The following is a 57,671-nucleotide window of genomic DNA, read 5'->3' on the forward strand; positions in this document are numbered from 1 at the left end:
GCTTTTTAGCGAAAAACATCTCGCGAAAGCTTGACCGTGAACAGAGTATCTACAGCGGTGGTGCATCGAGTCGACTTACCTGCGGCATTCCACCAACGACTTCACCTGTCCCGCCCCTTTCTGGTTTTCATCACTCAACCACCGCTCGAACCCTGCGCCGATTGCCGGCCATTCCGAGTCCAGGATCGAATACCACGCCGTATCCCGATTCTGCCCCTTGACCACCATGTGCTGGCGGAACACGCCTTCAAAGCTGAAACCCAGCCGCTCGGCTGCGTACTTGGAGCGGGCATTGGCGTTGTTGCACTTCCATTCCAGGCGGCGGTAACCCAGGGCAAAGGATTCCCGGGCGAGCAAATAAACGGCCTCGGTGCTTTTCGGCGAGCGCTGCATCGGCGCACCGAACGTCACGTGACCGATCTCGATCCGGCCTTGTGAAGGCACAATCGACATCAAACTGAGGATGCCTTGCACTTCACCGCTGGCACGGTCGATCACACTGAAGAAGTAGGGGTCGCTATTGGCTGCATGGTTGTTCAGCCAATCGTTGAAAGCACTGCGCTCGGGGAAGGGGCCGTAAGGCAGATAATCCCAGAGTTTCGGATCGGCGCCGGGGCCTTGCAGGGCGTTGAACAAGTCATCGCCGTGGCGTTCCGGGTCGAGTTTTTCCAGGCGGATGAAACGCCCTTCGATGGTTTGAACCGACGGTGCCGGGACACCTTTCCAATCCGCGAGTGAAGTCGACATGTTGTTCTCCTTGAACCTTAAATGGCTTTGCGAAACTGGATGAAACCGGGGCGCTCGGCGATGCGCTCATAAAGCTGGATCGCGGTGGCGTTGGTTTCGTGAGTGAGCCAGTGGACCTTGCAGCAACCGTCCTGTTTGGCTGTTGCGTAAACGAATTCGATCAATTGTCGGCCGACGCCGGTACCACGGGTTTCGGGCGCTACCAGCAGGTCTTGCAGGTAGCAGGAGTTTTCGATGCTCCAGTTCGAACGATGGTAGATGAAATGCACCATGCCCACCGCTTTGCCGTCGGCCCAGGCCAGCGCGGCGTGGGTGGGTTCGTTTGGATCGAGCATGCGTTGCCAGGTGCTTTGGCTGACGGCGTCCGGCAGTTCGGTGTTGTAGAAGCGCAGGTAGGTTTGCCACAGCGGTAGCCAAGCTGCGTGATCGCCGGCGGTGACTGGGCGAATGTCGATCTGACTCATGGTAATTTCCTTAGCGCATCAATTGAGCGAGGGTCTGGTCATTGACGTCGGAGCTGGCAGCCAGGCCTTCGCGTACGCCCGCGATGTCGGCGGGGGCGCGGTTCTGGCTGAGTTTGCGTTTACCCTCGAGACGGTCGATGGGAATGGCGAAACCGACGATGGCCTTGAGCATGCCGTCGATGTAATCGGCGGGGGCATCGGCCACTGACCATGGCTGGGCGCGGCCAGCTTCATGACGGTCGGTGAGGGTGCTGACAATGTCGAGCAGCCGCCCGCCATCGCTGAAGGTTTCGGCACGGCCATAGGCATGTACCGCGACGTAGTTCCAGGTGGGCACGACTTTGCCGTGTTCGGCCTTGCTCGGATAGAAGCCAGGGCTGACGTAGGCATCGGGGCCGGCAAAAATCAGCAGGGCTTCAGCGCCGTCGCGCAGGTCTTTCCACTGTGGATTGGCTTTGGCCAAGTGTCCGTACAGCGTGCCGTTCGAGCCCTGTTCGCAGTGCAGCAGAACCGGTACATGACTGGCTTGCAGGCCACTTTCACCGTGGGTCACCAAAATGGCGAGCCGGCTGGCGAGCATCAGTTCATGCAGTTGGGACAACTCGTCGATGGCAAAGGCACGTGGCGTGTACATGAAGATATTTTCCTTGGCGAATGCCTGCATCCTAGGCAGGCTATTGGTCTGTTGTAAGAGCCATTAATGACCAATTTCATAGGTCCATTGTCATGACTACCGAACCACTGTCCCTTTCGTTCAACCCGGCGGGCATCGAACTTGACCGCCGCCAGGGGCTGAGTCGGCAGCTGTATCAGGCATTGCGCCTGCGGGTGCTGGATGGGCGACTGGCCAGTGGCACCCGTCTTCCCGCCAGCCGCGATCTGGCGGCGGCTCTGGCGATTTCCCGCAACAGTGTGGTACGCGCCTACGACCAACTGTATGCCGAAGGCTTCATCGAGGGACGAGTCGGCGATGGGACCTATGTCGCGCAATTACCTCAGAATGCGTTGCCGGCAAAAAAATTATCCACAAAAGTATCCACAGGGTTGTCAACAGGCTTACCCACAACCTTATCCACAAATTGGCTGGATTTACCTGTTGATTCATCCAGCAAAGTTATCCACAGCGGTGCGTTGGGTCGCGTAGAAAAGAACCATTTACCGAGTCCACCAAGCGGGCCTCCGCGGGCATTCAGGGTTGGCGTTCCGGCCTTTGACCTTTTTCCTTTCGAGGTGTGGGCCAAGCTGAATGCGGCTTTCTGGCGAAAACCGGATTTGCAGCAGCTGTGTTACGGCGACCCCGCAGGTGATGCGCGTCTGCGTGGGATGATTGCCGCGTACTTGCGCAGTTCCCGGGGCATGCAGTGCACGGCTGAACAAATTGTGATCACCAGTGGTGCGCAGCAGGGGATCAGCCTTTGTGCACAGTTGCTGGTCGAACCTGGCGATGGTGTGGCGATTGAGAATCCCGGTTATCGCGCGGCGGGTCATGCGTTCGCCGTGGCCGGTGCCCGATTGCACGGGGTGGCGGTGGACAGTGACGGTATCGATTGCAACGAATTGAACGGCATCGTGGATTGTCGTTTGGCCTATGTCACACCTTCGCATCAATACCCGACGGGGGTGGTGATGAGTCTGGCGCGGCGGCTCGAGTTATTGGCCTGGGCCGAGAAAACCCAAGGCTGGATTGTCGAGGACGATTACGATGGCGAGTACCGTTACAGCGGCGCGCCACTGGCACCGCTGGCCGCGCTGGATCGTCACGGGCGCGTGCTCTACGTTGGCACGTTCGGCAAAGTGGCTTTCCCGGCATTGCGCCTGGGTTATCTGGTGTTGCCAACGGCACTGGTGGACGCTTTCAGCCAGCGTCGCGCGGTCGATGTCCGGCACTCCGAGGTCAGCACCCAGGCCGTCATGGCCGAATTCATGGCGGCCGGGCATTTCCAGCGGCACATCCGCCGTATGCGCCGCGCCGCGTTGAGTCGTCGCAATACGCTGCTGGCCAACTGGCCCTCGGACATTCCCGGGGTGGGCAGCCTGCCGAGTGTCGCGGCAGGGTTGCACGTGACGGTGGCAGTCGATACTCAGGCCCGTGAACGTGAACTGATTGAGGCTGCCGCCGGCGTCGATGTCGAGATCAACGGCCTGAGCAGTTACTGGCTAGCGGATTCGAGCACTTCGGTGGATCAGCGGGCAGGGCTGGTGCTGGGATTTGCGGCGGTGCCGGAAGCGGCTATCGCGTCAGCGCTTGTGCGTTTGCGCAGTGCCTGGTGCCGGTAAAGGGCGGGTCCGCGGACCCGCCCCTCTATGAGTCACTGGGGCTCGAGTTGCAGGAACAATGATTGGGTGGAAGCACTGGTGATTCGACGCAGTACGTAGTCGATGGGCTGCAGCGTTGCCAATTGTTCTCGAAGCTCGGTATCCAGCGTCGCCAGGTATTTTTCCGATACTTTCAGATGCGCTGCTGTGGGTTGGGCGGCATCGCTCTCAAGTGTTTCGTAGTGGAAGTGCGCAACCCACAGTTCCTGGTCATTGTCGGTAGCGTCGAGAATCCGGTACTCCTGAAAGTAGTCCTTGCGCCCCGTGGTTCTGATCCGGCCTTGCTCGTTGCGCAGGATTTTGACCTGTCGGTTTTCGTGCAACCATTGGAAGTACTCCTGCCTTGGCTTGCGCTTCTTGAGCATTTTTGTGCGTGTCTTGATGCCCTCTTTGCGGAGTCTGTCAGCCCTGCCGCGCAATTCCAGGCTCAGGCCGGCTACGGGAGGAGGTTGTTTGCCGGCACTTCTGATGTTGCTCATGGCCTGTTCGACGCTTGTGGCGGACTCTTCCAGTTTGCGCGCCTGTTGATCGAACAGGTCCTGTACATCGGCAGGGATTCGATTTGCACGTTCGGCGTCCCGATTGATGCGCTTGGTGAATTCGTTTGCGTCCACGTTGAGGTTCAGGCCGGCAGCGATGGTGGCGAGATCATCCAGCGCGGGTTTGGCGGGCTTGGCGCTTTTGGGAACGAGCTTCTGGAACAACTCCTCTTTTTTCTCCTGCCCGGATGTTTGCGGGGCTTCGCTTTCGACGACGCGTGGGCGGGTCTTGGTGACTTTGACCTTGGGCCGCGACGGGCCTGCAACAGCAGGTCGGGAAGGTTGATGGATGAAAGCTTCTTCGGCTTCAGGAAGCAGTTGGTTGAGCTGGTTCAGCGTCAGTGTTTGAAATTCCGAGATCAGCACTTGAAGGTGGTCGAGCGCCGATTGGTGAACCATCCCGGGGTATCGGGCTGGCAGATCCTTAATACACTGAAGTGCATCGGCATAGATGTCGGCCAGCCTGGACAGCTTTTGGATGCGCGCCTCGGGCGGCTCGGTATTGCTCGGCTGTTTCATCATTTCAGCAACTTCATGGCTGGCGTCGGCGGCGTCCTCCACCATGCTGACGATCGCCGTTCGAGCTTCGGACATGGTTTCGCCAGATGCCTCTTGGATGCACTGTTCGTAGGCCATGCCCACTTCATTGGCTTTGAAGTCCAGGCGAGTGAATTTCGGCAAGAGTTTTGTCAGATCGGCGATTCTGGTAAGCCCGACATGGCCCAGTACCTGGAGACCTGTCAGGGTGGTTTGTGACTGTTCCAAGCGTTCGACGATGGCGTCTCCCAATGCGATTGCCTCTCGGATGTCGGTCAGATCCGCTCGTACCGGCTCACCCGTGTTCAAAGGCGCTTGCGCCAGCAGTTTCTGCATGATCCGGGCGTACTGGTTTTTCTTTACCGTAAACCAGAGTGAAAGGAACTTTTGCTGCACGGTGGTCAGGCGCAACAACTCGTAGGTGTACCCGGTTTCCCCACCCAGCGAACGCCATTCGCTCAACTGTTCGAGGGCTTTTCCATAACTTGTTTTCAGCTCGTCGAGTTTGTCGGTGTAGAGCCTGGTCGCTGCTTCGAGATTCTCGGTGGAAGCCTGAGTCATGCTCGTCTGAAGGAGATTGAGTGCTTGCTGTTGGGTTTCTTCCTGGCTTCTGAACGCCTCCAATTGAGTATCAAGTTCCGCTTTGCGTTTTTCCTTGGCTAGCTTCAGGGCTTTCAAACGGCTTTTCGGGCCACCGCCGCGCAGGCGCAGCCGCGTATCGACAAACCATTTGCCATGGGGGCCACGAGCCAACAACGGCCCGGTACGTTTGGCGTCATCGGGACTGACAATCTGCACGTCTTCGTCGTCATTGACGGTGACCTGAAACCAGCGTTCACCTACCTGGGCGTAGTGTGTTTCGTTAAGTTCATACAGATGGGGCGGCTTGTTGTTCAGCGTCTTCATCTCGATATTGTTCAGGTCCGGCGCAGAGACGCTGAGCTTGTCCAGATAGGTGCCCAATGACGGGGTCGAGCGACGAGGCACCGATACACCGGTCTCCAGAGAGGAGGTATGGCTGTCGGGCAATTGATCAAAAGATACTGAAGGGGCCATGGAAATTTTCGCAGGTACAGGCTTGGGCGATTGCGGTGTTACTGGAGCTGACGGCAGGTCCCACGCCGGTTTTTTGCGTACACGCCTGGTCCATTCACTGTGACGCTGCTGGTAAGCGCGGTGAGTCAGCACAATGGCCAGCGTCACCAGCACATCACCCAATGAGCTCCATTCGATCAGCGTGTCGCCTTGTTCATGGGCGTCGAGTGCTTGCTGGATCTCGCTGATGCTTTGCCACACCCAGACGGCGGTCCCCACAGGCCCGCTCAAGAACGTCGAGGCAACGTTGAAAATCGCCCAGGCGCTGTCCTTCAAAAGTGTCCAGCGTCTTTCCTCATTGGACACTGATGACCGATCCGCCTGCTCTGCCATGGCATTGGCGTTGCTGGTGAACAATGCGGACAGCAAGTCGCCAGTGATCTCCTCGGTGTCCAGATCGATAGGTCCCGCCAGGTCCAGGCTGAATAACTTCGAGATACCGGACTGAGTCGCCAGCCAAGGTGAAGGCAACCCTACGGGAAAAACGTATTGCGCATATTCGAAGCTCAGCGCCGGTGTCGGCAGCCAGGCCAGTACGCAATCGCGCAGCTCGCCCGGTTGGTGCAGGGCGTAAACCAGGTTTGCCTGCGAGACAAATTGTATTAACGGTTGCTCGAACAGTGGCCGGTAAAGCAGGCAGGGAGCGTCTGTTTTTTGCCGCGGGCCGATGATGAACATGTTGCTGACGGTGTCACCGCCGGACAGCAGGCGATGCCGAGGCTTGAACGTGAGAGGGCGAATGACGATATCGGAATGAGGTTGTCGAGGTTTTCCCTGTGCGACGTCCATCAACTCGCTAATGTAGCGATAGCCAGTCTCGTCAACACCACCCAATTGTTGAAGCATGCATTCCAGTGCATTGAGCCGCAGCAAGTCGGGTAGCTGATCCATATAGTGCTTTTTCTGTAGCGCGGCTTGCACCGGATCATCGATCAGTTTGTTCCTCAGCAACTTCGGGTAGATCTCGCCGATATTGACCTTGGCGGCGATGCCGACCAGATAATCGACAGTCAGCCAATCGGGCACCAGCGTGTTGTTTTTGAAACTCAACCCGGCCCGGTAGGGCGCGGTATTTTGCAGGGCGAAATCACCCAGGTTTTCGGTATACCGGTCTTGCGGATTGGGCAAGGTGAGCCCGCCGACGGTGAAGCTGTTGGTGACAGTGATTTGCAGATCATCAAGCGGCAGTCGTGAGGCCCCGTCACTGGTTTTGTCCTTGACGATGGCTTCGCGCATGGCGGTCTGCGCATACGCACTGATCAGAGGAATGTCGATTGCGCTTGAGCTGTTGCGCAGTTTTCCAAGGCGGGCAAGGCAGTGGCTGTAGTCTTGCAAATGACTGGGCGAGGCATTGGATAACCAATCGGGAATGGCCGCCTCAAGCTGCTCGATACGGTTTTTGTCGCTAGTGCTGAAATGCTCAGCCGGGGTGGCTGCCGTACGCAAGCCCGGGGGTGTTGCGGTCCTGGCGGTCGAGACCGGAGGGACGAGTGCATTAATGGCGTCCATTTGAGAGGCTATCAGCGCCCAGGCCATATGATCGAAAACGTTGCCGTCGGGCTCGACCAGTCGCCACTTCAGCGTGCGCCCTGCCAGGTCGATGTCGATCCGGCCAGGCAGCGTCGCGCCCAGTTGCTCCAGAGAATCGAAGGCTTCGTAACCGCTTTCCACTGTGTACAGCATGATCTGTTCACGCTGTTTGTAAGTGGCCTGCAGTGCAATCGCACCGCCGAGCATTAGATGAACGCCTTCGTTGTTGTCCACGTCGATCAGGCAGGCTTTGATACCGGGAATTTCAGTATTTTTCCGGGCTCGTTCGGTTTTGTCCGGATAGTTGTACACCGCACGGGCCACCGTACATTGATCGACATTCCAGCCCTTTACCTGTTGGACATCAAATGCGTCTTTCAGCGTCTCGCAGAGTCCATGCCATCGCGGTTGGTCGCTGACTGTTTCATTCCAGAACGCCAGTGCGCGCTGTTGAAACTCGACCATCAACAGGGCGGCGTGGTCGTTGAGCAGTTGGGCAATGTCTTCGACACTGACAGCAAGATGAACGGGGTCGCTGGTCAGTGGGCTGTGCGTCAGGAAATGCTCACCCTCGATGAAATTGGCGACACCTGCGCTCCAGCTCAAACGCACCAGCGCATGGGTCAATGTTTCCACGGAGGGAGAGGCGGCACTCAGCGTTCCATTGGTCATGCGCCATTGCGGCGTCACAATCAGTGTCTGGTCCGGGTCAATGTCGAGCAGTGGATAAAGTTTTTTCAGTGCTTCGCTCAGCACCTGCGAGCTGGCATCGTCGAGGGAGGGCCCCTGATTGGTCAGGCTGACCAGCTTGCTTCTGTCCAGCAACAGTGTTGCGTTGTTTGCGGAGGTGCTTGTGGATTCTCGGGTCATGGTCATTTTCCTTTTTGACCGGCATGGGGGCGGCCGCCAGCCTGCGATACGGGCATCACAGCCCGATGAGATGGAGGCAGGCAGGCGACAGCGTTTGAAAGGACCCACCGACAGGTGAGTCTGCAGCAGCGATCAGGTGGAGGTGGATGTCTTGGCGAAGAACAGCGATCGGGCCAACTGAGGGCTGATCCTGCTGCGATAGATTTCGATTGCGTCCTGGTTGCTGGTGCTGGCCCCGATATCGACACGACCCAGCAGCCGTTGCTCGCGGGTTTTCAGATGCGCTGCGGTGTAGGACTGGACGTCGTCCTTGAGCTGGGCGTAGTGAAAGTGGGCATACCAAAGCGCATTTGCGGAGGTGGCGTCACGCACTTCGTATTCCTGCAGATAGTCCCGGCGCTGCCCTTTGAGTCGACGTCGGTCTCCCACCGGCACGATATCGACTTCGCCTTTGCTGTGTAGCCATTCGACGCGTGCAGCGGTGGGCGGTTGCCGTTTGGTCATTTCAAGCCGCAACCGATGGCCTTCGGCATACAGTAGCGCGGTTTGCGTGGCCAGTTGCGTCAGTACCGATTGCGCCTCGTTTGTATGATCTTGCGTGGTATTGCTTTGCATGAGCGCTGCGTTGATCGCCTTGGTGGCTTCTTCAAGGCGAGAAGCTTGTTGGTGGAATGCTTCCTCTATTTCCACCGGGAGCTGCCAGGATTGTTTTGAGTCTGCTTCGGTACGTTGAATAAAGGCGGGTAGCGCATCCAGCAATGCTTTACCCGCCTTTATGCGTGCCCCGGGATCAGGCAGGCGCGTTTTCGGCGCCTGCGGTTTCATCGTCAAACGTTCGACCCAGACCCCGGGGGTCTTTTCATGGAAGGTGGCGATCACTTTGCCGGTCACCGGCGCGGTGACATCCACAAGGACCATGTGACCGGGCGCGGTTTTGCGGGTCTGGCCGATCACCGTACCTTTGAAGCGCGTTGTGATGACCCTTTTGTTTGACGTCGATGTGGTGCGTGACGGGCCGGGTACAGGCTCCAGGAGTTGCTGTTCGCGCAGCAGGTCCGCCAGATGCCCGACGGTCTGCTGATTGAACTCGTCGATACGACCCTGCAATCGCGTAAATTGCGTTTGCACGATCTGCTCCTGGTTGGCTGTAGAGAAGCTCTTGAGGCGTTGTTCGATAGCGGCGAACTGGTCGATCAGGTTGTTCAAGGCCTCAATCCGTTCATCCGTGCGCAACAGCTGCGCATCACCCATCAACTCCATTGCACTGTTCACCGTCAGGTCGGCGTCTTCGACAATCTGCTCGAGTGATGCTTTGGCACTGGACAGTTCGGCCGTTTCGCCAGATTTGACGCACACCTCGCGAGCCAGCGTGACTTGAAGGGACTTGAGGTCCGGAAGGTCGAATTTTGGCAGTTTCTTTTGATACTCAAGGGACAGCTGCTCGGCTTTCTTGCCCAGGCGCGTCAATTCCTTGAAGCGCAACTGAGCGAACTCGACCTTCTCGATAACGCCTTGGGTCAGGTCCGACATGTTTTCAAACGTCCCGGCGGGAGGCGATTGGGCACTGTCTTCTTTGGCATCGAGATGTTCCAGGGTCAACTTCAGGGCATCGACGAACGCCGGGTATTTCTCGTCGATCCAGGTCTGGTTGAAAAACAGTTGAGTTCCCAGCATCTCGATCATCGCGTCACGATAGTTACGCACATCCTCGACCAGGTTGAGTGATTTGAGTTTCTCGATGGTGATTTCATATTCACCGATGCGCTCCTCGAGTTTGTCGAGAAATGTTTGTTTAGCTGCATCCCTTGCATCTGCGGAAGCCTTTTTCATGGTGTTGTAGGCATCGGTAATACTTTGGCGTTTGGACGCCATCTGCGCATCGAAAACCGCCAGGTGAGCCTTGATCTCGGTGATTTTGGTGGCGTTGGCTTTTTGCAATGCCTTGAGCCTGCTTTTCTTGCCACCGCCACGCAGTCGCAGCCTGATATCGATGACCCAATCGCCTCTGGAATTGTTGATCAACAAGGGGCCGGTGATGGAAGGTTGTTTGCGGGTATCAACGATTTGCACGATTTCATCGTCGTTCAGGAAGACTTCGAACCATCGTTCGCCTACCGGGGCATAGTATTTGGACTGATGTTCATAAAGGTGTTTGTGCCAGCCTTCGGTGCTGGCCGCTCCCAGCCCCGGCGGTTTGGGGATTTTGTACCGGTCCAGGGTTGGCCCCAGCCCTGCGCTGTTGCTATTGAGTACGGTCGCGGGGTGGAGTGAGGTCTGGTGTTCGGCCGGCAGATAATCATCCTCAATATCAGGTAACTGGATGCTGGCCGGGGTCTGCGGCGGAGGGTTTTTCTGCGCGCCGCCAATAACGGCTGTTTCGGTCTTCGCAGGGCGCGCGCGCGCCGGTTGGCGTCGGGCGGTCGCCTGATGAGCCAGCACCATGCCCAGGGTCAGGAACAAGTCGGTCAGGGCAGACCATTGTGCTGGCGTATCCTGGTTTTCCCGGGCATCAATGCCTTCTTGCAGATCGTCCAGAATCTGCCAGATCCACGCAGCCGTTCCGGCGGTTCGACCGAGAAAAGGCAACACGGCGCTGAAGATCATCCAGGCGCGTTGTTTGAAGCTGGCCCAGCGGCTTTCGGCGTTGGATACCGAATCCCGCTCGCTCTTCATGATCAGCGCATTGGCGTTGGCCTTGAACAGTTTCATCAGGCGGTCGTGCTCGATCACCTTTTGCCCGAGCGACACCGGTCCGCTCATCCGCAGGGAAATGGTCGGGTCGGCCAACAGTTGTGACACCGTCCAGACCGAAGGCAATTCACCCGGAAAGACATACTGCGAATAATTGAACCGAACATCGTCCGCCAACCATGCCAGGGTAGATTCGCGAAGCTCCTTGTCGTGTTTGATCGCATACAGCAGGTTGGCGGCCGAGGGGTACTGAGTCAACGCTTGTGCAAGCAGTGGGCGATAGAGAATGCAAGGCCCATTGGCCATGTCCCGCGGCCCGATCACAAACATGTTGGTGACTTCATCAGGGGTTTTGTTTTTATCCTGGCCGGTGATGAACGCCAGCGGACGGATGACGATCTCATGCCCGTCGACCCAGCGGTCGGCCTTCAGCACATTCATTGCCGCCACGATGTAGCGATAGCCCTTTTCGTCAATGCCATGTTCGCCAAGAATTTTGCTTTGCAATGCTTGTAGCGCCAGCTGAATACGCAGGTTACTGGCGTAGAGGCGTTGACGGCGCAGCGATTCAAGCGGGTCATCCAACAGCTTGCTCTTGACCTGTGCGGGGTAGGTCGCACCGATATCGACGGCGCTGATGGCCGTCTTGACATAGTCGGGCGTCATCCAGGTCGGCACTGCTGTGCCGTCCTTGTATCGCACCGACTGGTTGCCCAGCGGAAGGGCGATGAGGTTTTCGAGTGCCAGCTCGGCAAGGTCCAGGCGATTGGTCTGGTTCATGCCAGGGGCCGTGAATGCCCCCCAGACGACTTGACTCTCGATAACGATCTCAATGTTCTCAAGCTTCATGCCGGCAACGTCACTGTGGCTTTTGAGCATGTGGGCTCGAAGGGCATCCAGTGCGAATGTCTTGATCGGAGCAATATCGTCGTCGAAGGATTTTCCGCTGTTGCGCAGTTGCAGCAATGCCAGATCGAACAGGTGTCGACTGTAGCAACCCAGATCGAATGGCGAAGCGTTGTTCAGCCATTCGGGGATCAGACGCTGCACCTTTACGAAGTGCGAAACCTGTTCGGTCTGAGTTGTACCGCTCACCTGCGCTGCGGCACGGGCAGGCGTCGTGAACACCGGTTTGCTGTCCCGTTGTCCAAACTCCAGGCCGGCAATCGCATCAGTTTGCAGGGCAATCAGCGCGACGGCCTGATGATCAAAAAAATTCCCGGAGGGTTCGAACAGGCGCCATTGAAGCTTGGCTTCGGGTGGCATTTTTTCAACATACTTCGGCAAATCCTCGCCGAGTTTTTCCAGCGACTCATAGGTCCCGAACCCCGAAGCGATGGAGTGGGTCAGGATGATTGTGCGTGTCTCGACGGTGCCGATCACGACGGTCAGATCCGTACGATTGAGGTGGCTGGAAACGGTGCCATCGAGCCGGTCGAGGTCGATCAGGCAGACCCGAATCTTGTAGGTGTCGTGGTCAGTGCGTGTTTTCGCATCGGGATAGTCGAAAACATTGCGCGCGATCGCCAGCTGATGCGCATCCCAGCCTTCCACCTTTTGTACATTCCAGACCTGCCGCAGTGACTGCGACAACGCTTGCCAACGCAAAGTGGAACCTTGGGTGGTCTGGTCCCAGTATTCGAGTTGTTGTTCCTGATAGGCCACCAACAGGACGGGCGACAGTTTATTGATCAGACGCCCTATGGCATCGATCCTGACCGGTAGGTGGATGGGCGTTTTCGTTCTGGGATTCAGGCTCAGGTAATGCTCGCCGTCGAGGTAGGTCACAGACTCGCCTGAACCGGCGTGCCGCAACAGCGCATCCGTCAGTGACTCGAATCGCAGGGTTCCGGGCCGGACGGCCCCGGCGACGATTTTCCAGCTCGGTGTAACGACCATCGCCATTGCGGGGTCGATGTTCAACTGTGGATACAGCTTTTTCAGATCGTCTCGAAGAATACGGGTGGCGACCTCCCTGATAGAGGGGCCGGTGACCAGTTGGGTGAGCAGATCACTTGGGTCGCTGGAGGCCTGATCAGGCTCGACAGCATTCGTTTCGGTAGAGGCCATGTGCGTTCCTTGCTGAGGGACTGGGACGTGCGCGTCAACGCGCCGCTCAGGTTCGGAAGGTAACGTGGGGCGGGATGGGGCGTGCGGTACTTAAATATCGTCCGGAAAAAAAGACCCGCCATAAGCGTAATGCTGTTCACTTAAGGACGAACACCCGTGGCGAGGGAGCTTGCTCTCGATGCGCAGCAGTCCCTTTCAGGACCGCTCCGCGCTCCAGCGGGAGCAAGCTCCCTCGCCACAGGATGCCAGCGTTCTCTTAAGTGAACAGCATTACGCCATAAGCGGGTCTTCACTGGCGCGCAAACACTGGCTCGTTCAGGTTCCGGATTTGATCTTGGTCCACGCCCGGGTGCGCGCGCGTTCGGCATCGCGCGGCAGCGGCTGCAGGGTGTAGAGCGTGCTCATCGCCGTGTCGGTCGGATACAGATTCGGGTTGTTGCGGATGGCCGGGTCGACCATTTCCGTGGCGTCCTTGTTCGGGTTCGGGTAACCGACGAAATCGCTCACCGGCGCGATCACCTGAGGTTGCAGCAAGTAGTTGATGAAGGTGTAGGCGTCTTCCGGGTTCTTCGCGCCCTTGGGAATGGCAAGCATGTCGAACCAGATCGGCGCGCCTTCCTTCGGCAGGCGCATGTCGACGGTCACACCGTTTTTGGCTTCCTTGGCGCGGTTGGCCGCCTGGGAGAAGCTGCCGGAGTAACCGACCGCGACGCAGATGTCGCCGTTGGCGATGTCGGCCATGTACTTGGAAGAGTGGAAGTAAGTGACGTACGGACGGATTTTCATCAGCAGTGATTCAGCCTTGGCGTAGTCCGCAGGCTTTTTGCTGTTGGGATCGAGGCCGAGGTGTTGCAGGGCCAGAGGCAGGATCTCCGAGGGCGAGTCGAGCAGGGCGACGCCGCACTGCTTGAGCTTGCTGATGTTTTCTTCCTTGAAGATCAGGTCCCAGCTGTCCACGGGAGCGTTGTCACCCAGCACGGCCTTGACCTTGTCCGGGTTGAAGCCGATCAGGATCGTGCCGTACATGTAGGGCACGGCAAATTTGTTGCCCGGGTCATTGGCTTCGATCAGCTTCATCAGCTTGGGATCGAGGTGGTTCCAGTTCGGCAATTTGCTGCGGTCCAGAGGCTGGAATACGCCCGCTTCAATTTGCTTGGCGAGGAACACATTGGACGGCACCACCACGTCGTAGCCGGAGTTGCCGGTCAGCAGTTTGGCTTCCAGCGCTTCGTTGGTATCGAAGATGTCGTAGACCAGTTTGGTCTGCGCGTTCTGTGCCTTGAAGTCTTCCAGGGCTTTGGGCGTGATGTAGTCGAACCAGTTGTAGACACGCAACGTTCGTTCTTCGGCCTGTGCGGCACCGCTCAGTACCGTGGCGCAAAGCGCAGGGACGATAAAACGCTTGAGATTCTTCATGCTTGTATTTCCTCAGCAAGCGCTTTCAAAACCTTCGAGAACGTTCACGGCGTTGATACCGATTTCTTCGACTGCGTACCCGCCTTCCATCACGAACAGCGTCGGTACGCCTAGCTTTGCGATGCGCTTGCCCATGGCCAGGTAATCCGGACTGTCGAGCTTGAACTGCGAGATCGGGTCGTCCTTGAACGTGTCGACGCCCAGGGACACGACAACGATGTCGGCGCCATAGCTTTGGATCTCTTTGCAAGCGTGTTCCAACGCTGCACTCCAGGTGTCCCAGCCGCTGCCGGCAGGCAACGGATAGTTGAAGTTGAAACCTTCACCGGCGCCTTCACCCAATTCGTCTTCATAGCCGAGGAAGAATGGAAACTCGGCTTCCGGGTGACCATGGATCGAAGTGAACAGCACATCGCTGCGCTCGTAGAAAATCGATTGAGTGCCATTGCCGTGGTGGTAGTCGACGTCGAGAATCGCGACCTTTTTGTGGCCCTGATCGAGGAATGCCTGGGCAGCGATGGCCGCGTTGTTGAGGTAGCAATAACCTCCCATCAAGTCGCCGGCAGCGTGGTGTCCTGGTGGGCGGCAGAGGGCGAAGGCACTGCGGGCGCCGCGCTGGATTTCGGCTTGGGCCGTGAGCGCAACTTGCGCTGCGCTGTACGCTGCCTGCCAGGTGCCGGCGGTGATCGGGGCGCCGCCATCGAAACTGTAGTAACCCAGTTCGCCATGCAGGCTCGTGGGTTTGACACGACGCAGCGTGCGCGCCGGCCAGGTGTAGGGCAGCAAGTCACCGTCGGTGTTGAACTCGGTCCAGCGTGCCCAGGCGCCTTTGAAAAAGTCGAGATAATCGCGGCTGTGGATACGCGCGATCGGTTCGAGGCCGAAATCCTTCGGCGCCTCCACTGGGCCGAGATTCTGCTTTTGCACTCTGGAAAGCACGTGGTCGGCCCGCGATGGCATTTCGAAGCAGGGCTTGAGTTGCCCGTCTATCAATTCGCAGCGGCCATGGTGCAGGTGGTGATCGTCTGAGTAGATCGTCAGCATTTGTTGTTCTCCGCAGGGCTGGTTCGGTTGAGCACAGTCTTGCGGCGCAGACGATTCAGGAGAACGGCAGGAAAGGCCAAAAGGGGATCGATGTGGCCAAAACATTTGACCGAAATTCGCCTCTCGAATAACGCCTCAAAACCCGTAGGAGCGAGGCTTGCCCGCGAAGCTTTTGACGCACGTGAGAACCCCTCGCGGGCAAACCTCGCTCCTGCGTCAGTGGGCGGTATCAGGGCCGGAACTGGCTCGGCGCCACACCGCTCCAGCGCACAAACGCATGACGAAAACTGGCGGTCTCGCTGAACCCCAGGGCCTCGGCGATTTGATAGATCGGCAGTTGATCCTCGCACAGCATTTGTTTGGCCTGCTCGAAGCGCAGTTCGTCGAGCAGTTCCTGATAACTGCATCCCAGATCTTTCAGATGCCGACGCAAGGTGCGCGCCGAACAATTCATCTGCTCGGCCAGCCCTTCAAGCCCTGGCGCGGCGTTCAATTGCGCTCGGAGCAACTGCCGAATCCGCCCTAACCAGGCCTGGCGCCCCGTGAATTCGAGGTTCTGCTTGCGGCAACGTTCGGCCATGGCCTGGTGGGTGATGACATCGGCCAGCGGCAATGGCTGGTCGAGCCAGCGCTTGTCGAAGGCAAAGGCGTTGTCCCGCGCCCCAAAGAGCAGCGGGCAATTGAAATGTTCGGCGTAGGTCGATTCATAGTCGGGCGCGGCATGTTCGAAGCGTGCAGCCAGCAGTGGCAGTGAATGCCCGAGCAGATCGTCGCAGGTGACTTTCAACGACACCAGGCAAAACTCCGCGTTGAACACGGCCATCGCCGGGCTCTCACGATAGTCGGCCGCGACGAACCAGATACGCTCGCCATCGTCTTCCAGGCTCAATTCGAAAAGTGTTCCCAGCAACGCCGGATACCGCATCGCCAAACGTAAAGCGTCACCGAAGGTGGCACTGGTGAGCAGGGCGTAACCGAGCATGCCGTAGCAGGAAACGTGCATTCGCCGCCCCAGTTCCAGGCCGATGTCACGCTTGAGCGCAACGGCGTTGGCGCAGACCTGCATTTCCTGATTGGTGGTGATGCGCGTGTCGGCCCGGTGCAGGTCCGCCGCACTGATGCCGCTGCCGGCCAGCAGCGCCTCGCTGGACAAACCTTCGGCCTTGAAGACGTTGAGGATCAGCGAGACGGCATTGAGGGTGGTGAGGTGGGAGTGGAGCATGGGAGGTTCCAGCCTTGGGATGGCTGGAACGCAGCAATTTGCATGCCTGCTTCAACGTGTTGCGTGTCGCAAATAACCAACCCGAAGGAGCGAGGCTTGCCCGCGAAGCTTTTGGCGTACTTGAGGCCGCGTTCGCGGGCAAGCTTCGCTCCTACAGATTCTTGTGGAGCGGGTCAGATCAACTCGCCGCAGAGGTCCTGTTCTACCAGGCGGCGCACCTCGGCGGTATCGAGCCCGGCGCTCAACAGCCCATGCAACTTGCCGAACGCCGCCTCACGGGTCATGCCGCCACCCGACAGCACGCCCACACCGCGCAAGCGACTGCCAGCCTCATACACATCCAGCTCCACGCCACCTTCATGGCACTGAGTCACGGCGACAACGACAACGCCTTTATCCCGCGCCCGCTCCAGGCTGGCGAGGAACGCCGGGTTGTCGCTCGGCCCCGTGCCGCTGCCGTAGCACTCCAGCACCAGGCCTTGAATGCCGCTGTCGAGCAGGCCGTCGAGAATCCCGGCGCTGATGCCGGGAAACAATGGCAGCACCGCGACATTCGCCAATTGTCGGGGCTGGTTGTAGTTCAACGACGCCGGGATCGAAACCGCTTTCACGCCGCCACCCTGGCGCTCCAGGCGCTTGAATGGATGCCGGCCGAAACTGCGCACCTTGGCGCAACGGGTCGGGGCCAGCAGTTCGCCGTGGAAGTACAGTTGCACGCCCGGCGCCAGGCCTTGGCCCAAGGCAACCAGCGCACCGCTGAGGTTTTCCCAGGCATCGCTGTCCGTTACGCCGGCCGGCAACATGGAACCGGTGAAGACCACGCGAGCCTTCAGGCCGAGCAACTGAAAGCTCATGGCAGCGGCGCTGTAGGCCAGGGTATCGGTGCCATGCAGGATCAGCACGCTGTCGCAGCCCTGGACATCCACCGCATCGACCACCGCTTCACGCAGTTGCTGCCAATACGCGGGGGTCATGTTGGCACTGTCGATCAGCGGCGACATCTCGCGAAAGCGCCATTGCGGTACGACGAGATCAGGCTGGCTGTGCAGGTATTCGCGCATCCGCGCTTCGAAACCGGACGCCGGGGCCAGGCCGTTGGCGCTCGCCTGCATGCCGATGGTGCCGCCGGTATAGAGCACCATGACGTGCTGGGCGGCAGGATAGGTCGACGAATTCATGGAGCTGCTCCGAGAACGATGATGTCCTGTGGGAGCCAGCAAGCCGGCTCCTACAGGGGATTTCGCACTTTAACCGATCAGCGTTGCGCTGCGGTCACACCTTGCGGCTCAGCCTGGTTCTGAACGGCGGCCGGTGGATTCGCCGGCCAGGCCTGACGATCCAGATCCAGATCCGGGAACTTGCTCGAATCGAACACCGGCGTCTTGATCCCGGCGGCGCGCTGGTCATCGTAGTCACGCAGGATGCGCATGCCGACCTTGAACAACAGGGCCAGCGCGATCAGGTTGACGAAAGCGAGCAGGGTCATGGTGATGTCGGCGAAGGCGAACACGGTGCCGAGGTTTTCGATGGCGCCCCAGAAAATCAGCACCAGTACCAGCGCTCGATAACCCATCAACGCCTTGCGGTTTTCACCGATCAAAAAGCGCAGGTTGTTTTCGCCCAGGTAGTAGTTGTAGAGGATCGAGGTGAACACGAACAACGCCAGCGCCACGGAAATGAACATCCGGCCCCAGTCACCGACCACTGCTGCCAGGGAGTTCTGGGTCAGGGCAATGCCGTCGCCTTCGAAGCCCGGGGTGTAGAAGCCCGAGAGCAGGATCAGCAACGCCGTACAGGTGCAGATCACGAAGGTATCGAGGAACACACTGAACGCTTGAACCACGCCTTGCGCCACCGGGTGCTCGACCGCTGCCACCGCTGCCACGTTAGGCGCACTGCCCAGGCCCGCTTCGTTGGCGAACACGCCGCGTTTGACGCCCATGATAATGGCGCTGCCCACCAGTCCACCAAAGGCCTGGTCCAGACCGAAGGCGCTCTTGACGATGGTCATCAGCATGCCCGGCACCTGGTCGAATTGCAGCACGATCACGTAAATGGTCACGCCGATGTAGACCAGGGTTTTCACCGGCACCAGCAGGTCGGCGACCTTGGCGATGCGCTTGATCCCGCCGATGAACACCAGGCCCAGCAGCACGGCCAGACCGAGGCCGGTGTAAGTCGTGTCGAGGCCGAATGCGTTGTTCAGCGAGTGAGTCACGGCGTGGGCTTGCAAGCCGTTGAAGGCGAACCCGAAGGTCACCAGCAACAGAAAAGCCATCAACATGCCGAGCCAGCGTTTTTGCAGACCGTGCTGGATGTAATAGGACGGGCCGCCACGGAACTGACCTTCCGAGTCGCAGCGCTTGTAGAGCTGGCCCAGGGAGCATTCGAAGAAGCTGCTGGACATGCCGACCAGTGCGGTCACCCACATCCAGAACACCGCGCCTGGGCCACCGAGTGTCACGGCGATACCGACACCGGCAATGTTGCCCGCACCGACGCGGCCGGCGAGGCTGAGCATCAGGGCCTGGAACGAACTGAGTTGCCCGGCGCTGCTTTTGAGGCTGTCGCGGAACACCGCGAACATGTGGAAGAAATGACGCAATTGAACGAAACGCGAGCGGATCGTGAAGTAGCTACCGAGCCCGACAATGAGCACGATCAGTACTTTCCCTGAGAGGAAGTCGTTGATGACTTCGAGCATGGATTATTCCTCGCTGTTTTTTGTGTAGGCAACAATGCTGGCCGGACAGACACATCGAGTTACATCAGTTGGCGCTCGGCACAACAGACGGGTCGATGTTCGTCCCGGTTTCATATCGCGGGTTTGTTATTAGTTCGGGTTTCGCATGGGTTGTGGTCTCGCTACCGACGACCGCTCACGCGAAGAGGGGCGGCACTATACCGATGACAGTGCCGTCCGTCTGCACGGTTGTGGTGCAAGCACGCAATTGCAGGCGCAAGGCTTGCCCGCGATGGCGATTGTGAGAACGCCATCGCGGGCAAGCCTTGCTCCTACAGCTGTAAAAAAATCAAAAAAAAGGGCCGGGAGAGTGATCTCCAAGCCCTCAAAAGGTGAGAGGTGTCTAGTCCCTCGACCTGGTGAGCGGTGCTACAGGTAACGCGTCGGTTCAGGCTTTAAGCGGAACCAGGCGCGGAGCAATCATGTTTTCCGGGCGCAGGATGTCGGCGAGCATGGCTTCGTCGAGCAGACCTTCTTCGCGCACCAGTTCCAGCACGCCACGGCCGCTTTCGAGGGCGATACGGGCGATGCGGGTGGCGTTTTTGTAGCCGATGTACGGGTTCAGTGCGGTGACCAGGCCGATCGAGTGTTCGACCAGTTCACGGCAGCGTGCTTCGTTGGCGGTGATGCCGACGATGCAGTGCTCGCGCAGCATGTCCATGGCGCGTTGCAGCAGGCGGATCGAATCGAGGATCTTGAAAGCGATCAGCGGCTCCATCACGTTCAGTTGCAGCTGGCCGCCTTCGGCTGCCATGGTCAGCGCCAAGTCGTTACCGATGACCTGGAACGCGACCTGGTTCACGGCTTCCGGGATCACCGGGTTGACCTTGCCGGGCATGATCGAGCTGCCTGGCTGACGCGCCGGCAGGTTGATTTCATTGATGCCGGTGCGTGGGCCGCTGGACAGCAGGCGCAAGTCGTTGCAGATCTTCGACAGCTTGACCGCGGTGCGCTTGAGCATGCCGGAGAACAGTACGAAGGCACCCATGTCGGAGGTGGCTTCGATCAGGTCGGCGGCGGGTACCAGTGGCTGACCGCTGATCAGGGCCAGGCGCTGCACAGCCAGGGCCTGATAGCGTGGGTCGGCGTTGATGCCGGTACCGATCGCGGTGCCGCCCAGGTTCACTTCAGTCAGCAGTTCCGGGGCCAGCGTCTTGAGACGGGCCAGGTCTTCGCCCATGGTGGTGGCGAAAGCACGGAACTCTTGACCCAGGGTCATCGGCACAGCGTCTTGCAGCTGGGTACGACCCATCTTCAGTACGTGGTTGAATTCTTCACCTTTGGCCGCGAATGCCTGAATCAGGCTGTCGAGGCTGGCCAGCAGCGCATCGTGACCCAACAGCAGACCCAGGCGGATCGCGGTCGGGTAAGCGTCGTTGGTCGACTGCGCCATGTTGACGTCGTCGTTCGGGTGCAGGTATTGGTATTCGCCTTTCTCGTGACCCATCGCTTCCAGAGCAATGTTGGCGATCACTTCGTTGGCGTTCATGTTGGTGGAAGTACCGGCGCCACCTTGAATCATGTCGACCACGAATTCTTCGTGGAAATCACCGCGGATCAGTCGAGCACAGGCTTCGCTGATGGCCGCGTGCTTGGCTTCGCTCAAGTGGCCCAGCTCACGGTTGGCGTCTGCAGCGGCCTGTTTGACCATTGCCAGACCCACAACCAGTTTCGGGTAATGCGAAATCGGCACACCGGAGAGACGGAAGTTGTTCACCGCCCGCAGTGTCTGGATGCCGTAATACGCATGAGCCGGTACTTCGAGGGCGCCAAGCAGGTCGTTTTCTGTGCGGAATGATGCAGCGGAAGACATGATAGAAATCATCTCGATATTAACCCGGTCTGTGCCGGAACACTGCAAATGCTAGGCTTGTGGAGCATTTTGGGCCAATGCTGTTAAACACTGCCCTATGCATATTCGGCATAATGCCGATGTGACGTCGCGTTCGCGGCGAGCGTGTGACCTAAATTGGTGCGTGTCCGGGAGGACGTGATGAATCTGGAAAGTAAATGGCTGGAGGACTTCAGTGCTCTGGCGGCCACCCGCAGCTTTTCCCAGGCCGCGGAACGGCGCTTCGTGACCCAGCCTGCCTTCAGCCGGCGCATCCGCAGCCTCGAAGCGGCATTGGGGCTGACCCTGGTCAATCGCTCGCGCACACCCGTGGAGCTGACGGCGGCGGGGCAACTGTTTCTGGTCACCGCGCGCACCGTGGTCGAACAGCTCGGCGAAGTGCTGCGCCACCTGCACCATCTGGAAGGCGGGCAGGGGGAAGTGATGCAGGTCGCGGCTGCCCACTCATTAGCGCTGGGTTTTTTCCCGCGCTGGATCGCGCAGTTGCGCAACGAAGGTTTGAATATTGCCACGCGACTGGTCGCAACCAACGTCGGCGATGCGGTGCATGCCTTGCGTGAAGGCGGCTGCGACTTGATGCTGGCGTTCTACGACCCGGACGCGGCGATGCAGATGGATCCGGAAATCTTCCCCTCGCTGCACCTTGGCCAGACCGAAATGCTTCCGGTGTGCGCCGCAGATGCCGATGGCAAGCCGTTGTTCGATCTGGAAGGCGAGGCCAGCGTGCCGCTGCTGGCCTACAGTGCCGGTGCGTTCCTCGGGCGTTCAGTCAACGGTCTGTTGCGCCAGCGCCAGCTGCGATTCACCACGATCTACGAAACCGCCATGGCCGACAGCCTCAAGAGCATGGCGCTGGAAGGGCTGGGCATTGCCTGGGTGCCGCAGCTCAGTGTGCGCGCCGAATTGGCGCGCGGTGAACTGGTGGTCTGCGGGGGGGCGCAGTGGCACGTACCTCTGGAGATTCGCTTGTATCGTTGTGCTTTGGTACGCAAGGCCAACGTGCGGTTGTTGTGGCGCAAACTGGAAGGCGGCGTCGCTGCCAATACTTGAAATGGCGAGACGCTCATGGAGCATCACGCAGATAACTTCTGATGCGCTCACGATTTGGATCAGTGTATACATAGCAGTTGGAGAGTAGCGTATTGACTTTGGCTGCCATGAAAGTCTCGCACCACCATCCGTTATATCTGACTTCGGCGAGCTCATGTTGTGCATCGAGCATATGACCAAGTTCATGTCCAACAATTTGTTTGTGGTTTAATGCCGCGAGTGCAAATTGTTGTCCCACCCCTGCAAGGCCAAATACGTTGTTGGTCATTCCATCATTGGTAAGCAACATAAATTTTGTGGTTCTGCCTGTAGGGAGATTTTTTGCATCACGGTAGGCTGTACCCAGATCTCTCCATCCATCATAGGAGGCCTGAGTTTCGCCCTTGTAGGAGTAGTTCGTGTAAGGCGGGGTGTTGCGTACAAATATGACCGAAACATCACGTCCCGTTGTAGTTCTCAGTTCTCTGATGACCGGCGCGAAGTGATCGGGATAGAGGGAAGGGATCTTATCTTCCGGTACATCATCGTGGACAAAAGCAAATACGAATATTGGTCTTTTTTCCACGGGTATACTGCTGCGCATACTTGGAGTTTCAGGTTGTGCAATCGGCCAGGGCGTTTCGTCTTTTACGACGGTGGCCGAAGCGGTTTGATTGATAATTGAAGTAAAAAGCAAAGTGGTGAAAAGTGTGTAGAGTATTTGCATATTTATACGCTCGGGATAATTGGATATTTATTTGGAAGATTTAATGTCATCCGCGAACATTAATATGACTTTTAAGTTAGCTTGTATCGCATAGTTATGTTTCGAACAGTGTGGAAGTCCAGTTCTAAGAAAAATGATCGAGGGGCTATTCGCTCTGACTTTCAAGTCAATAAAATCGGTTGTTGCGAGCAAAACCACTCCAGCGACACTTGGTCGTATCGGGGGCTGTTTATCTGCCGTATTGCGGTATACTGCGCGGCCTTCGGCCGGTTACGACCGGCCATAATTCGTACAATCAAGCCACGCATTCTGCGTGGCTTGTTGTTTTTTGATGCGCCTGCGGGCGCCCAGAGAGAAGAGGCACGACGATGAGTGCATTGGTTGGCGTGATCATGGGCTCCAAGTCCGATTGGTCCACCCTTAGCCACACCGCCGATATGCTGGAAAAGCTCGGCATTCCTTATGAGGTGAAGGTGGTTTCTGCCCACCGCACCCCGGATCTGCTGTTCCAGTACGCTGAAGAAGCCGAGGCGCGTGGCATCGAGGTGATCATCGCCGGTGCCGGTGGCGCGGCCCACTTGCCTGGCATGTGTGCAGCCAAGACCCACCTGCCGGTGCTGGGCGTGCCGGTGCAGTCGGCGATGCTCTCGGGCGTCGATTCGCTGCTCTCCATCGTGCAGATGCCTGCCGGTATTCCGGTTGCCACCCTGGCCATCGGCAAGGCTGGCGCGATCAACGCTGCGCTGTTGTCGGCAAGTATCCTGGGCGCCAAGCACCCGCAGTTCCATGAAGTGCTGAAAACCTTCCGTGCTGAGCAGACAGACAGCGTCCTGGAAAATCCAGACCCACGCATCGCCTGAGGTTGTTGACGATGAAGATCGGTGTAATCGGTGGCGGCCAGTTGGGTCGCATGTTGGCGCTGGCGGGCACTCCGCTGGGAATGAACTTCGCTTTCCTCGACCCGGCGCCGGACGCTTGCGCGGCAGCATTGGGCGAACACCTGCGGGCCGATTACGGCGATCAGGATCACCTGCGCCAGTTGGCCGATGAAGTCGATCTGGTGACCTTCGAATTCGAAAGCGTACCGGCGGAAACCGTCGCGTTCCTGTCGCAATTCGTTCCGGTCTATCCGAGTGCCGAAGCCCTGCGCATTGCTCGCGATCGCTGGTTCGAAAAGAGCATGTTCAAGGACCTGGGCATTCCAACCCCGGCATTCGCCGACATTCAGTCCCAGGCTGACCTGGACGCCGCCGTGGCTTCCATCGGTCTGCCGGCGGTACTGAAAACCCGCACCCTGGGCTACGACGGCAAGGGCCAGAAAGTCCTGCGCACCCCTGAAGACGTGGTGGGCACGTTCGCCGAGCTGGGCAGCGTGGCTTGCCTGCTGGAAGGTTTCGTGCCGTTCACTGGTGAGGTCTCACTGATCGCCGTACGTGCCCGCGATGGTGAAACCCGTTTTTATCCGCTGGTGCACAACACCCACGACAGCGGCATCCTCAAGCTGTCCGTGGCCAGCACCGATCACCCGTTGCAAGCCTTGGCCGAAGACTACTCCAGTCGCGTACTCAAGCAGCTGAATTATGTCGGCGTGATGGCATTCGAATTCTTTGAGGTCGACGGTGGCCTCAAGGCCAACGAAATCGCCCCGCGGGTGCACAACTCCGGGCACTGGACCACCGAAGGCGCCGAATGCAGTCAGTTCGAAAACCACTTGCGGGCCGTTGCCGGTCTGCCGCTGGGTTCGACGGCCAAGGTCGGCGAGAGCGCCATGCTCAACTTCATTGGCCAAGTGCCTGAGACCGAGAAAGTCCTGGCCATCGCCGATTGCCATCTGCATCACTACGGCAAGGCATTCAAGGTCGGCCGCAAGGTTGGCCACGCCAATCTGCGTTGTGCAGACCGTGAAACGCTGGCTGCACAGATCCTCAAAGTCGAAGCGCTCATCGCCGAATAAACAGTTTCACGTGGCAGCGGCGGAACCATTGCGGTGCCGCCGTTCTCTCATGGCAGGATGCCAAAGTCTGGCTAGGCTAAAGCCAATCAATCAGAGGGAAATGCCATGGGAATTATCGGAACCATCTTTATCGGCTTGATCGTCGGCCTGCTGGCGCGGTTCCTGAAGCCGGGCGATGACAGCATGGGCTGGATCATGACCATCCTGCTCGGTATCGGCGGTTCGCTGGCGGCTACTTATGGCGGCCAGGCGTTGGGCATTTACCAGGCGGGCGAAGCTGCCGGTTTCATCGGTGCGCTGGTGGGCGCGGTGGTGTTGCTGGTGATCTACGGCCTGATCAAAAAGAACTGATTCAAGCGACAAAGTCCTCTCGGCTGCGCAGTCCGGGAGGACTAGAATGCTCGGCGATTTCCTTTCCTTGCCGAGCATTTCCATGCGACGTCTTCTGCTTGCTGTTGTTTTAATGGGTGCGGGCCTCGCCCACGCCGGCGAACTGCCGGAAACCGACTGGCTCGAACTGATGCCCAAATCGGATCAGAAAGCCCTCGAGGCCATGCCTGAAATCGACCACGACTCCCCCGAAGCCAATGGCACCTTTACCGAAAAGGGTGGCATGAAGCAGAGCAAAGGCTTGCCGGCGGTGATGTACTCGACCAAAACCGTAGCGTCGATGAACGACAAGAACATCCGCCTTGGTGGTTATCCGGTGCCGCTGGAGTCCGACGCCAAGGGCAACAGCACGCTGTTTTTCCTTGTGCCATACCCGGGCGCCTGCATTCATGTGCCGCCTCCGCCACCCAATCAATTGGTGCTGGTGCGCTATCCCAAGGGCTTGAAGCTCAATGATATCTACACGCCGCTGTGGGTCACCGGCACGCTGAAAGTCGAGAAGGTCAGCAATGACCTGGCGGATGCGGCCTATGCGCTGGATGCGTCAAAAGTCAGAGTGGTGAAAGAGGCCGATCTCTAACAGCAACCCGAAACCACTGTGGGAGCCAGCCTGCTGGCGATAGCGGTCTGTCAGATACTTACAAGTTGACTGACACCACGCCATCGCCAGCAGGCTGGCTCCCACATTTTTTATTGCGATGTTGCCTAGAGCGGTTTGCTGCTGATGCTCACGCCCAGGGAATGGCTGGCACCCGGCGCCAGGCTCACCACATCACCCATCACGTTCGCCGTTTCGATGCACAACATGCGTTGCCAGCCATCGTCGGCCATGTCGCTGAACGCCGCGGCGCGCTCGGTCCACGGGTTCCAGATCACCGCCGTGCGCGAGCCGGTACTGCTCAGTTCGATACGTCGTTCCCAGGCCGGGTCGACGATGCTCAGCAATGGCGGGGTGTCGAGGTAGATGCGGTCGGTTTCGCCGGTAAAGCGCAGGTCGCCGGACTGTTGCCGGGTTGCCCAGTCTTCCAGGGTTTCGATGTAGCTCAAGCCGTCCACGCCTTCGACTTGCACATTGCGCACATCGCTGACGGCGAAATAACTGTGCAGGGCCTGGCTGATGGTGACGGTTTCATCGCCCACGTTGTGGCTGGTCAGGCTGATGTGCAGTTGCTCGTCCAGGCGAATGCTCAGCTTCAGGTTCACCCGATGTGGCCAGCCTGGCAATCCACCTTCGGGGCGGGGCAGGAGGAATTCGATTTTCAGGCTTTCGCCTTCGGCCTCGATGCCGCCCAATTCCCAGTCCATTGCTCGCACCAGGCCATGAGCCGTTGGCGCCTCGTCGCTCACGCGCATCGCCTTCACGCTCTGCGGATTGCGCTCGAAGTTACCGAACCACGGCCAGCACACTGGCACGCCGGCGCGAATGCTTTTGCCCGTCTTGAACACCGCCTCATCGTTGAGCCAGATCAGCGGCGGCTGCCCCGCCAGTTGATAACTGAGGATGTGCGCGCCTTGCTGGGCCACCAGTAATTCGGCCTGGCCGTGACGGATGCGCCAGCAGTTCAGTTCATCCAGTTTGACGGCTTCAACGTTGGGCGTGTTCATGGGACAGCTCTCGATCGGTAACAGGACTGCAATGGACCGTGAATCGGTCGTCGGGTTTAACGCTTCCCGGTTTTTTAGCGAGCTCTGGGCGGAACCGAGCGGGTGCGGCCGCTGCCATCGATGGCAACGAACACGAATACCGCCTCAGTGACTTTGCGCCATTCGCTGGAGAGCGGATCGTCGCTCCAGACCTCGACCATCATCTGGATCGAGCTGCGGCCGATTTCCAGTGCCTGGGTATAGAAGGAGAGCTGGGCGCCCACCGCCACGGGTACCAGAAACGCCATGCGGTCGATGGCGACTGTGGCGACGCGCCCGCCAGCCACCTTGCTGGCCATCGCGGTGCCGGCCAAATCCATCTGCGCCACCAGCCAGCCGCCAAAAATATCGCCAAAGCCGTTGGTTTCGCGGGGAAGTGCGGTGATTTGCAAGGCCAGGTCGCCTTGCGGGATCGGATCTTCTTGTTCGAGCTCTATCATGCCGGGGGTGCCTCTGACCCGTGACTCTTCGTTGGTGCTGCTGGTGGTAGCCGTCTTCGGGAAAAACGATTCAGCACCGAACATACTACGTTCGTCACGTTTTCCATAAGGCGCCTAAAGGGAAACTCTGCGAAATCGCCTATGACCCTGAAGGCGCTTTCGCACAGCAACCCTTGCAAGCCGTTGCACAGTTGCGAGTATATCGGTCGGTAGACTCCGAGACGACCGTCCGGTTCTCATTTTGACCGTCAATTACGCACCTCTATGTGCTTTTTCGAACAATTTGCTATCGTGCCGGTCCTGCCCGAGCCTTGCCAGCGTTGTTGGGGCGGCAGACCTGACTATAAGAGAAGCCCTTGCCATGACTACAGCGCCCTCGAGTATCGCGCAGCCATCCCAATCCGCACGTCCGCTGACCCGCAACGACTACAAGACACTTTCGTTGTCAGCCCTGGGCGGGGCGCTGGAATTTTACGATTTCATTATTTTCGTGTTCTTCGCGACGGTGGTGGGCAAGCTGTTCTTCCCGGCGGACATGCCTGAATGGCTGCGTTTGATGCAGACCTTCGGCATTTTTGCTGCCGGGTATCTGGCGCGGCCGCTGGGTGGCATCGTGATGGCGCACTTCGGCGATCTGCTGGGGCGCAAGAAGATGTTCACCCTGAGCATTTTCATGATGGCCGTGCCGACCCTGATCATGGGCCTGCTGCCGACTTACGCGCAGATCGGCATGTGGGCGCCGATTCTGCTGCTGCTGATGCGGGTCATCCAGGGCGCGGCGATTGGTGGTGAAGTGCCTGGCGCCTGGGTATTCGTTTCCGAACACGTGCCGCAAAAACATATCGGCTACGCCTGCGGGACCCTGACCAGTGGCCTGACGGCTGGCATTCTCTTGGGTTCTCTGGTCGCTACGGCGATCAACAGTCTCTACACCCCGGGGGAAGTGGCGGATTACGCCTGGCGGATTCCGTTCCTGCTGGGCGGCGTGTTCGGCCTGTTCTCGGTGTACCTGCGCCGCTGGCTGCACGAAACCCCGGTGTTTGCCGAACTGCAACAACGCAAGGCCCTGGCCGAAGAAGTGCCGTTGCGTGCGGTGTTGCGTGACCATCGCGGCGCCATCGCCATTTCGATGCTGCTGACCTGGCTGCTGTCCGCCGCCATCGTGGTCTTGATCCTGATGACTCCGACCGTGCTGCAGACGGTCTACCACTTCGCGCCGACCACCTCCCTGCAGGCGAACAGTCTGGCGATCGTGTTCCTGAGCGTTGGCTGCATCATTGCCGGCGCATTGGCCGATCGCTTTGGAGCGGGGCGGGTCTTCGTCTTTGGCTGCACCGCATTGCTGGCCAGTTCCTGGACCTTCTATCACAGCCTGGTCGATCATCCTGACTGGTTGTTCCCGTTGTATGCGCTGACCGGCCTGCTGGTCGGCACCATCGGTGCGGTGCCGTACGTGATGGTCAAGGCGTTCCCGCCGGTGGTTCGTTTCAGCGGTTTGTCGTTTTCCTACAACGTGGCTTACGCGATTTTCGGTGGTTTGACGCCGATGATCGTCAGCCTGTTGCTCAAGGAGAGTGCGATGGGGCCTGCCTATTATGTGGCGGTGCTGTGCGGGGTGGGGATTGTGGTGGGTGCGTATCTCTGGAAGAAGGGGCGTTAGTTCTGGCCTCATCGCCAGCAAGCCGGCTCCAGTCCTGTGCAGGAGCCGGCTTGTAACCGATCGTTCCCACGCTCTGCGTCCGCTTTTGAGTGGGACGCAGAGCGTCCCGAGATGCATTCCCACGCGGAGCGCGGGAACGATCTAGAAGCCCAATACTGGCCTTTCATCCAATTGTCATATTTCAGCCATAGAGTGTTCACACGGCCTGCTGATACTTGGCCCCGACTTAACACACCCTATCTGCTAGGAGTAAGGCATGAAACTGAAGCGTTTGATGGCGGCAATGACTTTTGTCTCTGCTGGCGTTGCGACTGCCAACGCGGTTGCCGCTGTTGACCCTGCTATCCCGAGCTACACCAAGACCACTGGTGTGTCGGGCAACCTGTCCAGCGTCGGCTCCGATACCCTGGCCAACCTCATGACCCTCTGGGCTGAGAACTACAAGAAAGAATACCCGAACGTAAACATCCAGATTCAGGCCGCCGGTTCGTCTACCGCGCCACCTGCGCTGACTGAAGGCACCGCTAACCTGGGCCCGATGAGCCGCAAGATGAAGGATAACGAACTGCAAGCCTTCGAAACCAAATACGGTTACAAGCCAACCGCTATTCCGGTGGCTGTGGATGCCTTGGCCGTGTTCGTGCACAAGGACAACCCGATCAAAGGCCTGACCATGGCTCAGGTCGATGCCATTTTCTCCTCGACCCGTCTGTGCGGCGCTAAAAGCGACGTTAAAACCTGGGGTGACCTGGGGGTGACCGGTGACCTGGCCAACAAGCCGGTACAACTGTTCGGCCGCAACTCGGTATCCGGCACCTACGGCTACTTCAAGGAAGAGGCCCTGTGCAAAGGCGACTTCAAGCCAAACGTCAACGAACAGCCAGGTTCGGCTTCGGTTGTGCAGTCGATCAGCAGCTCGCTGAACGGCGTCGGTTATTCGGGCATTGGCTACAAGACCGCCAGCGTGAAAACCGTTGCCCTGGCCAAGAAAGATGGCGGGGAATTCATCGAAGACACCGAAGAAAACGCCCTGAATGGCAAGTACCCGCTTTCGCGTTTCCTCTACGTGTATGTCAACAAGGCCCCGAACAAGCCTCTGGCCCCGCTGGAAGCCGAGTTCGTAAAACTGGTTCTGTCCAAACAGGGCCAGGAAGTAGTGGTGAAGGACGGTTACATCCCTCTGCCAGCCAAGGTTGCTGCAAAAGCACTGGCTGACCTGGGTTTGCAAGAAGGTAGCAGCGTAGCAAAGAAGTAAAACCCTAGGCCCGGGGTAACCCTGGCCTGTGTAGGAGCCGGCTTGCTGGCGATGGTCATCCATCCGCAGAAGATGTGTCGGATGCACCATTTTTCGCCAGCAAGCCGGCTCCTACACCCCCCAAATTCTCGCTCCGCTGCCGGTTCCACCGGGCGGCGGATTTGTCGCGTCACTGCACTGTCATCTTTCTGTCATACAGGATCGCTAGGGTGTGCGAATGAATGATCTGGCCAATTCCAACATGACTACTAATCCCCCCAAGCGAATTGATTTCAATACGCCTGAGTTGCAACGCAAGCGCCGCATTCGCGCGCTCAAAGATCGCTTCACGCGCTGGTACGTCCTGATCGGCGGCCTGGCTGTGCTGGCAGCCATCACCCTGATTTTCTTCTTCCTCGCCTACGTCGTTGCGCCCCTGTTCCAGGGTGCCAGCCTGACGTCCAAGGACGTGATCACGCCGGCCTGGATGCAAGACGCCGGCAAGCCGTTGATGTTTTCCCTGGAAGAGCAGAACCAGGTGGCCATGCGGGTTTCCGACAAAGGCCAGGCATTGTTCTTCGATATCGACAGTGGCGCCGAACTCAAGCGCGTCGATTTGCCTGTTCCGGCCGGTACTAGCGTGACCTCCATCGGTAAAGACCAGCCAGGTCACCCGCTGGTGGCGGTAGGCCTGTCCAATGGTCAGGCCCTGGTGTTCCGTCACACGTACAAGGTCAGCTATCCGGACGGCAAGAAAACCATCTCGCCAGCCATCGAGTATCCGTATGGCGAAGCGCCGATCGCGGTGAACGAAGCGGGCGGTGTGCTGGAGCACGTCAGCCTCAACGCGACTGATTCGACCCTGATGCTGGTGGGTTCCACCGGTTCGCAACTCAATGTTTTGTCGCTGACCAGCGAAGAAAACATGATGACCGGTGAAATCACCAACGAGCAGACGCGCATCGATTTGCCGCAAATGACCGAACCGGTGAAGAACATCTTCGTCGACCCGCGTCAGCAGTGGTTATACGTGATCAACGGTCGTGCCCAGGCCGACGTATTCAGCCTGCGCGACAAGAGCCTGAACGGTCGCTACAAATTGCTGGAAAACGGCGACGCTGAAATCACCGCCAGTACGCAGCTGGTCGGTGGTATCTCGCTGATTCTTGGCGATTCCAAAGGTGGCCTGGCCCAGTGGTTCATGGCCCGCGACCCGGATGGCGAACAGCGCCTGAAGCAGATCCGCACCTTCCAGATGGGCACCACGCCGATCGTTGAAATCACCGCCGAAGAGCGCCGCAAGGGCTTCGTCGCCCTCGACGCCTCCGGCAAGCTCGGCGTGTTCCACAGCACCGCGCACCGCACCTTGCTGGTTGACCAGGTGGTTGAAGGCGAGGGCCTGTTCGGTCTGTCGCCGCGGGCCAACCGCGTCATCGTGGAAGCCGGCGGCAAGCTGCAACCGTTGCTGCTCGATAACCCGCACCCGGAAGTGTCGTGGAGCGCGTTGTGGAGCAAGGTCTGGTACGAGAACTACGACGAGCCTAAATACGTCTGGCAATCGACCGCCGCCAACACGGACTTCGAACCGAAACTGAGCCTGTCGCCGCTGACCTTCGGTACCTTGAAAGCCGCTTTCTACGCCATGCTGCTGGCAGCGCCGCTGGCCGTCGCCGCCGCAATCTACACCGCGTACTTCATGGCCCCGGGCATGCGCCGCAAGGTCAAGCCGGTGATCGAGCTGATGGAAGCGATGCCGACGGTGATCCTCGGTTTCTTCGCCGGTCTGTTCCTCGCACCCTATGTCGAAGGGCACTTGCCGGGCATCTTCAGCCTGTTGATGTTGCTACCGATCGGCATTCTGGTGGCGGGTTTTGCCTTCAGTCGCCTGCCTGAATCGATCCGCCTGAAAGTCCCGGACGGCTGGGAAAGTGCGCTGTTGATCCCGGTGATCCTGTTCGTGGGCTGGCTGTCGCTGTACATGAGTCCGTTCATGGAGAACTGGTTCTTCGGCGGCGACATGCGCATGTGGATCTCCCACGACTTAGGGATTACCTACGACCAGCGCAACGCACTGGTGGTCGGCCTGGCCATGGGCTTTGCGGTGATCCCGAACATCTACTCCATCGCTGAAGATGCCGTGTTCAGTGTGCCGCGTGGCTTGACCCTCGGTTCGTTGGCCCTCGGTGCCACGCCTTGGCAGACCATGACCCGCGTGGTGATCCTCACCGCCAGCCCGGGCATCTTCTCGGCGCTGATGATCGGCATGGGCCGTGCGGTCGGTGAAACCATGATTGTGCTGATGGCCACCGGTAACACCCCGGTCATGGAAATGAACCTGTTCGAAGGCCTGCGCACCCTGGCCGCCAACGTCGCGGTGGAAATGCCCGAGTCGGAAGTCGGCGGCAGCCACTACCGCGTGCTGTTCCTTTCGGCGCTGGTGTTGCTGTTGTTCACCTTCGTCATGAACACCCTCGCGGAACTGATTCGTCAGCGTCTGCGCAAGAAATACTCGTCGCTTTAAGAAAGGTAGAAGTCTGTGAAACAGAACTCCCTGAAAGGATGGTTCAAGAGCGGCGCCCCCGGCGTCTGGATCAGCGGTGGCGCGGTGTCCATCGCGGTCATCATGACCATTGGCCTGCTGGCAGTGATTGCCGTGCGCGGTCTGGGTCACTTCTGGCCGGCGGACCTGGTGCACGCCAGCTACGACGTGCCGGGCCAGGCCAATCACTTGGTGATCGGCGAAATCGTACAGAAGGAAGAAGTGCCGCGAGCGCGTCTGAAGAGCGCCGGTTTGCCGGTGCCAGACGAAGGCCCCGAATTCATGACCCGCGAGCTGATCAAGGTCGGCAACCGTGACTTGAATGGTACCGACTTCACCTGGATCGTCGGCGAGTGGCTGACCAACCAGAAGACTCCGGTCGAATTGATGGCGCTGGAGCGCCGTGAATGGGGCAACTTCTACGGTTACCTGGTCAACGTCAAACAGGATGGCAAGATCATTGCCGAGGGTGAAGCTGCCTGGCCTGAGCTGCAAGCGCGAATCAACCGCGTGAATCAGCTGGCCGCGCAACTCAAGACTCTGGAAAAAGTCGACATCGGTGCGATCAACGCCGGTCTGGAACGCATCCGTCTGCACGGCCGCAAACTGGAACTCGATGGCAAGCTCGACGCCACCGCACAAGCGGACATGGAGTCCGAACGCGCTGAGCTGAACGCCCGTTACCAGGATGTTGAAGCGCGCCTGAATGATCTGCACGCGCAGTTCAATCGCGACAGCCTCACCGCCCGTGATGCCAACGGCAAGGAAATCGAGATTGGTCTGGGCAAGGTGGTTCACGCTTACCAGCCCAATGGCATGGGCACCCTCACCAAGATCGGCTTCTACTTCAGCAAGATCTGGGAATTCCTGAGCGACGATCCTCGTGAAGCGAACACCGAAGGCGGGATTTTCCCGGCGATCTTCGGCACCGTGATGATGACGTTGATCATGGCGATGATCGTCACCCCGTTCGGCGTGCTGGCGGCGGTGTACCTGCGCGAATACGCCAAGCAGAACACCCTGACCCGGGTGATCCGCATCGCGGTGAACAACCTCGCGGGTGTACCGGCCATTGTCTACGGCGTGTTCGGTCTGGGCTTCTTCGTTTATGTACTGGGTGGCTCGCTCGACCGCTTGTTCTTCCCTGAAGCGTTGCCGGCGCCAACCTTCGGTACGCCGGGTCTGCTTTGGGCTTCGTTGACCCTGGCACTGCTGGCGGTGCCGGTGGTGATCGTGGCCACCGAAGAAGGCCTGGCGCGGATTCCTCGCACCGTGCGTGAAGGCTCGTTGGCCCTCGGCGCGACAAAGGCTGAAACCTTGTGGAAGATCGTGCTGCCGATGGCCAGCCCGGCGATGATGACCGGCATGATCCTCGCCGTGGCCCGTGCCGCCGGTGAAGTGGCGCCGCTGATGCTGGTGGGTGTGGTGAAACTGGCGCCGTCGCTGCCGGTGGACGGCAACTACCCGTACCTGCACCTGGACCAGAAGATCATGCACCTGGGCTTCCACATCTATGACGTCGGCTTCCAGAGCCCGAACGTCGAAGCGGCACGACCACTGGTATACGCCACGGCGTTGTTGCTGGTGCTGGTGATCGCGACGTTGAACCTGTCGGCCGTCTATATCCGTAACCACCTGCGCGAAAAATACAAAGCGCTGGATAGCTGATTACTGCCGCTCCCTGTAGGAGCAAGGCTTGCCCGCGATGGCGTTTTCGAAATCGCCATCGCCAGCAAGCTGTGCTCCTACAGGGGTGGTGCTACCGCCAGGCTTTATGCCTGCAGCGGCCAATTGAACCGAATTTGTTAGCACAGGGAGCCTCCCATGCAGCACGAAGCACATACCCACGGCATCAACATGTCGGCCCTGGGTCGCGACAAACAGAGCCTGAGCCTCGAGCAGGAAACCGTAGCCATCGAAGTGCCGGGCCTGAGCCTGTTCTACGGCGACAAACAAGCCTTGTTCGACGTCAGCATGAACATCCCGAAACAGCGCGTGACCGCCTTCATCGGCCCGTCCGGCTGCGGCAAATCCACGCTGCTGCGGACCTTCAACCGCATGAATGACCTGGTCGATGGCTGCCGTGTCGAGGGCGCGATCAACCTGTACGGCAACAACATCTACCGCAAGGGCGAAGACGTCGCCGAACTGCGTCGCCGGGTCGGCATGGTGTTCCAGAAGCCGAATCCGTTCCCGAAAACCATCTACGAGAACGTGGTTTACGGCTTGCGTATCCAGGGTATCAACAAGAAGCGCGTACTCGACGAAGCCGTCGAGTGGGCGTTGAAAGGTGCGGCGCTGTGGGACGAGGTCAAGGACCGCCTGCACGAGTCGGCATTGGGCCTGTCCGGTGGTCAGCAGCAACGTCTGGTCATTGCGCGCACCATCGCCGTGGAGCCAGAAGTGCTGTTGCTCGACGAACCGTGCTCGGCGCTCGACCCGATCTCGACGCTGAAAGTCGAAGAGCTGATTTACGAACTGAAATCGAAGTTCACCATCGTTATCGTCACCCACAACATGCAACAGGCCGCGCGGGTTTCCGACTACACGGCGTTCATGTACATGGGCAAACTGGTGGAATTCGGCGACACCGATACCCTGTTCACCAATCCGGCGAAGAAGCAGACCGAAGACTACATCACCGGTCGTTACGGCTAGCAAGCGGTTGGTTGCTCACTGAACTGACGCTGCGGCCCACCGCACCTTACCGGACGCTCCAAGGACGCCAACATGATTAGTAAAGAAGGCCTTACCCATCACATCTCCGCGCAGTTCAACGCTGAGCTCGAGGAAGTGCGCAGCCACCTCCTGGCCATGGGCGGGCTGGTCGAGAAGCAGGTCAACGACGCGGTGACCGCGCTGATCGAGGCCGACTCTGGCCTGGCCCAGCAGGTTCGCGAGATCGACGACCAGATCAACCAGATGGAACGCAACATCGACGAAGAATGCCTGCGCATTCTGGCCCGTCGCCAGCCGGCGGCCTCGGACTTGCGCCTGATCATCAGCATTTCCAAATCGGTGATCGACCTGGAGCGCATCGGCGACGAAGCGACCAAGATCGCCCGCCGTGCGATTCAGCTGTGCGAAGAAGGTGAAGCGCCGCGCGGTTATGTCGAGGTTCGTCACATCGGCGACCAAGTGCGCAACATGGTGCGTGATGCGCTGGACGCGTTTGCCCGTTTCGACGCCGACCTGGCGTTGTCGGTAGCGCAGTACGACAAGATCATCGACCGCGAATACAAGACCGCCCTGCGTGAACTGGCCACCTACATGATGGAAGACCCGCGCTCTATCTCGCGGGTCTTGAGCATTATCTGGGTGCTGCGTTCGCTGGAGCGGATCGGCGACCACGCGCGCAATATCTCGGAACTGGTGATTTACCTGGTGCGCGGTACCGACGTGCGTCACCTGGGCCTCAAGCGCATGAAAGAAGAAGTTGAAGGAACAAGCGGTGAAACCGCTAATGTTCCGGGCAAAGCTGACGATAAGTAAGGTTGCCCAAGTAAAGCGCCCGGCCTTTTGGCCGGGCGTTTTTGTTTGCGGCCGACGAATTCGAAAAGCAGCACCCGCGAACGAAAAGTGCCGGCGTGACTGAAGGTTTTGGCAATGTGCCATCAGCAAAGCGGTATGCTTGCCGGGATTTTTTAAAGGGGTTATGGATGAGTAAGGTCAGTGTGTTGGTCGTGGACGATGCCTCGTTCATTCGTGACCTGGTGAAGAAATGCCTGCGTAACTATTTCCCGGGCATGCGAATCGAAGACGCGGTCAACGGCAAAAAGGCTCAGGCCATGCTGGCGAAGGAAGCGTTCGACCTGGTCCTGTGCGACTGGGAAATGCCGGAAATGTCCGGCCTGGAACTGCTGACCTGGTGCCGTGAGCAGGACAGCCTCAAAAGCATGCCGTTCGTGATGGTGACCAGTCGCGGCGACAAAGAGAACGTGGTCCAGGCAATCCAGGCCGGCGTGTCCGGATACGTCAGCAAACCGTTCACCAACGAGCAACTGATCACCAAGGTCAAGCAGGCGCTGCACAAGGTCGGCAAGCTCGATGCCTTGATCAACGTTGCAGCGACTAAAACCAGCCCGGCATTCGGCAATGACTCGCTCAGTGCATTGACTGGCGGCAAACCCGCCGTGGTCGCTCCGGCTGCCGTTGCACCCGCACCTGCGGCCCCGGCACCGTCGCGGGGTGGCTTGCTCAACAGCCCGCCAGTCAAGGCTCCTGTAGCAGCGGCCACCGTGGGTGGAGGACGTGGCCAGGGTCAATTGCGCTTGCCGAACGGCATCCAGCAATGCGTGATCAAGGCCCTGAGCCTCAAGGAAGCGTTGTTGGTGGTCAAGCGCGCCGAAACCCTGCCGCAAGTCCTCGACAGCGCTGTGCTCGATCTGGAGCAGGGTGACAACGCCGAAACGGCGCGTCTCAATGGCTATCTGCATGCCATCGTCGCTCACGAACAGAAGCCCGACAGCGAATGGTTGCAATTGACCTTTCGCTTCGTCGACCAGGATGCGCAGAAACTCGACTACATCTCCCGCCTGATTGCCCGTGGCACGGCGCAGAAGCATTTCATTCCCGGCGCTTAAAACTGCGTCGCCCGTGAGATTGCCATCGCGAGCAAGTCGAATCGTCGCACCGTCGCTCCCACAGGGACATTGAATACCTTGTGGGAGCAACTGTCTTCCCCATGCCACTCGTCACCGCTCATCCTCCCGTAACATCCATTTCGAAACATCTGTCGACCACGCGGGTCAATTCCGGCTGCTAGGCTCATTCCCAAGCCTTACTCGACAGAACTCCTTCCCATGTTCGCGCGCCTGTTGTTTCTTTGTGGTTTGTCCATGGCCTGCGCTTCATCCATGGCCATGACTATCTACAAGTCCACCGATGCCAATGGCGTGGTCTCTTACAGCGATCGCCCCACGAAAGGCTCAAAGGTGTTCGTTTTTCGAGATCGGATGGTCGAGCGCCTGGAGCGTCAGGTGTACTACGTGATCATGAAAAAGGATGGCGTCGACAGCGTGTATGTGCGCAATGACCTGTATGCACCGGTGGAGATCGAATTGAGTTTTGCCGGCGTGAAGAACGTCAGCGGAATTCCAGGTCGATCGATCCGCCGAGTCATTCCACTGCGCACCAGCGTTCGCCTGGCGCAGCTCACGGCGATCCGGGCCGGGAAGCCGCTCGCCTACATTCCCAAGCTCAAATATTCGCTCGGTGACCCGACAGGCACCGCTGTGGGCTATCGGTATCCCTTGCCTTGGCGTGGCGGTCCGTTCCGGATCAGTCAGGGTGCCAACGGACCCTACAGCCACTTCGGCCCTAAAAGCCGCTACGCCATCGACATTGCCATGCCGGAGGGCACGCCGATCATCGCCGCACGGGGCGGGGTGGTGGTGAAAACCGAGAATGGCCAGAGCGGGCGTGGCACTGATGCTTCCGGCAATTTCGTGCGGGTGCTGCACGATGACGGGACCATGGGTGTGTACCTGCACCTCAAGCAAGGCTCGGTCAGGGTACGAGAGGGGCAGAAGGTGGCGGTAGGCAGTGCACTGGCCCTGTCGGGCAACACCGGCAACAGCACCGGGCCACATTTGCACTTCGTGGTGCAGCGCAATACCGGGATGGGGCTGGTGTCGATTCCCTACCGGTTCAATCAACCGGTGGGGGCGATGCCCAACTTTGCGTTGGGCAGTAGGAGCCGGCTTGCTGGCGATGAACGATAACGCGGTATCACAGGGGCACCGCGGCGTACCCATCGCCAGCAAGCCGGCTCCTACAGGGGCGTGACTTAATCCAGCATCAACACCTTGGCCAGCACGATCTTCGGCCCTTTCATCTTCTTGATGATGATCCGCAAACCTTCGACTTCCAGCACTTCTTCCTCTTCCGGCACCCGCTTCAGGCTTTCGTAGACCAGCCCGGCAAGGGTTTCGGCTTCGACGTGATCCAGATCGATGCCCAGCAGTCGCTCGACCTTGAACAGCGGTGTATCACCGCGCACCAGCAGCTTGCCCGGTTGGTACGCGAGGATGCCGCGCTCGGCCTTGCGGTGTTCGTCCTGAATGTCGCCCACCAGCACTTCCAGCACGTCTTCCATGGTCAGGTAGCCGATGATGTTGCCATCGGCCTCTTCGACCACGGCGAAGTGCGAGCCGCCCTTGCGAAACTGTTCCAGCAATTGCGACAGCGGCATGTGCCGGGAAACGCGTTCCAGAGGGCGGGTCAGTTCGGCAAGGTTGAACGACTCGGGAATGTGGTCCAGCGCCGCCAGTTCCAGCAGCAGGTCCTTGATGTGCAGCAGGCCGACGAACTCCTGGCGCTCGCTGTCGTACACCGGATAACGGCTGAACTTGTGGCGACGGAACATCGCCAGGATTTCCTTCAGCGGCGCGTTGAACTCCAGGGTGATCAGGTCTTCGCGGGAGTTGGCCCAGTCGACCACTTCCAGCTCGCCCATTTCCACCGCCGAGGCTAGAACGCGCATGCCCTGGTCGCTCGGGTCCTGGCCACGGCTGGAGTGCAGGATCAATTTCAGTTCTTCGCGGCTGTAATGGTGCTCGTGATGCGGGCCGGGTTCGCCCTGGCCGGCGATGCGCAGGATCTGGTTGGCGCTGGCATTGAGCAGGTAGATCGCAGGGTACATCGCCCAGTAGAACAGGTACAACGGCACGGCCGTCCACAACGACAGCAGCTCGGGTTTGCGGATGGCCCAGGATTTCGGGGCGAGTTCGCCGACCACAATGTGCAGGTACGAAATGATGAAGAACGCGGTGAAGAACGACACGCCTTTGATGATCTCGGCCGACTCGACGCCCACGGCGCTCAGCAACGGCTCGAGAATGTGCGCGAACGCAGGCTCGCCCACCCAGCCAAGGCCCAGCGAGGCCAGGGTAATACCCAACTGGCAGGCCGACAGGTAAGCATCGAGCTGACTGTGTACGGTACGCAGAATGTGACCGCGCCAGCCGTGTTGTTCGGCAATGGCCTCGACACGGGTCGAGCGCAATTTGACCATGGCAAATTCCGCCGCAACGAAAAAGCCGTTGAGCAAAACCAGGATCAGAGCAAAAAGAATCATGCCGAAGTCGGCGAAAATTGTAGCGAGGGTCAAGCCAGGGGAAGGGTCCATGATGGAGTTTTGCGGTTTCCGTGAATTCGAAAGGAAAGAAAATGTGTACCTGAATGGCAGGCACAAGTCAGCCAATGTAGCGGCTGACTGGGCGATTGCCTAGTGGCGCGTGCTGGCCGGTATCAGTCGGCGGTGCTGATGACCAGGGATTTGCTGACCTGGGCGGGAGCGAAATGGCAGGTAAAGGTGCTGCCATGGCCCGGCACGCTGCTGATTTCCATGCGCGCCCGATGGCGCAACAGCACGTGCTTGACGATCGCCAGGCCCAACCCGGTGCCACCGGTATTGGAGTTGCGACTGGAGTCGACGCGATAGAAGCGTTCGGTCAGTCGCGGCAGGTGTTTGCTGTCGATGCCGATCCCTGAATCCTGCACGCTCAAATGCGCGCCCTGTTCATCGCCCCACCAGCGAATGCGGATATTGCCTTCGGCCGGGGTGTACTTCACCGCGTTGAACACCAGATTGGAAAACGCGCTGCGCAATTCCGCTTCACTGCCCTTGAGCAGGATGGTCGGGTCGGCCTCCAGAGTGATGTGCTGGTTTTTCTGGCCGGACAGTTGCTGCGCATCGCCCTTGATCGATTGCAGCAAGCCGTCGATGGCCACGGGCTGGTTGTCCGATGGGTAATCGGTGGCTTCCAGTTTGGCCAGCAACAGCAAGTCGTTGAGCAGGGTCTGCATGCGCCCGCCTTGCTGCTGCATCTGCTGCAAGGCGCGGGTCCAGCGCGGGTTCACCTCTTCGGCATTATCGAGCAGGGTTTCCAGATAGCCACAGATCACCGTCAGCGGCGTACGCAGCTCGTGGGATACGTTGGCGATGAAGTCTTTGCGCATCTGTTCCAGCTGATGGATGCGCGTCACGTCGCGCACCAGCATCAAGTGCTCGTTGTTGCCGTAGCGGGTGATGTACAGCTGGATGCGCACGCGGTCATTGGTCGGCGAGGGGATTTCCAGCGGTTCGCTGTAGTTGTCCTGCTCGAAGTATTCCTTGAAGCGCGGATGGCGCACCAGGTTGGTCACCGGCTGGCCGCTGTCCTGCGGGGTCTTGAGGCCCAGCAGGGTTTCGGCGGCGCGGTTCCACCATTCCAGGTTGCCGTCGCTGTCGAGCATGATCACCGCGTCTTTCAGCGCGGCGGTGGATTCCTGCACCCGGTCGATCACCGCTTGCAGGCGCCCGCGCACCCGTTGGTCGCGGCGTTGCAGGTGATAGATGCTGTCGAACACCTCGCCCCACAGGCCATAGCCATCGGGCGGCGCCTCATCGGGTTTGTGCAGGCGCAGCCATTCGTGCAGGCGCAGCAGTTGCTTGAGGGTCCAGGCCAGGTAAATGCCCAGGCCTGCGGCGAGGCTCCAGCCGTAGTAGCCGGTGATCAGGCCGATCACCAGGCAGGCGGTGACCAGCAGCAGCATGTGGCGAATCAGGGTGCCATGCCAGTTTTGGTTCACGTGACGCGCGTCCTTGTCAGAAAAGCAGCTTTTAGCTTGTCGCTTGAAGCTTGCAGCTCGTAGCTACCTTCATGCTTTGGTAGAAAAGCGGTATCCGGTGCCGCGCACGGTTTGTACCAGATTTTCGTAGGCATCGCCGAGGGCTTTGCGCAGGCGACGGATGTGCACGTCGACGGTGCGTTCCTCGACATAGACGTTGCCGCCCCAAACCTGATCCAGCAACTGGCCCCGGGTATAGGCGCGTTCCTGGTGGGTCATGAAAAATTGCAGCAGACGGTATTCGGTCGGGCCCATTTCCGCCGGTTTTCCATCGATGGTCACACGGTGGCCGATCGGGTCGAGCAGCAAGCCGCCGACTTCGATCGGCGCTTCGCCATCGGTAGGGCCGGCGCGGCGCAACACGGCTTTGAGTCGCGCGACGAGCTCACGGGGGGAAAACGGTTTGGTGATGTAATCGTCGGCGCCCACTTCCAGGCCCTGGATCTTGTTGTCCTCTTCGCCCTTGGCGGTGAGCATGATGATCGGGATATCCCCGGTCAGTTCGTCGCGCTTGAGGCGGCGGGCCAGCTCGATGCCGGACGTGCCCGGGAGCATCCAGTCGAGCAGGATCAGGTCCGGCTTGCGGTCGACGATAATGGCATGCGCCTGCTGGGAGTTCTCCGCTTCCAGGCAGTCATAGCCGGCCATTTCCAACGCAACGGCGATCATTTCGCGAATGGGCGCTTCGTCGTCGACGATCAGAATGCTCCTGCCAACCATGCCTTAATCCTCTTGTCATTTAACTGTCTTGCGCCGCATTAGATAACGGAATTATTGCAGTCGTGTGACAGTATTTTAGTCGACCGGCGATTGCCATGATCCTGGGCTAAGCTCTAAGTCCGAATCCTGACAACCGCAAAAGGAAGGTTTCCATGAATCACATTGCTCAATCCTGGAAGGCACTGCTGGTTACGGCGGCGCTAACGCTGCCGACGCTGGCCTTGGCCGCCGACCCGGCGATGATGAAAGACGGCATGATGGTCGATCACAATGGCATGACCCTGTACACGTTCGACAAGGACTCGGGCGGCAAGTCGATGTGCAACGACGAGTGCGCGAAGAACTGGCCACCGATGATGGCGCCGGCGGGCGCCACGGCCGAGGGCAAGTGGAGCGTCATCAAGCGAGATGACGGGAAGATGCAATACGCCTATGACGGCAAGCCGCTTTACACGTTTGTGAAGGACAAGAAGCCGGGAGACATGACGGGCGACAAGATGAAGGACGTGTGGCACGTCGTTCACGAGTCGCAGAAGTAACCGCTCTTCTGCAGGCGCAAGGCTTGCCCGCGATAGCGATCTTGAAGGCGCCATCGCGGGTAAGCCTTGCTCCTGCGTAACGCAGTTCAAAGACAGGCCTTGGGTCAGCGCAACGCGTAATCCAGCACAATCCCGACAAAAATCGCCAACCCTGCCCAATGATTGTGCAAAAACGCCTTGAAACAGCGCATGCGATCCTTGTCGCGGGTGTACCAGAACTCCCAGGCAAAGCAGCCTGCCGCCACCACCAACCCCAGGTGGAACCAGCCGCCGAGTTCGAATCGGGAGCCCGCCAAGAGCAAGCAGGCCAGTGCCAGGCCTTGCAAGGTCAGGATGATCACCCGGTCCGCGTCGCCAAACAGGATGGCCGTGGACTTCACGCCGATCTTCAAGTCGTCATCACGGTCGGTCATCGCGTAATAGGTGTCGTAGCCCACCGTCCACAACAGGTTGGCGATCCACAGCAGCCACGCTGCAGCCGGCAGTTCCCCGGTCTCGGCGGTGAAAGCCATCGGCATGCCCCAGGAAAACGCCGCACCCAGCACCACTTGCGGGTAATAGGTGTAGCGCTTCATGAACGGGTAGGTGAAGGCCAGCGCCAAACCGCCCAGCGACAACCAGATCGTCGGAGCATTGGTGCACAGCACCAGCAGGAAACTCACGCCCATCAAGAGCGCGAAGAACACCAGCGCCTCTTTCGAGCTGATCTTGCCGCTGGCCAGCGGACGTTGCGCAGTACGTTTGACGTGGCCATCGACCTTGCGGTCGGCCCAATCGTTGATCACGCAGCCGCCGGCGCGGGTCAGCACCACGCCAAGGACGAAAATCACGATGTTGGCCAGCGAAGGCGAGCCCTTACCGGCAATCCACAGCGCCCACAGCGTCGGCCACAGTAGCAGGTAGATGCCGATCGGCTTGTCCATGCGGGTTAGTTGAATGAAGTCCCAGGCCCGAGGGTTCAAGCGATTCAGGGACTTGAGCAGGCTCTGGTACATCAACGGCTCTCCGTTTGGACGCCGGCAGCGTTCCACAGGGACGGAAGGAAAATCTCGGCCACGAGTATGCTCAATGCGCCACGGTCGAAGCGCGAACGGCGGCCCCATAATTCAGGAGCCCGCACTTCGTTCGGCAACCATTCCTGGGGGTAGTGGCAAACCTCGATGGCCTGACGCTGGAACGCGCGGTCACAAAACAGCAATTCGCCCAGGGATCGGCTGCCCAATTCATCCATATGCAAGCCATCGCCCTGCAATGCACTGCGCGACGCCACACTTCGGGCAAACACCAGCGCTTGACCATGACCTCGCAAATACACCTCGCGCACCCAGCCTTCAGTACCTTCGGCAAGGTCCAGCGCGAGGCATTCGTCTGCGCGCAGGGCCTGCCAGCCTTCGAACAGCGGCGTGACGCTGAAGGCATCGTTGGTCAGTTGAACAAGGCGCCTGGTCAGCGAGCCATCATCGAACAACCAGTCGAGGACGGACGTGTCGGGCTGAGGCGTCAGCCGGCTTTGGGGGAGCCAGAGTGCGAGCGGGGAGAGGCGTTCTGTGTGTTGCACAATGAGTCATTATTGGCAGCAAAGGAGGCGCCGAGCTTAACATGTCAGCCTGTGAATTTGAGTGATCCGCCCAGCCGTTGCGCCGAACAGGCTTGCATCTGCCCGGCCCCCTCTATACAAAACGCCCTGGGCCGGACGGCAGAGCTGCAAGCATCGACCGTCCGAGCCGGCAAAACGCCTGAACTGAGGAAGTACCTGAATGAAAAAGTGGCAATGTGTGGTCTGCGGCCTGATCTACAACGAAGCCGACGGCTGGCCGGATGACGGCATTGCGCCGGGCACCCTGTGGCAAGACGTGCCGGAAGACTGGCTGTGCCCGGATTGTGGCGTCGGCAAAATGGATTTCGAAATGATCGAAATCAACTAAGACCTTCAGAGGAGTAAGGAATGAACGCACCTGTCGTGATCGTCGGCACTGGCCTGGCGGGCTACAACCTGGCCCGGGAGTTTCGCAAACTCGATAGCGAAACCCCGCTGCTGCTGATTACCGCCGATGACGGGCGCTCCTACTCCAAACCGATGCTCTCCACCGGTTTTGGCAAAAACAAGGACGCCGACGGACTGAGCATGGCCGAACCTGGCGCCATGGCCGAACAGTTGAAGGCCGAAGTGCGCACCCATACGCGCATCAGCGGCATCGATCCGGGTCACAAGCGCTTGTGGATCGGCGAAGAATCGGTGATTTACCGTGACCTGATCCTGGCCTGGGGCGCAGAAACCGTGCGGGTGCCCATCGAAGGCGATGCGGCGGACTGCGTGTTCCCTATCAATGACCTGGAAGACTACGCCCGCTTTCGCGCGGCAGCCGCCGGCAAGCAACGGGTGCTCTTGCTCGGTGCCGGCCTGATTGGCTGCGAGTTTGCCAACGACCTGAGCCTGGGTGGCTACGAGGTGCAATTGGTTGCACCGTGTGAACAGGTCATGCCGACCCTGTTGCACCCGGCAGCGGCCGCGGCGGTTCAGGCCGGTCTGGAAAGCCTTGGTGCACGTTTCCACCTGGGGCCTGTGCTGACTCGCTTGCAACGGGTTGCCGATGGCCTGGAGGCGCATTTGTCCGATGGTCAGGTTATCCCGTGCGATGTGGTGGTCTCGGCCATTGGCCTGCGTCCACGCATCGATCTGGCGGCCGCGGCCGGGTTGCAGGTCAATCGGGGGGTCGTGGTCGATCGTCACCTGAAGACTTCTCACGCCAATATCTACGCGTTGGGCGACTGTGCCGAGGTCGATGGGCTGAATCTGTTGTACGTGATGCCCCTGATGAGCTGTGCGAGGGCGCTGGCCCAGACCCTCGCCGGCAAGCCGACAGCAGTCAGCTACGGCCCGATGCCCATCACCGTGAAAACCCCGGTTTGCCCATTGGTGGTGTCCCCGCCACCTCGGGGTTCGGAGGGTGTCTGGACGGTCGAAGGGCAGGGGGCCGACATCAAAGTGCTATGCCGCGATGCCAGCGGAAAACTGCTCGGTTATGCCCTGACGGGCGCGGCCGTGATGGAGAAACTGGCCCTGAACAAAGAGCTTCCGGCACTGCTGGCGTAAATACCGGTCGTTCTGTCGGAATCACCCCTGTTTTGCCCCTACATTGGCCGCGTCGATACTGGCGCGGCTCCTCGCTGCGTGCCATCCTCACTCCCGTCTGCCGCAGAGTAGAGCACCTGCGGCGCTTTGGGCGCTGTTCCACAGAGAGCAGCACGGACATAACAACAAAAAACCGTCAAAGGGGCTTCACTAATATGCGTAAACCAGAACTCGCTGCAGCAATTGCTGAAAAAGCAGACCTCACCAAAGAGCAGGCCAACCGCGTTCTCAACGCCGTACTCGAAGAAATCACCGGCGCCCTGCACCGCAAAGACAGCGTAACGCTGGTAGGCTTCGGCACCTTCCTGCAACGCCACCGCGGCGCCCGTACCGGCAAAAACCCGCAAACCGGTGAGCCAGTCAAAATCAAGGCCAGCAACACAGTTGCCTTCAAACCAGGCAAATCGTTGAAAGACAGCGTCAATCCTTGATTTCCACCCCGCAAAACGGGGGGCGGAATAAAAAATGGGCACACCAACCAGGTTGGGTGCCCATTTTTTGTTGCCTGAAATACTGACCTTGTGGGAGCGAGCCTGCTCGCGATAGGGCCATCAGATCCAACATCAATGTTGAATGTCAGTCCGCTATCGCGAACAGGCTCGCTCCTACAGGGTTGGGTGGCGTTGTCACTGACGCTTGAGCATCACCGGCAACTGCGCCACCAGCTTAACGTTGTTCAACGGCGCACGAATGAACCCGCGCTGCGTGCCGTCCGGTCCGATGACCGCGAGGTTGCCGCTGTGGTCGACGGTGTAGTTCGGCTTGCTGGTATCCGCCGGGATGAACGGAATGCTCACTGCATTGGCAACTTTTTGCAGTTCCTCCACGGAGTTCGGCGTCAGGCCGACGAATTGTGGATCGAAGTAACCCAGATACTGTTTGAGCTGCTTCGGCGTATCGCGATTGGGATCGACGCTGACCAGCACGATCTGCAACTTGTCCACCGCCTCCGGTGGCAGTTCACTTTTGATCTGGCGCAACTGGGCGAGGGTGGTCGGGCAGATGTCCGGGCAGAACGTGTAGCCGAAGAACAGCAGCGACCACTTGCCTTTGAGTTCATTGATTTCCACCGGTTTGCCGTCCTGATCGGTCATCGTCACGCTCGGCAGATTGCGGCTTTGCGGCAGCAGGATGATCCCGGCGTCGATCAGTGCCGTCGGGTCGCCCTGACCTTTGCCGGACAGCACTTTGTTGATGGTCAGGCCCAGGACCAGCGCGATCAGGGCGACAAGGATGAAGACGGTTTTCTGGGTTCGAGTCATAGGTTCAACAATAAGTAGTGGTCTACGAGCAGCGCGATGAACAGCAGGAACAAGTAATAAATAGAGTACTTGAACGTGTTGATCGCCGCGTGCGGCCGAGTGCCACGGTACAGCACCACGGCCCATTGCAGGAACCTCGCGCCGAGGACGATCGCGCAGGTCAGGTAGAGCAGGCCGCTCATGTGGATCACGTACGGCATCAGGCTCACGGCCAGCAGCGCGGCGGTGTAAAGCAGAATATGCACCTTGGTGTAATGCTCGCCGTGGGTTACCGGCAACATCGGAATGTCAGCCTTGGCGTATTCCTCTTTGCGGTGGATGGCCAGCGCCCAGAAATGCGGTGGGGTCCAGGCGAAAATGATCAGCACCAACAGCAACGGTTCGGCACTGACATGGCCGGTGGCAGCAGTCCAGCCGAGCAGGGGCGGTGCGGCACCGGCCAGGCCGCCGATCACGATGTTCTGTGGCGTCGCACGTTTGAGAAAACCGGTGTACACCACCGCATAGCCAAGCAACGAGGCGAGGGTCAGCCAGGCTGTCAGTGGATTGGTGAAGGCCAGCAACAGGGCCTGGCCAAGCACCGCCAGCACCAGCGCAAACGTCAGCGCCGCCGTTGGTGAGACCCGCCCCTCGGCCAAGGGGCGTTTATGGGTGCGCGCCATGACGGCATCGATCCGCCGGTCCACTACATGGTTGACCGCTGCCGCACCGCCCGCACACAGGGCGATCCCCAGGTTGCCGAACACCAGCACGGTCCATGGCACCCCGGCGCGAGTGGCCAGGAACATCCCCACCAGCGAAGTGATGAGCATCAGCACCACCACTTTCGGTTTGGTCAGTTCCAGGTAGTCACGCCAGATTGCCTGGCTGTGACGCTCGCCGATCAGAATCGCCATGGCATTTCTCCTTTTATTGTTATGGGCCCGGCTGAATGCTTACGCGGGCTGAAGCGCCAGCGAGTCGTTTGTTTGACCCGAACCAGGCTGGTTCGCGCGTGATAATTGACCAGCACCATCGTCAGCAACAGCGCCGCACCCCCGGCGTTGTGCGCCACGGCCACCGGCAGTGGCAGATGGAACACCACGTTGCTGATACCCAGCGTGATTTGCGCCGTGAGGGCGAGCAATACCAGCCCCGCCAGTCGCGTCATGCCGACTACCTTCAGTTGCCAGGCCAGGCCGAGCAGCACCAGGGTCACCAGTAGCGCGCCGATGCGGTGCGTCAGGTGAATCGCTGTGCGCGCATCACTGTCCAGTTGTCCGCCGAGGTAATTCGGGCCGATGTGCTGGGTCAGGTGAAAGCCATTGGCGAAATCGGCAGGGGGCAGCCATTGACCGTGGCAGGTCGGAAAGTCGATGCAGGCCACCGCGGCATAATTGGAGCTGACCCAGCCACCGAGGGCGATTTGCCCGATCACCAGCAGCAGCCCTGCCGTCGCCCAGTGCTGCAAACGACGTGGCACGGTCAATGCCGGCAGTACACCGGAGAGGCGCAAGGTCAGCAGGAACAATAGGCTCAACGTGGCGAAACCGCCGAGCAGGTGCCCGGTCACCACTTGCGGCCAGAGCTTGAGCGTCACCGTCCACATGCCGAACGCCGCTTGCGCGAACACCACCGCCAGCAGGAACAGCGGCAGCTTCACCGGCTGGCCTGGATGCCGGCGATGCATCCATGAGCGAGCGGCCAGGACCACGAGCAACAGGCCCAGGGTGCCGGCAAAGTAGCGATGGATCATCTCGTTCCAGCCCTTGTGGGCTTCGACCGGCGTGTCCGGGAAATGCAATTCGGCATGGGCCAATTGGGCTTCGCTTTTAGGCACGCTGATAAAGCCGTAACAGCCGGGCCAGTCCGGGCAGCCGAGGCCGGCGTGGGTCAGGCGGGTGTAGGCGCCGAGCAACACCACAATCAGTGCCAGCAAGGTGGCAAACAGCGCGAGGCGAAATCCAGGTTTGGCCATGACGATGCCCTTATCCGATGTTGGACAGTTTCAGCAGGTGACGCAGGTCGTTCAGCAGATCCTTGCCCTTGACCGACGGGTCGTAGCGCAGCACCAGGTTGCCGTGGGGATCGATGATCCACAGTTGTGGTTCGGCCTTGTCCCCCGTGGTTTTGCTGAAGGTAGCGAGGTCCAGCGGATAGCGTTGCAGCTGCGGGTATTCGCGGGTCAGCTTGGCCTCGTATTCGCTGCTCAACGGCTGTGCAGCGGCGATGGCATGGCTGGCGCGCCCGGCATCGCGGCCCAGGCCGATCTGAATCTGCCGCGCCAGATACACCAGTTGCTGACAGTCGACAGCGCAATCCTTCGGCGCGGTCACCAGCAACTGCCAGCGCTCTTCCTCAGCCTTTACGCCGAGGTCGGCGCGGGTCTGGCCATTGCCGATCAGTTCGCCGTGATAACTGCGGCCCTCCGGCACCCAGAACTGCAGCTTGTACATGCCGGTGGCGAGGATCATCGGCCCGATCACACCGAGCAGAATCAGCAGCAACTGCAAACGTCCCTTGCGCCGGTTCAATACCGGTTTTGCCTCAGACATGCTGGGTGGATTCATGGCCGCTCCCATGGTGTTTCTCCTTTGCGTTGTGCCAGCCGAGATAGAGATAAAGGCCGAACAGGGCGATCGACAGGGCGAACCACTGCACGGCATAAGCGATGTGTTTTTCCGGCCCCATGGCAACGACCGGCCAATCGGCCTGGTAAGTCGCCGGTCCGGTTTCTGCACGTAATTCATAGGCGAACCCTTCGCGGTCGAGACCTGCCCAGAGCTTGGTCGGGTCAACTGCGGTGACCAATTGCGGCCAGGTCGTGGAATCGGGATCGGCGTGCAACTGGAAGGTTGCGCCCGGCGGCACGTAGACCCAGGCATCCAGGCTCAATGCCTGAACCGGTGTGGTGAATTGCGGTGGAGTGCGCCGGTCCGGCCACGGCAGCCAGCCTCGATTGACCAGCAGCCAGAGGCCGGTCGCCTGATCCTGAAACGGTTGCAGCAGCTCGACGCCGACCTTGCCGTCACGCTGGCGGTTATCCAGCAACAGGCTGTGGCTGGCATCGAACTGACCGTGCAGGCGGACCCGGCGGAAGGCTGGATCAACGCTGTGTTGCAGTTCGGTGCTGAGCATCGGTTCGGCGGCCCGGCGCTCGCTATAGGTTTGCAACAGCGCGCTTTTCTCCGCGCCCCGGCCCAATTGCCAGAACCCTAGCGACACCAGCAGCGGCAGCAGCAGGGCGACCACCAATGTCGGCACGATGCCCGGCCGGAAGCGCTTCATGGCGTCGCCAGAAAGTCAGTCGGTGCGATAGCTATACTCAAGTGCATCGCTAGTCCCCCGGAGTCTCACCATGCTCAAAGCAGCCATCGTCCTGATGCTGATTGCCACGGTTGTCAGCCTGTTCAGCGGCCTGTTTTTTCTGGTCAAGGACGACAGCAGTTCGAACCGCCTCGTCATTGCCTTGAGTGTTCGTGTCACGCTGGCCGCCATCACCGTCGGCTTGATCGCCTGGGGTTTTTTCAGCGGCCAGTTGGTTTCCCACGCCCCCTGGTAGGGGTTAGAGCACGTAAACGAATACGAACAAGCCGATCCACACCACGTCCACGAAGTGCCAGTACCAACTCGCCGCCTCGAAGCCGAACTGATGCTCGTTGTCGAAGTGCCCACGCATCACTCGTATCAGCATCACCAACAGGATGATGGTGCCCATGGTCACGTGGGCGCCGTGGAACCCGGTGAGCATGAAGAACGTCGCGCCGTAGATGCCCGAACCCAAAGTCAGGCCCAGTTCGTTGTAAGCGTGGATATATTCTTCAGCCTGGAAGCCGAGAAACGCACAGCCCAGCAATACGGTGATCGCCAGCCACAGTTTCAGCGCACCGCGATGGCCCTTTTTCAAGGCGTGGTGGGCGATGGTCACGGTCACGCTAGAGCTCACCAACAGCACGGTGTTGAGCAACGGCAAGCCCCATGGACTGATGACGTCCTTGGGCGGCGGAAACAGTTTCGAGTCCGGATTGTTCAGCAACGGCCAGACGAACTCGAAGTTCGGCCAGAGCATGTGAGCCAGGCCTTTGGCGCCTTCTCCGCCGAGTGCCGGACCGGAGACCTGCCGGACATAGAACAGCGCACCGAAGAAGGCGATAAAGAACATCACCTCGGAGAAGATGAACCAGCTCATGCCCCAGCGGAACGAGCGGTCCATCTGCGCGCTGTACAAGCCGTCGCGACTTTCCTTGATCACCGTGCCGAACCAGCCGAACAACATGTAAGCGAGCAGCAAGCCACCGACGAAAAAGATCAGCGGGCCATGGGATTCCGGCCGTGCCGCCTTCAGGTCATTGAACCAGGTGGCCAGGCCGAACACCGTGACGAACATCCCGACCGTGGCGATGATCGGCCATTTGCTCTGGGCCGGAACGTAATAATGCTCATGAGTTGCCATTTATTGTTCTCCTTATCGGGCACGCTCAACCGCCAGTGTTTACTGCGACCGGTGGATGTCGGGCGGTGATATCGAACAGCGTGTAGGACAGCGTCAGGTGCTTCACTTCCTTGGGCATGTCACGGTCAACGATGAAACGTACCGGCATCTCGATCCGTTGACCGGGCTGCAGCACTTGCTGGGTAAAGCAAAAACATTCGGTCTTGTGGAAATACGCCGCCGCCGCGCTTGGCGCGATGCTCGGCACGGCCTGGGCGCTCATTGGCTTGTCGGTGGGGTTGTGTGCAATGAAGATCATCTCGTTCACCGCCCCGGGGTTGGCCGTCAACTCATCCTGCTTGGGATAAAAATCCCAGGACATGTCGGCGGAGTTGGTCGACAGAAACTGCACGCGAACCTGCCGCGAGCTGTCCACCGTTTGCTCACCCTCATACTGCCCGCCCGTCTTGCCATTGATGCCGAACGCCTTGCACATCACGTCGTAGATCGGCACCAGGGCAAACCCGAATACAAACATCGCCACCACCACCAGCAACAGACGAGTGACCAGCTTCTTCATCGAAATCGAATCAGCCATGACCTATGCCCTCTACCGAGAACCCTGTGGGAGCGAGAACTTGTGGCGAGCGAGCTTGCTCCCGCTGGGTCGCGAAGCGGCCCCAAAAACATCGCGTCTGCTTCGCAGCCGAGCGGGAGCAAGCTCCCTCGCCACACTGTCTCTCTCCCGCAAGGGCCAAAGTGTTCATTTCACTTCCGGCGGCGTAGTAAAGGTGTGATACGGCGCCGGCGACGGGATGCTCCATTCCAGGCCTTCAGCCCCATCCCACGGTTTGGCCGGTGCCGGCGGGCCGCCGCGAATGGTCTTGATCACGATGAACAGGAAGAAGATCTGCGTGGCGCCGAACATGAATGCGCCGATCGACGACACCATGTTGAAGTCGGCGAATTGCAGGTTGTAGTCCGGAATCCGCCGCGGCATGCCCGCCAGGCCCACGAAGTGCATCGGGAAGAACGCCATGTTCATGCCGATGAACGACAGCCAGAAGTGCAGCTTGCCGAGGGTTTCGTCGTACATGTGGCCGGTCCACTTCGGCATCCAGTAGTAGGCCGACGCGAAGATCCCGAAAATCGCACCCGGCACCAATACATAGTGGAAGTGCGCGACCACGAAGTAAGTGTCCTGGTACTGGAAGTCCGCCGGGGCGATGGCCAGCATCAGCCCGGAGAAACCGCCGATGGAGAACAGGATCACGAATGCCACCGCAAACAGCATCGGTGTCTCGAACGTCAGCGAGCCTTGCCACATGGTGCTGGCCCAGTTGAACACCTTCACGCCCGTGGGTACCGCGATCAGCAGCGTGGCGTACATGAAGAACAGCTCGCCCACCAATGGAATGCCGACCACGAACATGTGGTGCGCCCAGACGATGAACGACAGGAACGCAATACTGGCCGTGGCGTAGACCATCGAGGTGTAGCCGAACAGCGGCTTGCGCGAGAAGGTCGGGATGATCGAGCTGACGGCACCGAAGGCCGGCAGGATCATGATGTACACCTCGGGGTGACCGAAGAACCAGAACACGTGCTGGAACAGCACCGGGTCGCCGCCGCCGGCAGCACTGAAGAAGCTGGTGCCGAAGTGGATGTCCATCAGCATCATCGTCACGCAACCGGCCAGTACCGGCATCACCGCGATCAGCAGGAACGCGGTGATCAGCCAGGTCCAGACGAACAGCGGCATTTTCATCAGCGTCATGCCGGGGGCACGCAGGTTGAGGATGGTGGCGATCACGTTGATCGCACCCATGATCGAACTGATCCCCATCAAGTGGATGGCGAAGATGAAAAACGTCACGCTTTCCGGCGCGTAGGTCGTCGACAGCGGGGCGTAGAACGTCCAGCCGAAGTTCGGCCCGCCACCCGGGGTGAACAGGGTCGAGACCAACAGGATGAACGCTGCCGGCAACAGCCAGAAGCTGAAGTTGTTCATCCGTGGCAGGGCCATGTCCGGCGCACCGACCATCAGCGGAATCATCCAGTTGGCGAGGCCGACGAACGCCGGCATCACCGCACCGAAGACCATCACCAGGCCGTGCATGGTGGTCATCTGGTTGAAAAATTCCGGCTGGACGATTTGCAGGCCTGGCTGGAACAGCTCGGCGCGAATCACCATCGCGAACGAGCCGCCGAGCAGGAACATGGAAAACGCAAACCACAGGTACAGCGTACCGATGTCCTTGTGGTTGGTGGTCAGCACCCAACGCATCAGGCCTTTGGCGGGGCCGTGGGCGTGGTCGGCATGACCGTGGTCATCGATTACGGCGCTCATGGCCTGTCTCCTTTAACCGGATGGGCTGGGCAGGCCGGGGCGCATTGCCCCGACCGGTTCCTGAGGTGAGCAATGGACCGGGTCATTTGCTTTCCGCCTGTTTCAGCTCAAGCACTTCTTTCGGCGTGACCATGTCGCCCTTGTTGTTGCCCCAGGCGTTGCGTTCGTAGGTCACGACCGCGGCGATATCGACTTCCGACAGTTGCTTGCCGAAGGCCGCCATGGACGTGCCGGGCTTGCCGTGGAAGACAATGTTCAGGTGATCCTTGATCGGGCCGGTGGCGATTTTCGAGCCTTTGAGGGCCGGGAACATCGGCGGCAACCCCTGCCCCTCAGCCTGGTGACAGGCCACGCAAGTGGTGTGATAGACCTTGTCGCCACGCTCCTTGAGCTCGTCGAGGGTCCATTCCTTGCTGGTCAGTTCCTTGAGTTGCGCAGCTTCCGCCTTGCGCTCGCCCAGCCATTTCTCGTAATCGGCCTTTTCCTTGACTTCGACCACGATCGGCATGAACCCGTGGTCCTTGCCGCACAGCTCGGCGCATTGGCCACGGTAGATGCCGGGTTTTTCGATGCGCGTCCAGGCTTCGTTGACGAACCCCGGGATCGCATCGCGCTTGACCGCAAAGGCCGGCACCCACCATGAGTGGATCACGTCGGCGGACGTCACGAGGAAGCGCACCTTGGCGCCGATCGGCAGCACCAATGGCTTGTCGACCTCAAGCAAATAGTGCTCGCTCTTGGCTTCCTTGTTGTGGATCTGGTCGGCGGGAGTGGCCAGGTTGCTGAAGAACTCGACGTCCTGGCCCAGGTATTTGTAATGCCATTTCCATTGATAGCCGGTGACCTGGATATCGATATCCGGCTCACTGGCGTCGTACATCTTGATCAGGGTCGCCGTCGCGGGAACCGCCATGGCCACGAGGATGATGAAGGGCACAATGGTCCACAGAATTTCGACGGTGGTGCTTTCATGAAACTTGGCCGCCACCTGCCCTGTCGAGCGGCGGTGCAGGATCATCGACCAGAACATCGCACCAAAGACGATGATGCCGATCACCACACAGATCCAGAAAATGGTCATGTGCAGGTCAAACACAGCGTGACTGATTTCAGTCGCTCCAGGCGCCATATTCACAGTCCAGGCCGCTTGCGCCTGACTGAAAATCGACCACAACAGGAGGCCCATCCAGACATGTGGATGTCGCATCATTGCGGGTTCCCCTTATCGTTCTTGTTATCCCGCCGGCTTTCACCTGCGGCAAGGGAGCGGCTGCATCAGACTACGAACTTGAATTGCCGAGCCTTGCTGCGTGTGCAGTCGGGCGTCATCAGCTAACTCCATTCCAACCCGAGTATAGACAGCGACTCTCACCTCGCAATGCCAAGGCGTAAATCATCTGAAACAGCATTAACTTGCGTTGCGGGGCACGAATGGAGAAGGATGCAGACGAGTGGTGGCGAACCGATATAACGCGGGCGTCTCAAGGATGAAATAATTATGACAAATGCGTCTTAGCATTTTTCGTAAGCCAGCTAAGTTATGTCTTCCCTATTTCATTGCCTTTGTTTCCTGGAGTTTTCATGAACACCGCCGCATTGCGCGAGCAGATCCAAAAAGCCCAACAACACGAAGCCGAGACCGGCCTGCTGACGCGTCAGCTGGAAAGCAAACTGCCTCATCTACACCCGGCGATCCAGTTGCCGGAGACCGATACCAACGGCGTGCTCACGCGTTTTGTCGCCGCTTATATCGAAGAAGTGCCCGATCTGCTGGATGCAGCCAATGAAGTCGCAAGGGAAGCGGGCATCGAGTCACAGATCAAACCGGTATTGAAAATCGCCGAGCAGTACTTCATCCAGCCACCGGCAATCATGGCCGGGCACGTCGGGCTCGACAGCCTGCTGGACGAAGCCTATTTGGCCCACCGGTTTGTCGAAGAGGTCAACGACCTGTATATCAAGCACTTTGGCCAGCCACTGATCCCATTGGACATGACGGTCGCCAACCTGATTGCCCACCAGTTGATCGGTGAGGAATTTGCCAACCAACTGGATGAGGCAGTCCACCACGCCGTAGACGAAATGCTCAACGATGACAGCTTTGCGCTGGAGTCGGTGGAAGCCTACCGCGAGAAGCTCAATAGCCCGGATACCGGTGCTGCGTGGAAGCGCTGGCCGTGCATGTCGCGCCGTTTGGGGGTAGGCCTGGAGCTGGATCAGACGGTGGCCTGATCTACCGGTAAACACAATCCCCTGTAGGAGCGAGCCTGCTCGCGATGAGACCTAGTCATTCAACATTACAGTTGACTGATTCGCCGCCATCGCGAGCAGGCTCGCTCCTACATTGGCCCTCAGCCAGCCGCGCCAATTCCCGTATTAGTCCGAACCCGCCCTTCAAGCCTGCGCTTCAACCCCCGCGACTCAATCAACAGCTTCGAACCTTTGGCTGCATTCGCCCGACCCCATTCTTCCAGCAGTTCCAGGCATGAGTGATCGATGTAGCTCAGGTTATTGAGCGGCACGTGCACTGTCGCGCCTGCGGGAATGGTCGCCAGTACCTTGGTCAGCGCCGGCACTTTGAGAAAAGTCGCCGCGCCTGTCAGGCGCAATTCCATTTCTCCTGCCTCGGGCAGATCGATCAGGCTGATTTTCAACCGTGAAGCCTTCAATGCCAGCTTCACCAGCGTCAGGCCGAAGCCGATCAATACGCCGGTCAGCAAGTCAGTGAAAACGATGGCCAATGCGGTGGCGGCATAGGTGAACATCGGCATCCGGCCGTAGCGCCCCAGACCGCGGAAAGCCTTGAGATCCACAAGCTTGAAGCCGGTATAAACCAGCACACCCGCCAGGCTAGCCACCGGAATGCTTTGCAACACGCTCGACAACAGCAAAACGAACGCCAGCAGCCACAGGCCGTGGAAAATCGTCGAGTAACGCGTGGTAGCGCCGGCCTGGACGTTGGCAGAGCTGCGCACGATCACGCCCGTCATCGGCAGTGCGCCGAGCAGCCCGCAGAGCATGTTGCCGACGCCTTGCGCCGACAGTTCCCGGTCGAAGTCCGAGCGCTGGCCGCTGTGCATCCGGTCTACTGCGGCAGCCGACAGCAGGGTTTCGGCACTGGCGATGAAAGCCACTGCAAAGGCAGCGATGAGCAGGGCAGGGTCTGCCAGATTGAGCAAATCTGCCGGTCGCAGCCAATCAATGGCTTCAGCCAGATTGGCCGGAACCTCCACCCGTTTGACCTGCAACGACATGAGCAGGCTGGCGGTAGTGGCGAGACCCACACCGAGCAAGGCGCCAGGTATGAAACGCAGGGAATGCGGACGCAGCTTTTCCCATAGCCACATCACGGCGATGGTCGATAACCCGAGCAGGCCGGCCTGCCAGCCAACGGATGGCAAAGCCTGGGCGACTGCGGTGGGAAAGCTCGCGAGGTTATCCAGCCCTGACGGCTTTGGCGCCGCATCGAGCATCACGTGCACCTGTGAGAGGACGATCAGCACACCGATCCCGGCAAGCATGCCGTACACGACGGCAGGCGCTGTCACGCGGAACCAGCAGCCCAGTTTCAAACGGCCGGCCACCAATTGCAGAAAACCTGCGAGCAGTAATATCGGCCCGAGCATGGTCACGCCATGCTGACGTACCAGTTCGAATACCAGTACCGCCAGACCGGCGGCGGGACCGCTTACTTGCAAGGGCGAACCGGCCAGCCAACCAACGACCAGGCCACCAATAATCCCGGTGATCAGGCCTTTGGCCGGAGGTAAACCCGAAGCAATGGCAATGCCCATGCACAAGGGCAGGGCGACCAGAAAAACGACCACGGAAGCCAGCAGCTCCCTTGGTAAAACATTTTTGAATTGCGCAGCACGCATGGTGATTCTCCC

49 protein-coding genes are annotated in these 57,671 nt (G+C 59.3%); 20 read left to right on the top strand and 29 right to left on the bottom strand.

Annotated features, from left to right (window positions below):
- Window positions 1-75 precede the first annotated feature (75 nt).
- The 3 genes from D8U18_RS06265 to D8U18_RS06275 are packed head-to-tail and all read right to left on the bottom strand — an operon-like array spanning window position 76 to window position 1,845.
- Window positions 76-747 carry a GNAT family protein gene (locus tag D8U18_RS06265; protein WP_131107293.1) on the bottom strand — a complete coding sequence of 224 codons (672 nt, stop codon included), beginning with the start codon at window positions 745-747 and terminating at the stop codon, window positions 76-78.
- A gap of 17 nt (window positions 748-764) precedes the next feature.
- Complete coding sequence (locus tag D8U18_RS06270) at window positions 765-1,211, bottom strand: GNAT family N-acetyltransferase (RefSeq protein WP_056854329.1); 447 nt, start codon at window positions 1,209-1,211, stop codon at window positions 765-767.
- A 10-nt stretch (window positions 1,212-1,221) separates the two neighbouring features.
- Window positions 1,222-1,845 (bottom strand): FMN-binding negative transcriptional regulator, encoded by a 624-nt coding sequence (locus D8U18_RS06275; RefSeq protein ID WP_056854330.1) that lies wholly within the window; start codon window positions 1,843-1,845, stop codon window positions 1,222-1,224.
- 92 nt (window positions 1,846-1,937) lie between these two features.
- Between D8U18_RS06275 and D8U18_RS06280 the strand changes: the two genes are divergently transcribed.
- Window positions 1,938-3,488, top strand: a complete 1,551-nt coding sequence (locus D8U18_RS06280; RefSeq protein WP_130903501.1) for a PLP-dependent aminotransferase family protein — start codon at window positions 1,938-1,940, stop codon at window positions 3,486-3,488.
- Window positions 3,489-3,520: 32 nt separating this feature from the next.
- Here D8U18_RS06280 and D8U18_RS06285 read toward each other — a convergent pair whose 3' ends face one another.
- The 8 genes from D8U18_RS06285 to aspA all read right to left on the bottom strand — a co-directional run bounded on the left by D8U18_RS06285 (window position 3,521) and on the right by aspA (window position 21,097).
- Window positions 3,521-8,098 (bottom strand): hypothetical protein, encoded by a 4,578-nt coding sequence (locus D8U18_RS06285; protein ID WP_131107294.1) that lies wholly within the window; start codon window positions 8,096-8,098, stop codon window positions 3,521-3,523.
- A gap of 132 nt (window positions 8,099-8,230) precedes the next feature.
- Window positions 8,231-12,859 carry a DUF6543 domain-containing protein gene (locus D8U18_RS06290; RefSeq protein WP_131107295.1) on the bottom strand — a complete coding sequence of 1,543 codons (4,629 nt, stop codon included), beginning with the start codon at window positions 12,857-12,859 and terminating at the stop codon, window positions 8,231-8,233.
- A gap of 315 nt (window positions 12,860-13,174) precedes the next feature.
- Window positions 13,175-14,275, bottom strand: coding sequence for a polyamine ABC transporter substrate-binding protein (locus tag D8U18_RS06300; RefSeq protein WP_130903504.1), 1,101 nt, complete (start codon window positions 14,273-14,275; stop codon window positions 13,175-13,177).
- 12 nt (window positions 14,276-14,287) lie between these two features.
- Window positions 14,288-15,319, bottom strand: coding sequence for a histone deacetylase family protein (locus tag D8U18_RS06305; protein ID WP_130903505.1), 1,032 nt, complete (start codon window positions 15,317-15,319; stop codon window positions 14,288-14,290).
- A 229-nt stretch (window positions 15,320-15,548) separates the two neighbouring features.
- Entirely contained in the window at window positions 15,549-16,541 is a 993-nt protein-coding gene (locus D8U18_RS06310; protein WP_130903506.1) for an AraC family transcriptional regulator, read from the bottom strand.
- A gap of 173 nt (window positions 16,542-16,714) precedes the next feature.
- Window positions 16,715-17,719, bottom strand: coding sequence for an asparaginase (locus D8U18_RS06315; protein ID WP_131107296.1), 1,005 nt, complete (start codon window positions 17,717-17,719; stop codon window positions 16,715-16,717).
- Between the two features lie 77 nt (window positions 17,720-17,796).
- On the bottom strand, window positions 17,797-19,245 hold the full coding sequence (locus D8U18_RS06320) for an alanine/glycine:cation symporter family protein (protein WP_056854338.1): 1,449 nt from the start codon (window positions 19,243-19,245) through the stop codon (window positions 17,797-17,799).
- A 427-nt stretch (window positions 19,246-19,672) separates the two neighbouring features.
- Window positions 19,673-21,097, bottom strand: a complete 1,425-nt coding sequence (gene aspA / locus D8U18_RS06325) for an aspartate ammonia-lyase (protein WP_130903507.1) — start codon at window positions 21,095-21,097, stop codon at window positions 19,673-19,675.
- A 180-nt stretch (window positions 21,098-21,277) separates the two neighbouring features.
- Between aspA and D8U18_RS06330 the strand changes: the two genes are divergently transcribed.
- Entirely contained in the window at window positions 21,278-22,186 is a 909-nt protein-coding gene (locus D8U18_RS06330; RefSeq protein ID WP_130931069.1) for a LysR substrate-binding domain-containing protein, read from the top strand.
- Between the two features lie 13 nt (window positions 22,187-22,199).
- On the opposite strand, the gene D8U18_RS06335 is transcribed toward D8U18_RS06330, so the two are convergent.
- The gene (locus D8U18_RS06335) at window positions 22,200-22,892 is read right to left on the bottom strand and encodes a hypothetical protein (protein WP_130903508.1); all 693 of its coding nucleotides are present in this window, start codon (window positions 22,890-22,892) and stop codon (window positions 22,200-22,202) included.
- A gap of 368 nt (window positions 22,893-23,260) precedes the next feature.
- Between D8U18_RS06335 and purE the strand changes: the two genes are divergently transcribed.
- The 4 genes from purE to D8U18_RS06355 all read left to right on the top strand — a co-directional run bounded on the left by purE (window position 23,261) and on the right by D8U18_RS06355 (window position 25,816).
- The gene (purE, locus tag D8U18_RS06340; protein ID WP_034149342.1) at window positions 23,261-23,752 is read left to right on the top strand and encodes a 5-(carboxyamino)imidazole ribonucleotide mutase; all 492 of its coding nucleotides are present in this window, start codon (window positions 23,261-23,263) and stop codon (window positions 23,750-23,752) included.
- An 11-nt stretch (window positions 23,753-23,763) separates the two neighbouring features.
- The gene (locus tag D8U18_RS06345; protein WP_056854341.1) at window positions 23,764-24,846 is read left to right on the top strand and encodes a 5-(carboxyamino)imidazole ribonucleotide synthase; all 1,083 of its coding nucleotides are present in this window, start codon (window positions 23,764-23,766) and stop codon (window positions 24,844-24,846) included.
- Between the two features lie 105 nt (window positions 24,847-24,951).
- Window positions 24,952-25,197, top strand: a complete 246-nt coding sequence (locus D8U18_RS06350) for a GlsB/YeaQ/YmgE family stress response membrane protein (protein WP_056854342.1) — start codon at window positions 24,952-24,954, stop codon at window positions 25,195-25,197.
- Between the two features lie 82 nt (window positions 25,198-25,279).
- Window positions 25,280-25,816 carry a DUF3299 domain-containing protein gene (locus D8U18_RS06355; protein ID WP_056854381.1) on the top strand — a complete coding sequence of 179 codons (537 nt, stop codon included), beginning with the start codon at window positions 25,280-25,282 and terminating at the stop codon, window positions 25,814-25,816.
- 125 nt (window positions 25,817-25,941) lie between these two features.
- On the opposite strand, the gene D8U18_RS06360 is transcribed toward D8U18_RS06355, so the two are convergent.
- Both D8U18_RS06360 and D8U18_RS06365 read right to left on the bottom strand, forming a co-directional pair.
- Window positions 25,942-26,841, bottom strand: coding sequence for a D-hexose-6-phosphate mutarotase (locus D8U18_RS06360; RefSeq protein ID WP_131107297.1), 900 nt, complete (start codon window positions 26,839-26,841; stop codon window positions 25,942-25,944).
- 74 nt (window positions 26,842-26,915) lie between these two features.
- Window positions 26,916-27,320 (bottom strand): acyl-CoA thioesterase, encoded by a 405-nt coding sequence (locus D8U18_RS06365; RefSeq protein WP_007896491.1) that lies wholly within the window; start codon window positions 27,318-27,320, stop codon window positions 26,916-26,918.
- 361 nt (window positions 27,321-27,681) lie between these two features.
- On the opposite strand from D8U18_RS06365, the gene D8U18_RS06370 reads away from it, so the two are divergent.
- The 8 genes from D8U18_RS06370 (at window position 27,682) to D8U18_RS06405 (ending at window position 38,476) form a co-directional block, all read left to right on the top strand.
- Window positions 27,682-28,980 carry an MFS transporter gene (locus D8U18_RS06370; protein ID WP_130903510.1) on the top strand — a complete coding sequence of 433 codons (1,299 nt, stop codon included), beginning with the start codon at window positions 27,682-27,684 and terminating at the stop codon, window positions 28,978-28,980.
- Between the two features lie 256 nt (window positions 28,981-29,236).
- Window positions 29,237-30,235, top strand: coding sequence for a phosphate ABC transporter substrate-binding protein PstS (locus D8U18_RS06375; RefSeq protein ID WP_131107298.1), 999 nt, complete (start codon window positions 29,237-29,239; stop codon window positions 30,233-30,235).
- Between the two features lie 217 nt (window positions 30,236-30,452).
- Entirely contained in the window at window positions 30,453-32,735 is a 2,283-nt protein-coding gene (locus D8U18_RS06380; RefSeq protein WP_130908149.1) for an ABC transporter permease subunit, read from the top strand.
- Window positions 32,736-32,750: 15 nt separating this feature from the next.
- Window positions 32,751-34,421: a phosphate ABC transporter permease PstA gene (gene pstA / locus D8U18_RS06385; RefSeq protein ID WP_056854347.1), complete on the top strand. Its 1,671-nt coding sequence runs from the start codon at window positions 32,751-32,753 to the stop codon at window positions 34,419-34,421.
- 156 nt (window positions 34,422-34,577) lie between these two features.
- Entirely contained in the window at window positions 34,578-35,411 is an 834-nt protein-coding gene (pstB, locus tag D8U18_RS06390; RefSeq protein ID WP_020797931.1) for a phosphate ABC transporter ATP-binding protein PstB, read from the top strand.
- Window positions 35,412-35,483: 72 nt separating this feature from the next.
- A complete protein-coding gene (phoU, locus tag D8U18_RS06395; protein ID WP_008150055.1) occupies window positions 35,484-36,245 on the top strand; it encodes a phosphate signaling complex protein PhoU in 762 nt (253 codons plus the stop codon).
- 167 nt (window positions 36,246-36,412) lie between these two features.
- The gene (locus tag D8U18_RS06400; protein ID WP_130908148.1) at window positions 36,413-37,336 is read left to right on the top strand and encodes a response regulator; all 924 of its coding nucleotides are present in this window, start codon (window positions 36,413-36,415) and stop codon (window positions 37,334-37,336) included.
- 219 nt (window positions 37,337-37,555) lie between these two features.
- Window positions 37,556-38,476, top strand: coding sequence for a peptidoglycan DD-metalloendopeptidase family protein (locus tag D8U18_RS06405; protein WP_130931675.1), 921 nt, complete (start codon window positions 37,556-37,558; stop codon window positions 38,474-38,476).
- A 65-nt stretch (window positions 38,477-38,541) separates the two neighbouring features.
- On the opposite strand, the gene D8U18_RS06410 is transcribed toward D8U18_RS06405, so the two are convergent.
- The 3 genes from D8U18_RS06410 to phoB all read right to left on the bottom strand — a co-directional run bounded on the left by D8U18_RS06410 (window position 38,542) and on the right by phoB (window position 42,086).
- On the bottom strand, window positions 38,542-39,882 hold the full coding sequence (locus D8U18_RS06410; protein ID WP_131107299.1) for a hemolysin family protein: 1,341 nt from the start codon (window positions 39,880-39,882) through the stop codon (window positions 38,542-38,544).
- Between the two features lie 122 nt (window positions 39,883-40,004).
- Window positions 40,005-41,291: a phosphate regulon sensor histidine kinase PhoR gene (gene phoR / locus D8U18_RS06415; protein ID WP_241664303.1), complete on the bottom strand. Its 1,287-nt coding sequence runs from the start codon at window positions 41,289-41,291 to the stop codon at window positions 40,005-40,007.
- A 105-nt stretch (window positions 41,292-41,396) separates the two neighbouring features.
- The gene (gene phoB, locus D8U18_RS06420) at window positions 41,397-42,086 is read right to left on the bottom strand and encodes a phosphate regulon transcriptional regulator PhoB (RefSeq protein WP_034149326.1); all 690 of its coding nucleotides are present in this window, start codon (window positions 42,084-42,086) and stop codon (window positions 41,397-41,399) included.
- A 152-nt stretch (window positions 42,087-42,238) separates the two neighbouring features.
- Here phoB and D8U18_RS06425 point away from each other — a divergent pair, with 152 nt between their 5' ends.
- Window positions 42,239-42,625, top strand: coding sequence for a hypothetical protein (locus D8U18_RS06425; protein ID WP_130903516.1), 387 nt, complete (start codon window positions 42,239-42,241; stop codon window positions 42,623-42,625).
- Window positions 42,626-42,729: 104 nt separating this feature from the next.
- Here the strand turns inward: D8U18_RS06425 and ubiA are convergent, their stop codons facing one another.
- Window positions 42,730-43,620 carry a 4-hydroxybenzoate octaprenyltransferase gene (ubiA, locus tag D8U18_RS06430; protein ID WP_056854353.1) on the bottom strand — a complete coding sequence of 297 codons (891 nt, stop codon included), beginning with the start codon at window positions 43,618-43,620 and terminating at the stop codon, window positions 42,730-42,732.
- Window positions 43,620-44,183 (bottom strand): chorismate lyase, encoded by a 564-nt coding sequence (locus D8U18_RS06435; RefSeq protein ID WP_130903518.1) that lies wholly within the window; start codon window positions 44,181-44,183, stop codon window positions 43,620-43,622. Before D8U18_RS06435 ends, ubiA begins: the two co-directional genes overlap by 1 nt.
- 199 nt (window positions 44,184-44,382) lie before the next feature.
- On the opposite strand from D8U18_RS06435, the gene D8U18_RS06440 reads away from it, so the two are divergent.
- From D8U18_RS06440 to D8U18_RS06450, 3 genes are all read left to right on the top strand, one after another.
- A complete protein-coding gene (locus D8U18_RS06440) occupies window positions 44,383-44,550 on the top strand; it encodes a rubredoxin (RefSeq protein WP_007954349.1) in 168 nt (55 codons plus the stop codon).
- A 20-nt stretch (window positions 44,551-44,570) separates the two neighbouring features.
- On the top strand, window positions 44,571-45,719 hold the full coding sequence (locus D8U18_RS06445; RefSeq protein WP_056854355.1) for an FAD-dependent oxidoreductase: 1,149 nt from the start codon (window positions 44,571-44,573) through the stop codon (window positions 45,717-45,719).
- A gap of 194 nt (window positions 45,720-45,913) precedes the next feature.
- On the top strand, window positions 45,914-46,189 hold the full coding sequence (locus D8U18_RS06450) for an HU family DNA-binding protein (RefSeq protein ID WP_003213368.1): 276 nt from the start codon (window positions 45,914-45,916) through the stop codon (window positions 46,187-46,189).
- A 195-nt stretch (window positions 46,190-46,384) separates the two neighbouring features.
- Here D8U18_RS06450 and D8U18_RS06455 read toward each other — a convergent pair whose 3' ends face one another.
- The 5 genes from D8U18_RS06455 to D8U18_RS06475 are packed head-to-tail and all read right to left on the bottom strand — an operon-like array spanning window position 46,385 to window position 50,287.
- Entirely contained in the window at window positions 46,385-47,020 is a 636-nt protein-coding gene (locus D8U18_RS06455; protein WP_056854356.1) for an SCO family protein, read from the bottom strand.
- Complete coding sequence (cyoE, locus tag D8U18_RS06460; protein ID WP_056854357.1) at window positions 47,017-47,916, bottom strand: heme o synthase; 900 nt, start codon at window positions 47,914-47,916, stop codon at window positions 47,017-47,019. Before cyoE ends, D8U18_RS06455 begins: the two co-directional genes overlap by 4 nt.
- Window positions 47,904-48,977: a COX15/CtaA family protein gene (locus tag D8U18_RS06465; protein ID WP_131107301.1), complete on the bottom strand. Its 1,074-nt coding sequence runs from the start codon at window positions 48,975-48,977 to the stop codon at window positions 47,904-47,906. The genes cyoE and D8U18_RS06465 overlap by 13 nt, the downstream gene beginning before the upstream one ends.
- Window positions 48,978-48,987: 10 nt before the next feature.
- Window positions 48,988-49,581, bottom strand: coding sequence for a hypothetical protein (locus D8U18_RS06470; RefSeq protein ID WP_131107302.1), 594 nt, complete (start codon window positions 49,579-49,581; stop codon window positions 48,988-48,990).
- Window positions 49,547-50,287: an SURF1 family protein gene (locus D8U18_RS06475; protein WP_130905136.1), complete on the bottom strand. Its 741-nt coding sequence runs from the start codon at window positions 50,285-50,287 to the stop codon at window positions 49,547-49,549. Before D8U18_RS06475 ends, D8U18_RS06470 begins: the two co-directional genes overlap by 35 nt.
- 70 nt (window positions 50,288-50,357) lie before the next feature.
- Between D8U18_RS06475 and D8U18_RS06480 the strand changes: the two genes are divergently transcribed.
- Window positions 50,358-50,561, top strand: coding sequence for a twin transmembrane helix small protein (locus D8U18_RS06480; RefSeq protein ID WP_056854361.1), 204 nt, complete (start codon window positions 50,358-50,360; stop codon window positions 50,559-50,561).
- Between the two features lie 3 nt (window positions 50,562-50,564).
- Here D8U18_RS06480 and D8U18_RS06485 read toward each other — a convergent pair whose 3' ends face one another.
- The 4 genes from D8U18_RS06485 to coxB form a co-directional block, all read right to left on the bottom strand.
- Window positions 50,565-51,452: a cytochrome c oxidase subunit 3 gene (locus tag D8U18_RS06485; protein WP_056854362.1), complete on the bottom strand. Its 888-nt coding sequence runs from the start codon at window positions 51,450-51,452 to the stop codon at window positions 50,565-50,567.
- A 25-nt stretch (window positions 51,453-51,477) separates the two neighbouring features.
- A complete protein-coding gene (locus D8U18_RS06490) occupies window positions 51,478-52,029 on the bottom strand; it encodes a cytochrome c oxidase assembly protein (RefSeq protein WP_056854363.1) in 552 nt (183 codons plus the stop codon).
- Between the two features lie 165 nt (window positions 52,030-52,194).
- Window positions 52,195-53,781: a cytochrome c oxidase subunit I gene (gene ctaD / locus D8U18_RS06495; protein ID WP_056854364.1), complete on the bottom strand. Its 1,587-nt coding sequence runs from the start codon at window positions 53,779-53,781 to the stop codon at window positions 52,195-52,197.
- 82 nt (window positions 53,782-53,863) lie between these two features.
- Entirely contained in the window at window positions 53,864-54,991 is a 1,128-nt protein-coding gene (coxB, locus tag D8U18_RS06500) for a cytochrome c oxidase subunit II (RefSeq protein WP_130905137.1), read from the bottom strand.
- A 371-nt stretch (window positions 54,992-55,362) separates the two neighbouring features.
- Here coxB and D8U18_RS06505 point away from each other — a divergent pair, with 371 nt between their 5' ends.
- The gene (locus D8U18_RS06505) at window positions 55,363-56,013 is read left to right on the top strand and encodes a hypothetical protein (RefSeq protein ID WP_056854366.1); all 651 of its coding nucleotides are present in this window, start codon (window positions 55,363-55,365) and stop codon (window positions 56,011-56,013) included.
- 119 nt (window positions 56,014-56,132) lie between these two features.
- Here D8U18_RS06505 and D8U18_RS06515 read toward each other — a convergent pair whose 3' ends face one another.
- The gene (locus D8U18_RS06515; RefSeq protein ID WP_130905138.1) at window positions 56,133-57,659 is read right to left on the bottom strand and encodes a SulP family inorganic anion transporter; all 1,527 of its coding nucleotides are present in this window, start codon (window positions 57,657-57,659) and stop codon (window positions 56,133-56,135) included.
- Between the last annotated feature and the right edge of the window lie 12 nt (window positions 57,660-57,671).

It is taken from the genome of Pseudomonas sp. Sample_10 (genome assembly GCF_004321495.1).
Lineage (GTDB): Bacteria > Pseudomonadota > Gammaproteobacteria > Pseudomonadales > Pseudomonadaceae > Aquipseudomonas.

Bases quoted from the DNA above. Each gene is read 5' to 3' on its own strand.
- D8U18_RS06265 (WP_131107293.1), bottom strand. From the start codon at position 747: ATGTCGACTTCACTCGCGGATTGGAAAGGTGTCCCGGCACCGTCGGTT.
- D8U18_RS06270 (WP_056854329.1), bottom strand. From the start codon at position 1,211: ATGAGTCAGATCGACATTCGCCCAGTCACCGCCGGCGATCACGCAGCT.
- D8U18_RS06275 (WP_056854330.1), bottom strand. From the start codon at position 1,845: ATGTACACGCCACGTGCCTTTGCCATCGACGAGTTGTCCCAACTGCAT.
- D8U18_RS06280 (WP_130903501.1), top strand. From the start codon at position 1,938: ATGACTACCGAACCACTGTCCCTTTCGTTCAACCCGGCGGGCATCGAA.
- D8U18_RS06285 (WP_131107294.1), bottom strand. From the start codon at position 8,098: ATGACCCGAGAATCCACAAGCACCTCCGCAAACAACGCAACACTGTTG.
- D8U18_RS06290 (WP_131107295.1), bottom strand. From the start codon at position 12,859: ATGGCCTCTACCGAAACGAATGCTGTCGAGCCTGATCAGGCCTCCAGC.
- D8U18_RS06300 (WP_130903504.1), bottom strand. From the start codon at position 14,275: ATGAAGAATCTCAAGCGTTTTATCGTCCCTGCGCTTTGCGCCACGGTA.
- D8U18_RS06305 (WP_130903505.1), bottom strand. From the start codon at position 15,319: ATGCTGACGATCTACTCAGACGATCACCACCTGCACCATGGCCGCTGC.
- D8U18_RS06310 (WP_130903506.1), bottom strand. From the start codon at position 16,541: ATGCTCCACTCCCACCTCACCACCCTCAATGCCGTCTCGCTGATCCTC.
- D8U18_RS06315 (WP_131107296.1), bottom strand. From the start codon at position 17,719: ATGAATTCGTCGACCTATCCTGCCGCCCAGCACGTCATGGTGCTCTAT.
- D8U18_RS06320 (WP_056854338.1), bottom strand. From the start codon at position 19,245: ATGCTCGAAGTCATCAACGACTTCCTCTCAGGGAAAGTACTGATCGTG.
- aspA (WP_130903507.1), bottom strand. From the start codon at position 21,097: ATGTCTTCCGCTGCATCATTCCGCACAGAAAACGACCTGCTTGGCGCC.
- D8U18_RS06330 (WP_130931069.1), top strand. From the start codon at position 21,278: ATGAATCTGGAAAGTAAATGGCTGGAGGACTTCAGTGCTCTGGCGGCC.
- D8U18_RS06335 (WP_130903508.1), bottom strand. From the start codon at position 22,892: ATGCAAATACTCTACACACTTTTCACCACTTTGCTTTTTACTTCAATT.
- purE (WP_034149342.1), top strand. From the start codon at position 23,261: ATGAGTGCATTGGTTGGCGTGATCATGGGCTCCAAGTCCGATTGGTCC.
- D8U18_RS06345 (WP_056854341.1), top strand. From the start codon at position 23,764: ATGAAGATCGGTGTAATCGGTGGCGGCCAGTTGGGTCGCATGTTGGCG.
- D8U18_RS06350 (WP_056854342.1), top strand. From the start codon at position 24,952: ATGGGAATTATCGGAACCATCTTTATCGGCTTGATCGTCGGCCTGCTG.
- D8U18_RS06355 (WP_056854381.1), top strand. From the start codon at position 25,280: ATGCGACGTCTTCTGCTTGCTGTTGTTTTAATGGGTGCGGGCCTCGCC.
- D8U18_RS06360 (WP_131107297.1), bottom strand. From the start codon at position 26,841: ATGAACACGCCCAACGTTGAAGCCGTCAAACTGGATGAACTGAACTGC.
- D8U18_RS06365 (WP_007896491.1), bottom strand. From the start codon at position 27,320: ATGATAGAGCTCGAACAAGAAGATCCGATCCCGCAAGGCGACCTGGCC.
- D8U18_RS06370 (WP_130903510.1), top strand. From the start codon at position 27,682: ATGACTACAGCGCCCTCGAGTATCGCGCAGCCATCCCAATCCGCACGT.
- D8U18_RS06375 (WP_131107298.1), top strand. From the start codon at position 29,237: ATGAAACTGAAGCGTTTGATGGCGGCAATGACTTTTGTCTCTGCTGGC.
- D8U18_RS06380 (WP_130908149.1), top strand. From the start codon at position 30,453: ATGAATGATCTGGCCAATTCCAACATGACTACTAATCCCCCCAAGCGA.
- pstB (WP_020797931.1), top strand. From the start codon at position 34,578: ATGCAGCACGAAGCACATACCCACGGCATCAACATGTCGGCCCTGGGT.
- phoU (WP_008150055.1), top strand. From the start codon at position 35,484: ATGATTAGTAAAGAAGGCCTTACCCATCACATCTCCGCGCAGTTCAAC.
- D8U18_RS06400 (WP_130908148.1), top strand. From the start codon at position 36,413: ATGAGTAAGGTCAGTGTGTTGGTCGTGGACGATGCCTCGTTCATTCGT.
- D8U18_RS06405 (WP_130931675.1), top strand. From the start codon at position 37,556: ATGTTCGCGCGCCTGTTGTTTCTTTGTGGTTTGTCCATGGCCTGCGCT.
- D8U18_RS06410 (WP_131107299.1), bottom strand. From the start codon at position 39,882: ATGGACCCTTCCCCTGGCTTGACCCTCGCTACAATTTTCGCCGACTTC.
- phoR (WP_241664303.1), bottom strand. From the start codon at position 41,291: ATGCTGCTGCTGGTCACCGCCTGCCTGGTGATCGGCCTGATCACCGGC.
- phoB (WP_034149326.1), bottom strand. From the start codon at position 42,086: ATGGTTGGCAGGAGCATTCTGATCGTCGACGACGAAGCGCCCATTCGC.
- D8U18_RS06425 (WP_130903516.1), top strand. From the start codon at position 42,239: ATGAATCACATTGCTCAATCCTGGAAGGCACTGCTGGTTACGGCGGCG.
- ubiA (WP_056854353.1), bottom strand. From the start codon at position 43,620: ATGTACCAGAGCCTGCTCAAGTCCCTGAATCGCTTGAACCCTCGGGCC.
- D8U18_RS06440 (WP_007954349.1), top strand. From the start codon at position 44,383: ATGAAAAAGTGGCAATGTGTGGTCTGCGGCCTGATCTACAACGAAGCC.
- D8U18_RS06445 (WP_056854355.1), top strand. From the start codon at position 44,571: ATGAACGCACCTGTCGTGATCGTCGGCACTGGCCTGGCGGGCTACAAC.
- D8U18_RS06450 (WP_003213368.1), top strand. From the start codon at position 45,914: ATGCGTAAACCAGAACTCGCTGCAGCAATTGCTGAAAAAGCAGACCTC.
- D8U18_RS06455 (WP_056854356.1), bottom strand. From the start codon at position 47,020: ATGACTCGAACCCAGAAAACCGTCTTCATCCTTGTCGCCCTGATCGCG.
- cyoE (WP_056854357.1), bottom strand. From the start codon at position 47,916: ATGGCGATTCTGATCGGCGAGCGTCACAGCCAGGCAATCTGGCGTGAC.
- D8U18_RS06465 (WP_131107301.1), bottom strand. From the start codon at position 48,977: ATGGCCAAACCTGGATTTCGCCTCGCGCTGTTTGCCACCTTGCTGGCA.
- D8U18_RS06470 (WP_131107302.1), bottom strand. From the start codon at position 49,581: ATGGGAGCGGCCATGAATCCACCCAGCATGTCTGAGGCAAAACCGGTA.
- D8U18_RS06475 (WP_130905136.1), bottom strand. From the start codon at position 50,287: ATGAAGCGCTTCCGGCCGGGCATCGTGCCGACATTGGTGGTCGCCCTG.
- D8U18_RS06480 (WP_056854361.1), top strand. From the start codon at position 50,358: ATGCTCAAAGCAGCCATCGTCCTGATGCTGATTGCCACGGTTGTCAGC.
- D8U18_RS06485 (WP_056854362.1), bottom strand. From the start codon at position 51,452: ATGGCAACTCATGAGCATTATTACGTTCCGGCCCAGAGCAAATGGCCG.
- D8U18_RS06490 (WP_056854363.1), bottom strand. From the start codon at position 52,029: ATGGCTGATTCGATTTCGATGAAGAAGCTGGTCACTCGTCTGTTGCTG.
- ctaD (WP_056854364.1), bottom strand. From the start codon at position 53,781: ATGAGCGCCGTAATCGATGACCACGGTCATGCCGACCACGCCCACGGC.
- coxB (WP_130905137.1), bottom strand. From the start codon at position 54,991: ATGATGCGACATCCACATGTCTGGATGGGCCTCCTGTTGTGGTCGATT.
- D8U18_RS06505 (WP_056854366.1), top strand. From the start codon at position 55,363: ATGAACACCGCCGCATTGCGCGAGCAGATCCAAAAAGCCCAACAACAC.
- D8U18_RS06515 (WP_130905138.1), bottom strand. From the start codon at position 57,659: ATGCGTGCTGCGCAATTCAAAAATGTTTTACCAAGGGAGCTGCTGGCT.